Below are 57671 nucleotides of genomic sequence, written 5' to 3'. Positions count from 1 at the left end.
GCCTTGAGCGCTCCGATCGCCATCAGATCGTTTCCGGCAAAAATTCCGTCCACATCGGGATGGCGCTCCAGCAGCCGGCGCACGGCCTCCTTTCCCCCCTCGACCGAAAAACGCCCCGGCACGATCAGGCTCTCGTCAAACCAGGGAAACGCTCCCGCAACTTCGCGATATCCCTTCAGCCGTTCCCGGGCAGTGACCAATTCTTCGGGACCGGCGATGTGCGCCACCTTTCGGCAGCCCGCATCCAGGAGGTGCCGGACGGCCATTTTCGCCCCGTCGGCGTTTTTGGCCCGGAACACGGCGCAGTCCCCGACTCCCGGCCCGCGGTCCAGCACCACCAGCGGAATGTCGTTGTCGTTGATGTAAGCCACATCCGCTTCCCCCAGTGTGTTGGAGGCGATGATGATGCCGTCGATATATTTCTGCCGCAGGACTTCAATGTAGCTCTTCTCCCTCGACCCCAGGTCGTCGGAATTGCAGAAGATCACCGTGAAGCCGCCGGTCCGGGCCGTGTCTTCCACCGCCCGGGCCAATTCCGAAAAGAACGGGTTTTTGATGTCCGGCAGGATGACGGCCAGGGTTCCCGTCTTCCGGTTGGCCAACCCCCTCGCCACCATGTTCGGCCGGTAGTTCAGCTCTTGGATCGCCCTTCGGACCCGCCGGGCCGTCTCCTTGTTCACGTACCCGTTCCCGTTCAGCACCCGGGAGACGGTGGCCACGGAAACACCGGCCCGGGCGGCCACATCCCGAATCGTCGCCATATCCGTTTTCAACCTCCATATGTAACCGGTTACACACCGGCGATAAAAAATATCCGACACATGAGTAACCGGTTACATACAGTATAAACTCCCTGTTGATCGGGTGTCAATTATACAAAAATTTCCTCCTTCGGAGAGACCATCCCATCCTCAGCCGACCGGCCTATGGGCGGCTAATGAAAGGGGACTTGCCCGCATTTCGCCGGTCGAAAACATCCAAAAACCCCCCGTGCCGCCTTTTTTCTCCCGCGGACCTCTCTTTCCCCCCGCAAATTTCCTTCTGGACGATATGGATGATTATACGTATAATCGTATTGTTATTCGCCAGGGGAATCGTCATCCCCCTCATGGCCGCTCCGCAGTCCCTGGACGCGAGGGGACGAAATGCGGAAGCCGCCGAGGAAAAAGGAGTGATTCGCTTGAACACGCCGGAATCCTTCCTGAAGAGAATGCACCGCCATCTAGCTCCGACGATGGCCAAGGATTTCCCCAACCTGCCGGTGATCGGCGAAGAGGGGTGTTACTACCTGGGGCTGGACGGCAGAAAATACCTCGATTTCACCTCCGGCATCGCCGTGACCAACGTGGGACACCGCCACCCGAAAGTGGTGGAGGCGATCAAAAGGGCGGCGGATCGCCTCCTCCACGGCCCCATGGGGGTGATCGTCTACGAATCCGCACTGAAACTGGCGGAAGAGCTGGCCCGCATCCTGCCCGAAGGGCTGGATTCTTTCTTTTTCGGAAACAGCGGGACCGAGGCGGTGGAAGGGGCGATCAAGCTGGCGAAACACGTAACCGGAAAGCCCTGTGTCGTGTCGTTCACGGGATGTTTTCACGGCCGCACGCTGGGAGCCCTGAGCCTCAGCACCTCCAAGAGCAAATACCGGAAACATCTGCATGCAGTCTCCGGGGTGTACCAAATCCCCTACGCCGATCCCCGCGGATGCCCGCCGGACCGGGAGCCCGCCCGTTGGTGCGTGGAGGAGCTGGACAAAAACCTGGAGCATCTCTTTCAACATCAGGTGTCGCCGGAAGAAATCGCCTGCGTGATCCTGGAGCCCATCCTCGGCGAAGGCGGCTACATCGTTCCGCCCCGTCAGTGGCTGGTCCGTCTGCGGGAGATCTGCGACCGGCACGGCATCCTGCTGGTCTTTGACGAAGTGCAGACCGGGTTCGGAAGAACCGGCCAGTGGTTCGCCGCCCAGACCTTCGGCGTGACGCCGGACATCATGGCCATCGCCAAGGGCATCGCCTCGGGCCTGCCCCTCGGCGTCACCGCCGCTTCCCGGGAGCTGATGCAGAAATGGACGCCGGGCGCCCACGCCACCACCTTCGGAGGGAATCCGATCGCCTGTGAGGCGGCGCTGGCCACCATCCGAGTGATCGAAGAGGAAAACCTCCTGGCCAATTGCCGCCAGATGGGGGCTTATGCCCGGGAAAAGCTGGATAAGCTTGCGGAAAAGCACGCGCGCATCGGCGACGTCCGCTCCGTCGGCCTCATGATCGGCATCGAGATCATCGACCCGGAAACCGGTGAACCGGACGGGGAGGCGCTGCTTAAAATCCTCCACCGATGCGCCGAATACGGCGTCTTGTTCTATCTCTGCGGAAACCGGGGAGAAGTGATCCGCATGATCCCCCCGCTGACCGTCAACCGCGACCAGATCGATGAGGGCTTGAAGGTGCTCGACCGGGTCCTGGCCGAGCTGGAGGCAGGCCATCCGGTCCCATGAAGGAGGTTATCGAATGAATTGGTTGGATACGGGAGTGCTGCTGGTCTATTTCCTCGTCCTGATCATCATCGGCATCCTCGGAACAAAAAAAGTCCGCACCTCGGAGGAGTATGTTCTGGCGGGCCGCAATTTGGGGCTCCTCGTCTACTGCAGCTGCCTGGTGGCGGTCATCATCGGCGGGGCCGCCACCATCGGCACCGCCCGGCTGGGATACGAACACGGAATCTCCGGCATGTGGTTCGTCGCGATGCTGGGCCTCGGCATCATGGTGCTCGGCCTCTTTTTCAGCGGCGCCTTCAACCGGCTGAAGGTGACGACCATCAGCGAACTGTTGGGACTTAAGTACGGGGAGCAGACCCGCCTCCTCAGCGCCGTGGTGGCGGTGATCTACACCGTCATGGTGACGGTGACGCAGGTGATCGGCATGGGGGCCATCATCCACGCCATCCTCGGCTGGGAACTGACGACCTCCATGATCGTCGGCGGGGGCATCGTCATCTTTTACACGCTGTTGGGCGGCATGTGGAGCGTCACCATGACCGACGTCATCCAGTTCGTCATCATGACCGCCGGCGTGTTTTTTGTCATGCTGCCCCTATCCCTTGCCCACGTCGGCGGTTTCTCCGCCCTCCTGGACAAGGTGCCGGCCACCCACCTGGATTGGACCCATATCGGCGGGGCCCAGATCTTTCAATATTTCCTCCTGTACTGCCTGGGGATGGTGGTCTCCCAGGACATCTGGCAGCGGGTGTTCACGGCCCGGTCCGCCTCCGTCTCCCGGACGGGCGCCCTGTTCGCCGGCTTCTACAGCATCGCCTGGGCCATCGCCCTCAGCCTGATCGGGATGTGCGCCCTCGTTTCGCTGCCCGCCCTAAAGCAGCCCCAGGACGCCTTCGCCGAGATGGCAAGCGGCATCCTTCCGCCCGGTCTGCTGGGCCTGGTGCTCGCCGCCGTCTGCGCCGCGCTGATGTCCAACGCCTCCGGCTCCCTGCTCGCATCGTCCACACTGCTTGCCAACGACATTCTCCTCCGTTTCCTGTTCAAGGGAGCCGACGACCGGAAATATATCTGGATTTCCAAATTGGCCACCCTGTCCCTGGGGGCCCTCGCCATCATCTTCGCCATCTGGATCCAGGACGTGCTGGTGGCGCTGGACGTGGCCTACGCCATCCTGTCCGGAGCGATCTTCGTTCCGGTGGTCCTGGGCATCTTCTGGAAAAAAGCCACCCCCAAGGCCGGCTTTTCGGCGGTCATCGGCGGCACGGCGGTCGTGATCGGCGGTCTGGCCGTTTTGGGCATCACCTCCACCGATCCCATCATGTACGGCATGGCCGCCAGCCTGATCATCATGGTCGGCGTTTCGCTCTTTGACAGGAGCCGTCCCCTTCGCGAAACAACCCGGCCCGCCGAGCAACTGGAGAAGTCCTGAAAATTCCATCGGGCAAAGCCGCCTTTTACCCCTTCCCCTCTCCGGAGAAGGGGAATTTTGTTTGAATTCTTTCAATTGAATTCAAATAACAAGGAAAAGTCGACCGGCGCGTCGAACGGGTTCAATAATCCCGCCTTAAGGAGGATGGTCCATGTCCCGCTTTCGACGCGTGTGGATGGGAACCGTCGCTTCGATTCTGGGAGTCGCCCTGATCGCATCGGTGCAGGTCGCTCCCGCCTCGGCGCGGAAAACCCCTTCCTGCGAGGAGGCGGCGGAAAGCCTCCTTTCCCGGATGACCCTGGACGAGAAGGCCGGACAGATGGTGATGGAGGTCACCGGCGACGCCCCCGATGGCATGCCCGACGAAAAGACCCGGAAAGTCCTTCAGGACTACCACGTCGGATCGGTGATCATCTACAACAAACCGGCCCCCGCCTTCATGGCCGAATACAACAACCGGCTTCAGAAGTGGGCATCCCAAACCCGTCTGGGAATCCCCCTGCTGATCTCCGCCGATCTCGAGTTCGGCGCCTTCCAGAACATCCGCCGGGGCACCACCGCCTTCCCCCGGCAGATGGGAATCGGGGCCACCCACAGCATCAAGGATGCCGCGGAGGCCGCCCGGCTTACCGCCCGGGAAGCCCGGGCGATGGGCTTTCACTGGAACTTCGCCCCGGTGGCGGATGTGAACACCAACCCGGAAAATCCCGTGATCGGCGTCCGTTCCTTCGGCGAAAACCCGCAACTGGCGGCGAAACTGACCGCAGCGCAAGTGCGGGCGTACCAGAAAGAAAAGGTGATGGCTTCGGCCAAGCATTTTCCGGGGCACGGGGACACGGATGTGGACTCCCATCTCGGACTGCCCAGAGTCGGCTACGACCGAAAAACCCTGGAAACGGTCCACCTCCTGCCCTTTCGCGCCGCCATCGACGCGGGGGTCGACTCCATCATGACGGCCCACGTGGTGGTGGAAGCGATCGATCCGGAACTTCCGGCCACCCTGTCGCACAAGGTGCTGACCGGGCTCTTGAGGAACGAGATGGGCTATGACGGGATCATCATCACCGACGCCATGACGATGGACGCCATCGACGAAAACTGGGGCACCCGGGAAGCCGCAGCGATGGCCGTGCAGGCCGGAGCGGACGTGATCATGTCCACCGGCTCCTTTGAGGACCACGTGGAGACGGTCAGCGCGATCCGCGACGGGGTTCGGACCGGAGCGATCTCCGAAAAACGGGTGAACGACTCCGTCCGCCGGGTGCTGCGGGCCAAATGCGAGTACGGCCTGTTTTCCGACCGCTACGCCGACCCGAAACGGGCGGAAAGGGTGAGCGGCCACACCTCCCACCGGAAAAAAGCGGATCAGATCGCGCGCCGCGCCACCACCCTGGTGAAAAATGAAGGGGTGCTGCCCTTCAGGCGAAATGGCCAAACCACCTTGGTGGCGGGAGTGATCCAGGTGCCGGAGGCGGTGGAAGCGGTCCAGGCGATCGGGGGAGGCCAGGTGATCGGATGGCAAGCCCGGACCCATGATCCGACGGCGGAAGAGATTCAGGAAGCGGTCCGGCTGGCCGAGCAGGCGGACCGGATCCTGGTCGCCACCTATTCCCAGAGCAAACTCCCCCCGGGACAGAGCGAGTTGGTCCGGGCCCTGCTGAAGACGGGAAAACCGGTGGCCGCCCTCTCCCTGGGGCTGCCCTATGATCTCGCCGACTATCCGGAGGTGGACGCATACCTCGCCTCCTACGCCCTCGACCGCTGGCAAACCCCCAATCCCACCGCGCTTCGGGCGGCGGTCGAAGTGATCTTCGGCAAACAGCCGGGAGGCCGGCTCCCGGTGACCATCGGCGACCTTTACCCCTGCGGGCACGGACTGCGCTACGACTGACCCGATGGCCAGAGACCCGGACAAGGGAATGGACCTGGATGTTTGCATCACGCCGCGAACCGTTCGTCGCCGCCATGAATCTGATATAAAAAAGGCGGGCTGACTGCCCGCCTTAAATGGTCGGCGAAGTTTCGGGAGGGAGCATGTTGCCGAATATCCCCTTCATCATGGAACAAGGCAAAAAATCGACTTCCGGCGGGCCGGATCTGCCCGCCTCCATTTTGCGGTCCAGCCTCAGCCCGGCCCATGCTTCTTCAAGATCTGCTGCCATATCCGCTTGGATTTCACAACACGGCTCCGTCCGGAAGCTGCCTTTCAAAATAGATGTGATCCCTTTTCCCCGGCAGCTTTCTCCAACCGCTTCGCCGCCGGCATCGATCCGATTCCCTCCAGGTGGGCACTCAATCAATCAGCTCCATCACTTCATCGACGCTGTCAGCCTATTGGCGCGGAAAGCCGACGGAAAGTGGTGACGACGGTTTGGAGAATTTATTTACAAGGGGAATTGGGCATGTTCGGAGGAAATCAACAGTTCCTCGGCCAAAGCCTTCGGCGGGATTCGGTATCCGAAGCGTTTTCCACCAGGTCAAGGCCTTCCAGCGTTCCTGCGACCAAACCGCCTTCTTCCTGTTCCACTTTCATTCGAAACCGCACCCCCTCAACTGCTCCCCGGCCATGTCCAGCGAAATACCAAAATATGATCCCGGTGGCTTCAATGCCTTGAGATGCCCGCGCACGACTCCGTCAATGAACTCTCCCCGGTGCCGGCGACATCGGTGGCATTCATCACCTGCATCTCCACCCTCCTCACCTCCCGTTGTATCAGGATATGGACATCGCGTACATTCCGTCCGGTTTGCACATTTTGCTCACCCATGGTTCCCTTCTCCGTCCCGACAAATTCGCGCGGCAAAAGGTTTTGTGTCTTCCTCCTGTACCCCGAAGGAGCGCCTGGCCGCATCCCTTGTAAGATACAAAGGCGGGCAGACCGCCCGCCTTCAATCACAGAAAACGTATCCAGAGAAAGCCATTTTCCGCCGGGGAATCGAGGCGGAAAATCCCCTCCCGACACCCGGAATTTGGGTTGTCAGAATCTCCGGAGGGCCGGTGTCATCTCCCGCCATCCCCCGGTTTTCCCCCGCTTCTTTTCCCCTCAGCTCCGCTCACCGATCCCTGCCGGCACCTATTTCCTTTCCCGCCAGACGGCGGATGAACTTCTCCGTTTCCCTTTTGATCAAATCCTTGTCGTTGTCGAGGGTGGCCACATGGTAGGAGTTTTGAAGCTCCACCCATTCTTTGTCATCGCTGGAGAGATGGTCGTAGATGAACCGGGAGTTGGAGGGGGGAACCACATGATCCTCCGCGGAGACGAGAATCAGGGCGGGGCAGGTGATGGAGGAGACTTTCTCCCTTGTCTCCGCCATGAACCTCACCAGTTCCCGAACCGATTTCAGGGGCGTTTTTTCATAGGCCAGCTCCTTCACGCCCGGCGCCTTGATGTCCGAGCCGATGCCCTCCAGAAAGCGGGGCTCTTCCTGCCGGGCCACTTTCTCCAGCTCCTCCATGGACATGGCGGCGTTGATCAGCACGATGCCCCGGGTCTCCGGGTATCGGTGCGCCAAATGAAGGGCCAGTGTTCCCCCCATGGACAGGCCGACCACAAACACCTGGGAACATTTCTCCTTGAGCAGGCGGTAGCCCTCCTCGGCGGAAGCAATCCAGTCCTTGTAGGTGGTCTTTTCCATCTCCTCCGGGTGGGTTCCGTGCCCCTTGAGCCGAGGACCGTGAACGGTAAACCCGCAGTGGGCGAGGTACTCGCCCAGTTCCCGCATGCTCTGGGGCGTACCGGTAAATCCGTGCTGAACCAGCACCCCCACCTCATTTCCCTCAAAGAAGAAGGGCTCCGCCCCTTTCATCACCGGATAAGAATCCGCCATCCAACCGACCTCCTTAATGAAAAATTCTCCTTCCAAGATATAAATAGACTGAACGTTCTGATCTAAAACGCGATCCGCAACGCATCGGCCAAAATGTTTGCGGAAAAGGATTTGCCGCTCCCCGTGTGGAATTCGGTCAACAGCAAGGTGCGTGAAGCGGAAGAAGACAGCGGGGGTTGAACATGAAACGGGGCCATTATATAGTGGAACGTTCGCTCAACAACAACGTGCTGGTAGTCCGGACGCCGGACGGCAAGGAGGAGATTCTCATCGGCCGGGGATTGGGGTTCGGCATGCGCCGCGGAAATCCGATCGATCCGGAAGATCCGCGGATCGAAAAGCGGTTTACCCTGGCGAATCCGGACAACCGCGCCAAGTTTAAGCAGCTGTACACCGTGGTCAGCGACGAAGTGATCGGCGTCGCCGAGGAGATCATCGCCCACGCCGCCCCTCTGCTGGGTCCCCTGCACGAACACATCCACGTCGCATTGCCGGATCACATCGGTTTCGCCCTCAAACGCCTCATGGGCGGACTGGAGATTGACAATCCCTTCCTCGAGGAAATCAAGTGCCTGTATCCTGAGGCCTGGGGCCCCGCCGCCGACGGCGCCAAACTGATGGAAAAGCGATTCGGCGTCAAGATCCCCGACTCGGAAATCGGGTTTTTGACGCTGCACCTTCAGGCCGCCCGGGAGCGGGGGAGATTGTCGGAAACCCTCCGCGTCACGGAAGGCGTGCGCGTGGCGGTCCAGGAGATGGAGCGCCTGCTGAACCGGCCCCTTCCCAGGGAATCCCTGGATTACGCCCGTTTCGTCACCCACGTCCGGTTTGCCCTTCAGCGCGCCCTCACCAAGCAGCCCATCGTCAACCCGCTAAAGCGCGCCATCCGCGAGCGCCTTCCCGAAAGCTTCCGACAAGCGCAAGCGGTGGCCGACCGGCTGGAAGAGAGGCTTCACCTCAAACTCCCCGAAGATGAAGTGGCCTACCTGGCCATGCACGTGGCGCGGTTCACGGGAGAACGGGATGCTTCCGGGACTTTTGAGTAGGAAAGAAAGCCAAGTCATTTTTCGAATAAACACGGAGAAATGAGAAAAAGGGCGCAAGAGCCCTACAGGTTGTCGACAAAGTCGAAGAGGGGGCGATTTTTCTCCGGGGAACCCCTGCCTCATGGAATCGGCGCAAAAAACCGCGTCCGCGACCTTTTTGGAGGCGCTTTAAAAAATTCCCATCAGATGCCGAAGGGGTGTGCCGCTTCGTACAAAGGCACCAGCGGCCCCCCTTCGTCATTTTTCAAAGCTATCAGCACGGAAATGGTCTGCAGTCTCAAGGGCGCGCGTCGCCCTATTTTTCATTCTTCATCCTAGCGGGCTTTGGTCTTCAAAGGCGCCGAGGCCCGACGCACCCGCCCGAAACGCTCGCCGCCCTTCAACCGCTCTGCGCGGTTTCGGAAGCATGGAGGGGAAGCTCAACGGTGAAAACGGCTCCTTCCCCCGGCCGGCTGTGCACCGAAATCCTTCCCTGATGGATCTCAACAATCTTCTTGGCGATCGACAAGCCGAGTCCGCTTCCGCCGGCGGCGCGGTGGCGGGATTTGTCCGCTTTATAAAACCGCTCAAAGATGCGGTGCTGATCCTGCTGGTCGATTCCCGGCCCGGTGTCGGAGACGGTGACGACCGCCCGGTCGCCCCGTTTCTCAAGCCGGATGGTGATCCTTCCTCCCTTCGGCGTGAATTTGATGGCATTATGGATCAGGTTCAGCCACACCTGACTCAGCAAGTCCTCATCGGCGGTGATGACGACCTTTTCGAGGTCGGCGCCCACGTCCAGCTCCTTTTCCGCCCACTGCGGCTCGCAGCGGAGAAGGATGGTCTGAAGCTGTGCGTCCAGGCGATAAGGGGCGGGGAAAAAGGGGGGCTGGTTCGATTCCAACATCGTCAGCCGCAGCAAATTCTCGCTCAACTTGGACAGACGGACGCATTCCGTTTCGATGATGTCCAGATACCGCATCCTTTGCTCCCGGCTCAGGTTCTCGTTTTTCAGCGCCCGGGCAAATCCGCGGATCGAAGTCAAGGGAGAGCCGATCTCATGGGATACGTTGGAGATGAACTCCTGGCGCATCTCCTCCATCACACGCAATTGGGCGACCATGTCATTGATGCCCGTTGCGAGTTTTGAAAAGGGATGATTCCGATTTTCCCGATCCACAGGGAGATGGACGCGAAAATCGCCCTGTGCGATCCGTTGGATGGCATCCATCATGTTCTGCCAAAACACTTTTTCATGCTTTCGTATGAACGGTGCGATGACGCTCATGCTGAATCCAAACAAAAAGAAGCCCAGGATCGATGTCATAAGTTGCCGAGCAAGCGGATGCGGCTGCCAGTTTAGGCGGGCGTAAACCCATTCCGAAAGGAAATACGCAGCCGTCCAATACACGCTGATGATGACGATCACGGCAATCAGCATCAAGACGGCCTTGATCGCGAACCACAACCGTTTCATCGGCACTCCTCCAACCGGTAACCGAGTCCCCGAATCGTCCGGATCAAAAAGGGGGCGTCCGGCCGGGCAAACCGCTCGCGCAACCGCTTGATGTGCACGTCCACCGTTCGTTCATCCCCTTCGTAATCGTAGCCCCAAATCTGTTCAATCAACTCGTCGCGCGTGAATGTCCTTCCCGGATGACTGGCCAACTTAAAAAGCAGTTCGAATTCCTTGGGCGGCAAGAGAACCTCCCGGTCTCCCATCCGGCATTCATATGTCTTGCGGTTTAACGATAAGGAGCCGATTTGCACAATTTGCGATGTGGCGATCCGGTACCGTTTGAGCAGTGCCTTGACCCGGGCGACCAGTTCAAGCGGGTCGAAGGGTTTGACGAGATAATCGTCCGCCCCGAGCTCAAAACCCTTCACTTTTTGTCTCGTTTCCCCCTTGGCCGTCAGCATCAGGATGGGCACATCGCCGACTGCGCGCAGTTCCCGGCAGAGATCCCACCCGTCCATCACCGGCATCATGATGTCCAAGATGACCAGATCCACTTTCACCGTCTCCAGCAGGGCCAGGGCCTCTTTTCCATCGGCCGCCTCGTGAACCTCAAAACCTTCGAGGCTTAAAAAATGTCTCACGAGTTCGCGGATATGAGCGTCATCGTCGACGACCAGGATTCGTGCCATTTTCATCTCCCCTCTTTCCGGCTACACCCGGCGCATATACACGCGAACAGCGATCGGGGCAAAGATGGCGACAATGGCCGCCGCGCCCAGCAGGGAGATCGCGAAATCGGCATTCATCGTCCCCTGATTGACCATCCCGCGGACGGCCGCGATCATGTGGGAAATCGGATTGATTTCGGCAAACCATCGCAGCCAGCCGGGCATCGTCTCCACCGGCACAAAGGCATTGGAGACGAACATGAGCGGAAACAGCACCACCATGGAGATCCCCTGCACACTGGCGGCATCGCGCGCAATGACCCCGAAGAAGGCAAAAATCCAGCTGAGTGCCCACGCGCAACAGATGGAAAATACGATCGCAAGCGCCACGCCGGCAATGCCTCCTTCCGGTCGGTAACCGATGAGAAAGCCCATGCCGAACGTCAGCACGGCGGCGATGGCATACCGGACCATATCGGCCAACAAGATTCCCGCCAACGGGGCGACGCGGGCGATCGGCATCGCCTTGAAGCGGTCGAACACGCCCTTGTCCATATCGTCGCGCAGTTGGACTCCCGAAGCAACGGAAGCCCCGACCAACGTCTGGATCAGTATCGCGGGAACGATCATGGGCAGGTAACCCTGCGCATCTCCCGCGACGGCCCCGCCGAAGATATAGGTAAACATCAGGATAAAAAGGATGGGCTGGAAAGTGACGTCAAATAAATGTTCCGGCGTGCGCCGCACCTTCAGCAGACTGCGACGGGCCATCGTCAGCGTTTGACGGACTGCCATGGAAAAGCCTGCACGATTTTTCGGCGGTCGATTGACGGACGGAAGTGAAATGCTACTCATCCCATTTTTTCCTCCTTCACACCCTTGGATTCCTCCACGGTTTTTTCCGCTCCATGGGAGGTGATGGCCAGAAAGACTTCATCCAGGGTGGGCTTTTGCACATTGATCTCCGACAGGCGGATTCCCTCCCGGCGCAAGGCGACGAGCAAGTCCGTCACCTGGGACGCATCGGCGATCGGCACCGTGATGTTCCCGGTCTTCGCAGACACCGCCGACGGGGTGCGGAGAACGCGTTCCGCGATGCGCCTGGCCACATCGATCTCCCCGGGATTTCGCAGACGGAGCTGCAAAGACGACCTGCCGACGGAGGCTTTCAGCTCATCGGGCGTCCCCTCCGCGACAACCCGGCCGCGATCGATCACGGCGATTCGGTCCGCCAGTTCGTCCGCTTCCTGCAAATATTGGGTCGTCAGCAGCACCGTCGTCCCCGTTTTCACCAGGCGGCGAATGGTCTCCCACATTTGATTGCGCGTCCGAGGATCGAGACCGGTGGTCGGTTCGTCCAGAAAAAGGAGGGGCGGCCGGACGATGAGGCTGGCGGCGAGATCCAGGCGCCGGCGCATGCCGCCCGAAAAATGCTTCAACGGGCGTTTTGCCGCCTCCGTCAAGCCGAACTCCTCCAACAGTTCGTCCGTTTTCTTCCGCGCCTCTTTTCGGCTCAGTCCCAGCAGCCTGGAGAATATCATCAAATTCTCCGCCGCGTTGAGCGACTCATCGACCGATGCGTATTGGCCGGTGACGCTGATCAACTGCCGGACCCTCTGCGGCTGCCGGACCACGTCGTATCCAAAAATCTTGGCAGTGCCGGCGTCCGGGCGCAATAACGTGGCCAACATCCGGATGGTCGTCGTCTTGCCGGCCCCGTTGGGGCCCAGGATGCCGTAGACAGTGCCCGCCCGCACGCGCAAATCGAGGCCGTTCACCGCCCGATGGGCGCCGAAGGATTTCACCAGTCCGCGCGCTTCCACGGCCCAATTCCGGTCCCCCGGCGCGGCTTGCATTTCCAATGCCATATGGGTTCCCTCCTCCTTGGATCGATTCGCACAGAATCGTAGCAGGCAATTATGAACTGAATATGAACAACTTCCTGCTAAAAACAAAAACAGCCCATCATCGGAGACGACAGGCTGTCGCAGCGCGCATCGGAAGAAATTATTCGTCGAGCGGCCACGGCTCGGCGTCGTGAAGATCTGTCCCGGCTCCCGGGATATGGGTTTATCAGCAGTCTCACCGCCGCTGTGCCGCATGGGCGCTCAAGCCCTTGTGGCTTCCGCACCCGTTCGGCCTTCACTGCAATTTACGGCACCCCGATCGGCGGTTTCCTCCCCTTCCTTCTCTCCCGGCGTTTGCAGGGATAAAAATTAGGCGGGTGATGAGCGATGTATCGTTTCGTGAAATGCCCGGGATGCGGGGCGGAGCTTCCCGATCGGCACTTGCCCGTGAGCGACCGTTATCTTGCGAGCGGCGAATGTTGGGAATTGTACGGTGAGTTGACCGCAAACAACATGGAGGAAATGGACCCTTTCTTCCATCATCAATTGTGCGTGGATGCCCACGGGGCACAGCATTCGGGAGGGCCCGTCAAACCCATCACCACCGTTTTTGCGCCGGTGGGTCTGTATCTGGCCGTCGAGCGCGGGTTTTACGGAAGGCAGGTTCAAATCGCGCACATGAAACTGGCGAAAAAGGCGGGAAAGGGAGCCGAATGGCCCCGGCTTGAGCCGCCGGAACGGCCAGGGGATATCGCGGTTTTGGATGTGATGAAGGGGGAGCCGGGAAGCGGCAGAAAGGAAATGATCCAATAATGGGCGAAGGCGGTGTGGAGAAGCTGGGCGCACCAGCACGACCGCATCCGGACCCTGTGCGAAAAATGGATACTGTGAGGCGGCGCATCTTACCCGGCTGCGCCCTTTTGCCAGCACCGGCCACTCCCCTTTTGCGGAGCAAGTGGATCGGCCCAATGGAGGGGCGGAGATATTTCGGCGGGCGGGTCCACAGATGTCCGCCGTTCCGCGGCTTGCCCGGCCTAGTCATTCATTCCCTTTCCGCTCAGAATGTGCGGAATATATTTTTCGATGCGGGCCAACCGGGTTTCGGACTTCTTGGCCGAGGAAAAATGCAGCAGATATGCCCGCTGCCGGCCCGGCGTCAGCTTTTCAAATGCCGCTTTTAAACCCGGCACTTCCTCAAACTTTTTCTTCAATTCCTCCGGAACGGGCTCCGCTTTCTCGGGAGGGTCCCATTTCAGTCCGGCTTTCTCCACTTCGATGGCTTCCTCGATATAGGACTTCAAAACCGGGCGCAATTTTTTGATCTGTTCAACGCCCGTGAACCGGATTTGTCGGGCCAATTGAACATTTTTCGTCTGTCGGACGAGAATGCCGTGGGGATCCTTCAGCAGAGCGCCCTTGTGAAACAGGAGGGCGCAGTAGTTTTTAAACCCGTGAATCAACACGATGTTTTTGCCCTCATACGTGTAGCAGGGATGCATCCACTTGAAATCCTCGACCAGCCCGCAGTCCAGGACGATTTCCCTGAGCAGCCGAAACTCCTCCTTCCACTGCTTCAGCTTGTCAAAATAGGCATCCAGTTTCGGATTCCTCTTCCCTTCCCTCATCCGCATTCACTCCTCGAAAGCGTGGGTTGACCGCCACCGACCACACGGATCCCCCACGTGTTGTCATTGTTCCAACACTTTTTTCAGCTCCCCGCACCATTCCCCAGCCGTACCTGGCCCCTTCCAGGCCTTGCTGCCGGAAAAACCCGGTCTGTTCGAGATGGAGATTGACTCTCCCATTCCCCAAGTCCTGCAGCGTCCAGACGATCTTGTGTTCCTCCCCGCCGCCGGCCCAGGTAAAGGATAGCCGGGGCGTCGGTTCGACAACCAGCACTTCGCCCTCAATGATCCCGTCCCAACCGTTGAACGGCTGGGCCCGGAACCGAAAACGGCGCCCACGACGGGCTTGAAATTGTTCTCCATCGGCCCGCCGCAGCCCCCCTCCACCTGGCAAGTTTGTTTGGTCTAAGCGGACCACAGCTTCTCCATCGTCGCCGCAAACTGAAAATCCATCGTCAGCTTCAGTCTCACTCTTCTTTCTCCTCCCGCAAAAATCGATCCAGACGTGACATATTGGCACTCCAGAACACGCTGTAATCGGACACCCAATCCTGAACCTTCTTCAGCGGAAAGGCATTGAGCCGATAGCGCGTCTCTCTGCCCGCTTTCCGGTCCACAACCAGTCCGGCTTCTTTCAATATTTTTAAATGTTTGGAAACCGCTGTCCGGCCTATCGAAAACTGCGCCGCCAACTGGTGAAGCGGCAATTCTCCCTTCTCGGCCAGCAGTTGGATAATCCGGCGTCTCGTTGGATCGGCAATTGCGTCAAACACATCCCGTGACGGCTTATTTCCGCTCATGACACCCCCCTCCTGATGAATCCCGGCCACGCCCTGCGCAGGCGGCATCCCGCCTCTCGATGCGGGAAACAAGCCCTCCGGCATCCGGAAAAAGGACACCTTTTGGTGTCGAAAATATTATATGACACTTTTTGGTACCCTGTAAAATATTTTCATTTCCTGTTTTCACTGGCCAAGAGCCAATCGATCCGGGGGAGTGGGAATCCTTTACGAAAAGGGAGATCCCCGATCCGGGCCGAAGCGTCGAAGTCATCGGGTTCCTGTGCGCGGCCGGCAGCCCGCGTGGACGAAATCTTCAACAGGGCTTGGGACGCCTATCCGCCTCCCAGGCGATCCGCCGACCACGGCTTCGCGTCCAGACGGAGTTTTCGCCATCCCGACGGCCGTCTCTGGAAGTTTTTCATCATGGATCCCGGCGCGGGGGGCTTGTCGCCCCGAAGGATCGGCGAAGACTGCAAGCGTCCGGTTCACCCCAAAAGCCGTTGCAAGATGCGGGCGCAGATGGTAACATGAAATTGAGCGTGTTACTGCCGACAAGGGCAGGCATGAGCTTGTCAGCTTGTGCCTGCCCTTTTTTCTTTCGGCGGAAAAGCGCTTACAACAACAAGGGGGAGGTTAAAGAACATGTTGGGTCAGTTGCAACGGCTGGGCAAATCGCTCATGTTGCCGGTGGCGGTGTTGCCCGCCGTGGGGCTTCTGCTGCGCTTCGGTCAACCGGACTTGTTGGACATTCCCTTTATCGCAGCGACCGGCAGCGCCGTCCTGGACAATCTTCCGGTTCTCTTCGCCATCGGCGTGGCCATCGGTCTGGCGAAGGAAAACCACGGGGCGGCGGGGCTGGCCGGCTACATCGCCTATGAGATCATCACCAAAGGGGCACAGGCCATCAACGAGGACATCAACATGAGTGTCCTCGGCGGGATCATCGCCGGGATTCTCGCCGCCTGGCTGTACAACCGGTATCACACCGTCAAACTGCCGGATTATCTCGGATTCTTCGGCGGCAGGCGCTTCGTCCCCATCGTCACCGCCGGTGCGGCGATCGTTCTGGCCTTCGTGCTGGGTTACGTATGGCCCTACATTCAAGCGGGCATCGATGTTCTGGGCCACGGACTGACCGGTATCGGCGCCCTCGGTGCCGCCATCTACGGCTTCCTGAACCGTTTGCTGATCCCGCTGGGGCTTCACCACGTCATCAACTCGTACATCTGGTTCGTCTTCGGCGAGTATGAAGGAAAAACCGGGGACCTGCACCGCTTCTTCGCGGGCGATCCGACCGCCGGTGAATACATGGCGGGCTTCTTCCCCATCTTCATGTTCGGTCTGCCGGCGGCCGCCCTGGCCATGACGCTGGCGGCCAAAAAGGAAAGGCGCCCCGCCGTTGCCGGCTTCATGCTGAGCGCGGCGCTCACCGCCTTCCTGACAGGGATCACCGAGCCCCTGGAATACTCCTTCATGTTCCTGGCGCCGGTGCTCTATGTCCTCCACGCCCTGTTGACGGCGATCAGCCTGGCTGTCGTCTATGCCCTTGACATCCGGCACGGTTTCTTCTTCTCCGCGGGATCCATCGACTACTTCCTCAACATGGGGCTGGCGGAGAAGGGGTGGTGGCTGATTCCCATCGGTGCCGTGTTCTTCGTCCTTTACTTCCTGGTGTTCTACTTCAGCATCAAGGCCTTCAACATCAAAACCATGGGGCGGGAATCGGAAGGGGAAGCCGCCCAAAGCGGAGGATTCAGCGTCTTTGACGAGTACCAGCTCGCCTCGAAAGAGGAGGACAAGGAGGAGAAAAAGGCGGACGGCGATATGGCCGAACAAGCCCGCCAGTATCTTGCCGCCATGGGCGGGAAGGAGAACATCCTGGAAGTGGAGGGATGCATCACCCGGCTGCGGTTGAGGGTGAAAGACACAAACCTCCTGGACGAGGAAGCCTTGAAGCGGCTCGGCGCCGCCGGGGTCATGAGACTGGATGACCAGCACGCCCAGGTTGTCGTCGGCACCATCGCCGACATGCTGGCGGAAGCGATTCGGCACGAAATGCGAAAAGACGGATAATAAGGTCCCATTCGAATACAAAACCCGAAGGGGGTGCGCCTTCACCCCGCGATCGGCGCACCCCCTTCGTCCTTAAGAAAAGAGCGAGGGGGAAACCTGCGTGAAACGCATCCTGGACTGTCACGGAAGCGATTTTGCCGCCATGAAGGGGCAGGATCTGAAAGCCTCGATTCGGGCCGCCGAAGGACGCACGCTGCTTTCCGAGCTGATCGTCCGCTTCCCCTCTCCCTTCGAAGATGTTTCGCTTCCGGAAGTGGCGCGTTCCTTCGGCGCCGACCTGTTGTTGCTCAACCTCTTTGACGTGAACCGCCCGCGCATCAGCGGGTTGCCCGTGGAAGAGGGGGAGGAAGTCGTCCGTCTGGCCAAGCGGTTCACCGGAAGGCCCGTCGGCGTCAACCTGGAACCGGTGGATCCCGATCCGTCCATGATGGAGAAGCAGATTCCGATCAGCGCCGGGAGAACGTTGAATCCGGACAGCCTCCGAAAGGTGAAGGAATTGGGCTTCGACTTCGTTTGCCTGACGGGAAACCCCAAAACGGGCGTCACCAACGATGCCATCCTCCGGGGAATCCGCCTGGCGCGGGAATGGCTCGGGGAGGAACTGATGATCATCGCCGGAAAGATGCACGCCGCCGGCACCTCCGAGGGCTGGACGGAAGAGGAGGTGGTCGAATCGGCTGACCGATTCGCGGAAGCGGGAGCGGATGTGGTGCTGATTCCGGCTCCCGGCACCGTCCCGGGTCTGGACGTGCCGCTTTTGCGCAGGGCCGCCGAAGCGGTTCATCGGCGGGGAGGGCTTATCATGGCCGCCGTCGGCACCTCCCAGGAAGGGGCGGATGCGGAAACGGTGCGCACCATTGCGCTGGAAAGCAAAAAAGCCGGGGCCGACATCTTCCACTTGGGGGACGCCGGACTCCTCGGGATGGCCCCGCCCGAAAATCTCTTCGCCGCCTCCGTCGCCCTCCGCGGAAAGCGCCACACATACCGCCGGATGGCCTCCTCCGTCCTTCGCTGAACCGGTGGCAGCAGGTCGAGGACGGAAGGAGGCGTCCGCGCCTCCTCCCCATCCCCCGGGACCCGGCATTTGGTTTGGCGGGTCCGGGCGCCATCCCGCGACAAAAAAGCAGAAGGTGTGGTGATCAAAGTGCCGTTTTGGCGAAGAAAAAAATCCGCTTCATCCGATGAACCCGCCTGGATCCGGATCCACGCTCCCTTCAGCGGAAAAACGGTTCCGCTGACCGAAGTCCCGGATCCCGTTTTCGCCCGGAAAATGGTGGGGGACGGCGTGGCGATCCTCCCGGAATCCGACATGCTGCTGTCCCCCGTCGGCGGCACGCTGACCCATCTCTTCCCGACGGGCCACGCCGCGGGAATCACCACCGACGAGGGATTGGAAATCCTCGTCCACATCGGCATCAACACCGTCGAGCTGAAGGGGGACGGGTTCACCGTCCTGGCCACCCCGGGAAAACGGGTGGAGGCGGGGGAACCGATCATCCGGATCGATCTGGAGAAGCTTCAAAGGACGGCCAAATCGATGGTGTCACCGGTGGTGGTGACCAACATGGAGCGGGTGGCAAAAATCAAACCCGCAGCATCGTCGGCCGTCCGGTCCGGAACCGACGAACTGCTGCGGGTGCTGCCGAAGCCGCCGAAGGATCAATAGCTCAGGCCGAATCCGTATTCAAACATCCCGGGCACCGTAACCGGCAACCTCCCGGAGGGATTGACCTCTCCCGTCAGCGCCTTGGCCAGCGCGCGAACCGACACATCCCGGTTTCCGTAGGTGGCCAGGTATCCGTCCACTTCCGGGAAAGCGGAGATGTCGTAGGGATTGCGCATCGCCGCGACCACCACCGGCTTGCCCGTCTCCTTCAAGGCGCGAACCAGGTTCTGCTGGCCGGTGTTGGAGTCCGCGTTGTAGGTGGTGACGATGACCGCATCGACGCCCTTCGCCTTTTCCACAGCCGCTTCAATTTGCGCCGACGTGGGCGTGGCCCCCGTCGTGTAGGCATCGGCGGAGATGCCCTTTTCTTCCAGCAGCGAGGCGAGCCGCTCCGGCTTGCCGTCGGACGGACCGGTCACCAACACGCTTTTTCTCTTGGACAGGGGGAGCGCCCCCTTTTCATTTTTCAGGAGGGTGATGCTTTTTTCGGCAATCCGGTCCGCCGTTTCCAGATGTTTGTTGTTCCCGATGACCCGTGTCTCCTTTTCGTCCACATAGGGATGGTGGAACAACCCCCGCTTCATCTTGTACCAAAGGATCCGGTAGACGGATTCATCGAGGCGCTTCCGGCTGATCTCGCCGCTTTTGACCGCGTTCAGCACCGCGTTGTAGGCGAGATCCACATCCGGCGGATTCAGCAGGATGTCCGCCCCCGCCTTGAACGCCTCGACGGGAACCCGGTCCGGCGGCAGGACGTTGGCCCCCGACATGCCGAGGCTGTCGGTGATGATCAAACCGTCAAAGCCCATCTCCTTCCGGAGGAGATCGGTCAGAATCGGTTTGGAAAGGGTGGCCGGAAGTCCCGAGTCGTCCAGGGCCGGAACCACGATGTGGGCCGTCATGATCGCGTCGATCCCCGCGTCGATCGCCGCCCGGAACGGCTTCAGGTCCACCTTTTCCAGGGTTTCGCGGTCGTGATGGATGATCGGAAGACCGTAGTGGGAATCCACGTCCGTATCCCCGTGTCCCGGGAAATGCTTGGCGGTGGCCACGATATTTTGCCCCTGGAATCCCTTCACCTGGGCCACGCCCATCTTGGCGACCAGGTCCGGGTCCTCGGAGAAGGAACGCACGTTGATGACCGGATTGGCCGGATTGACGTTCACATCGAGGACCGGCGCCAGATTCATGTTGATGCCGAGACTCTTCAACTCCCGCGCCATGACTTCGGCCGATTTCCCGGCGTATTCAATGGACCGGGTCGCCCCCGCGGCCATGTTTCCCGGAAAAACCGTGGCCGGCTCCGTCACCCGGGCAACCATGCCGCCTTCCTGGTCCGTGGAAATGAAGAGCGGAATTTTCATGCGCTGCTTCATGGCGATCTTCTGCAGCCCGTTCGAAAGGGCGTTCACCTGCTTCGCGTCGAGAGGGGTGCCGATGTTGTCCGTCCAGTTGAAGTAGATCACGCCGCCGATGTGGTACTTTTCGATCACCTCTTTAAAGTTTTTCCCGCCCCGCTTCTGTTCCAAATTGATTTCCTCGTAATCCGGATCCGTCGGCGTCCTGCCGTACACATGCACCATGAACAGTTGTCCGACCTTTTCTTCCAGGGTCATCCTCCGGATTTTGCTCTGAATCCATCCCTTCGCCACCCGGTCCTCCTTCCAGCCCGGCTTCACCGCGTCCCCGGTATCAGCCAGAGCGGCGGCCGGAAGAACGGTGAAGAAAACCAGGACCGAACACAGAACGGCAAGCCATTTGCGCATGTACGCGATTCCCCTCCCGTTTCTTGTTCGGGCAGGCGGATCCCGCCCGCAGGCATCTTCCCGCATTAAAAGCCTTCCCACGGGAAATAAGGAAATGAATCCCTTTCCGCCCTTCTTTTCATTGATTTATTTCCATTCGGAATATTATCACGATTGCATGTCCCGGTCAAGCAAGTCCCTTTCCCCGGGGCGTTATGTTACAATCTTGAAATATTTAAAACCAATGAGTTCACTGTGATATCCTAAGAGGAGAAGGGGAATCCAGGAAATCGCGTCCCGGTCCCGGAGAGCAGTTTTCACTTCCTTTTTCAAATCCGGGATCTTCCGATCCCACACTCCACAGGGAGGGAAATTTTGATGTGGAAACGGTGGCTGGCCGTAGGTTTATTGGCGCTCGTGATGATCTTCACCGGCGTTTGGCATTACGCGGACGGTTCCCGGCACGCCGGAAAGCCGGCCAAAGTGAAAACCGGTCTCGAAATTCTGCTCGAACAACCGGACAGGTTGAAAGGGAAAAAAGTCGGTTTGATCACCAACCCCACCGCCATTACCCGGGATTACCGCCATGCCCTGGACGCCATGTTGGATGCGGGCATCCAGGTGGTCAAGGTGTACGGTCCGGAACACGGCGTCCGGGGCACGGAACAGGCGGGAGAGGAGCCGGGTTCCTTCGAGGATCCCCGGACAGGACTTCCCTTTATCAACCTTTACGGCAAACAGCCTGAAGAGATGATCCCCCTCTTCGACGGAGTGGATGTGCTGGTCTTTGACATCCAGGATGTGGGCACCCGCTTTTACACCTACATCTACACCATGGCCTACGCGATGGAAGCGGCCGCCGAAGCCGGAAAACCCTTCATCGTCCTGGACCGCCCCAACCCCATCGGCGGGGAAAAGGTGGAAGGTCCGGTGCTGGATCCGGCATACCGTTCCTTCGTCGGCCTCTTTCCGATCCCCCAGCGGCACGGGATGACGGTGGGCGAACTGGCCCGGATGTTCAATGAGGAATTTTTCCCGAAGGAAGGAAAGAAAAAGGCGGATTTGACGGTCATCGCCATGAAGGGATGGAAAAGAAATCAGCTTTACGAGGACACCGGCCTTCCCTGGGTGATTCCTTCGCCGAACATGCCCACGACGGACACGGCCCTGGTCTATCCCGGAACCGGAATGATCGAGGGAACAAACCTGTCCGAGGGCCGCGGAACCACCCGTCCCTTCGAACTGTTGGGAGCCCCCTACATCAAGGGTTGGGAACTGGCGGAGGCGCTGAACGAGGAAAAACTGCCCGGCGTTTCCTTCCGGGAAGCCTACTTCAACCCCACCTTTTCCAAATACGCGGGAGAAACGGTGGGCGGAGTGCAGGTCCATGTGGAGGATCCCGAACGCTTCTCCCCCATCCTGACGGGGCTCGTGATCATCGAGAAGGTGAAGCAGCTGTATCCCGAGGATTTCGCCTGGAGGAAAGACGGAAACGAATACTGGATCGACAAGCTGACCGGTTCCGACCGGGTCCGCAAAAAGTTGGATGCGGGGATTCCCGCCCGCAAGATTGCGGAAGAATGGAAAGAGGAACTGAAGGATTTCCAAAAGCTTCGCGCCCGGTATCTGCTCTATCCTCCGGCCGGAAAAAAACACTGATGCCAGCCCTAGGCGCGGACGCCAAAACTTCAGGAGGGAGAACATGACCCGAGACAAAGGCAGATGGCGGGGACATCGGCGACTGCTCAGCATCAGCCTGGGGATGTCGATGCTCCTTCCGACCACTTTCTGGAATCCTCCGTTCCTTTCGGCATCGGCAGATTCCGCCCTGAAAAAAAATCCGGAGGTTGAGATCGGCGGCGTCCAGGTGATCCCTTCCCAAAACAACCATCCCTTTCCCTGGGACGAACCGGGGATTTCCTCCCCGGTGCTGCGCTGGGGGGCGCCCAAGGCCGCCGGGATGAAAGTGGGGCCCTTAAACGCCATCGATTCGCACATTCAACAGGCGATCCGGGAACGGACCACGCCCGGGGCCGTGGTGCTCATCGCCCGCCGGGGAATCGTGGTGAAGCACAAGGCTTACGGCCACTCCCTCCTCTATCGGGACGACCGGTACACACCGGTGGAAAAGCCGATCGCCATGAGGGAGGACACCATCTTTGACATCGCCTCCATCAGCAAATTGTTCACGGTCACGGCGGCGATGAAATTGTACGAGCAGGGAAAATTCAAGCTGGATGACCCCGTCGCCCGCTACATCCCGGAATTTGCGGCGGAAGGAAAGGAAAAGGTGACCATCCGGCAGCTGATGACCCACACCTCGGGCCTCGCCCCGTGGATACCCCTCTACCAGATGGGAGACAGCCGGGAAGAACGGCTGCAAATCGTGTTCCGTCAACCCCTCGAGGCGGAGCCGGGAACCCGGTACGCCTACAGCGACTTGAACCTGATCACCCTGGGGGCGCTGGTGGAACGGCTGTCGGGGATGTCCCTGGATCACTTCGTGAAAAAGCACATTACCGATCCCTTGGGCATGACCGACACGATGTACAACCCGCCCGCATCCCTGAAACCCCGGATCGCCGCGACGGAATACCAGGCGGCGACCGGACGGGGGCTGGTCTGGGGCGAGGTGCATGACGAGAACGCCTGGTCTCTCGGCGGGGTGGCGGGCCACGCAGGGGTATTCTCCACCGCCCGGGATCTGGCCGTGTTCGGCCACATGTTCCTCCAGAAGGGAAAATACGGCGGCAAGCGGATTCTGAAGGAATCGACGGTGGAGCTGATGGCGAAAAACCACCTGCCGGACTTCCCCGGCGATGACCAGGGACTGGGCTGGGAATTGAACCAGGGCTGGTACATGGACGCCTTGGCCGACGAGAAAACTATGGGTCACACCGGCTTCACCGGCACCTCCCTCGTGCTGAACCGGAAAAACCAAACCGTCGCCATCCTGCTGACCAACCGGGTGCATCCCAACCGGAACCCCACCGTCAATCCGCTGCGTCGCCAGGTGGCCCGTCTGGCCGCCGACGCCATCCCCGTGGGCGGCCTCGGGAAAAAGGGAGCCTGGTTCTCCGGTTACGGCGATAATCTGGACCGATCCCTGCGCAGCGGAGAATTGCCGGAGTCGTCCAAGCCCTCCACCCTCTCCTTCGACACCTGGTACCGGGTGGAGGCCGAACCGGGAACCGGGGAAGATTCCGGAACCGTGGAAGCCTCCGCCGACGGAACCCGCTGGAAGCCCCTGGCGGAACCCTTCGTCGGCAACAGCGACGGGTGGAAGCGGGTGAAGGTGACCGTTCCCCCGAAAACGAAATACCTCCGTTTCCGCTACAAAACCGACGATTACGCCAACGGCAGGGGTTGGTACGTCAAAAATCCGGAACTGAAAACGGCCGGCGGCAAAAAAGTGGACGTCCAATGGTCCGGCGACGGCTGGGAGATCCGGAACTGGTGATCCCAAAGGAAAGGGGCACCTCTTTGGAGGGATGCCCCTTTTCCGTTTCCGCTTTTTCCTTATCGATGACCGCCCTTTGTCCGCCCCAAAACGCTGCTGGCCGAACCGGCTGTCCATTGGCCCCTTTACCGAAGTTTCTCCCGCCCCGGTTCCCGGATACCGCCGCAAGCTCTTTCCGCTTCGCCGCCGGCAGCCGTTTTCCCAAACCCCCTTGATCCCGAACGGCCCGGCCGATCAGCGCCATGCAGGTGGGCGGCCCACTTGATCGCGGCCACCTCCTTCCGGCCCCTTGTATCCATCATGTGCGCCGCCTTCGGGGTGAAGCAGCGGGCCTGTTCCATCCCGGCCCAGGAATCACTCCCTGCGCGGCGGGGCCCGACGCAGGGACGCGCCCACGCCAATTTACCATGGCTGTTGGACTTTGACTCGGCCGAGCAAGCGCAATCCCTTCCCTCCACCGAAGGTTGGACCGCAATCCCCGCGAAAGCCGGTTCATCTTCCCTTAAAGGAAGGCTTCCGCTTTTCCAGAAAGGCGGCGGTTCCCTCGCGCATGTCCTCGGTGGTGTACAGGAGCGCTTGGGCCAACTTTTCCAGGATCATCCCCGTCCGCTGATCCGTTTCAAAGCCGGCGTGCACCACCATCTTCGCCAACCGGACCGCCAGCGGCCCCTTCGACAGGATCGTTTCGGCCACGCTTCGCACCTCTTCCATCAAGCGGCCGCGGGGAACCACCCGGGAAACCAAGCCGATCCGCTCCGCCTCCCGGGCGTCGATCAGGGTCCCCGTCAGAATCATGTCGATCGCCCGTCCCTTTCCCACCAGGCGGGCCAGCCGCTGGGTTCCCCCCGCCCCGGGAAGGATGGACAAATGGAGTTCGGGGAGCCCGAACTTGGCATTTTCCTGGGCGATCCGCAGATCGCAGGCCATGGCCAGCTCGCATCCTCCCCCCAAGGCGTAGCCGTTGACGGCGGCGATGGTCGGCTTTTCATACCTTTCGATTTCGTCGTAAAACCCCTGCAGGACGGCGGCCAGCCCGTCCCGCAGGGTGCGGCGGTTAAGCTCAGCGATGTCCGCCCCGGAGACAAAGGCCTTCTCCCCCGCTCCGGTAAACACCACCAGCTTCACCCGGTCGTCCTCCCGCCAGGATTCGAGCACCTCCCTCATCTCCCGGATCACCTCGGAATTCAAGGCGTTCCGCACTTCCGGGCGATTGACGGTGATGATTCCCAACCCGTCCGCCACTTCCGCAAGGATCGTCTTCCGTTCCGGCATTGCTGACCCCTTCTCGACGGTTGACCCCGACCGGACAAGATAGGGAGGGCTCCCCTTTTCGCCCTCCCTACCGGACGTATTCCTTTTTCAACTGCGCCGCGATAATGTTGCGCTGAATCTCCGACGTCCCCTCATAGATCCGGGTGATGCGGGCATCCCGGTAAAACCGCTCCACCGGCAGCTCCCGCATGTATCCCATGCCGCCGAAAATCTGCACCGCCCGGTCCGCGATGCGGTTATACACCTCCGAGGCGTACAATTTGACCGCCGCCGCCTCCTTGATCACTTTCTTTCCCTCGTCCACCATGAAAGTGACGCGGTACAGCATGCTTCGCAAGGTTTCAATCTCCACATACATGTCCGCCAACATGTGCTGAATCGCCTGGTTCTCGAAGATCGGACGGCCGAATTGTTTCCGCTGCATGGCATAATCCAGGGAAAGCTCCAGCAGCTTCTCGCAGGACCCCAGGCAGCGGGCGGCGAGGGAAGCCCGGCCGTTGGCCAAAATCTTCAGCGCGTTCACATATCCTTCCCCTTCTTCGCCCAACCGGTTGGCCACGGGCACCTCGCAGTCCTCGAAATAGAGTTGGCAGGTGTGGGAACCCCGGAGCCCCATCTTCACGTCCGCGGGCCCCCGGCTGAAACCCGGAAAATCGCCCTCCACCAAGAAGGAGGTGATCCCCTTGGCGCCCTTGGAGGGATCGGTGCTGGCCATGACGGTGATCACGTGGGCCTCCGGCCCGTTGGTGATGAAGTGCTTCATGCCGTTCAGCACGTATCGGTCTCCCCTGCGCTCGGCCCGGGTGCGCAAATTGGCCGCGTGGGATCCCGCCTCGGGTTCGGACAGGGCGAAGGCGCCGATCCACTCCCCCGTCGCCATCTTCGGCAGAAAGCGCTCCCGCTGCTCTTTTGTGCCCATTTCCACGATGCCGACGGTTCCGATGCCCGTGTGGGCGCCGATCAGGCTGGTGAAACCGTTGTGTGTCTTGCCGAGCTCTTCCAAAAGGAGGCACTTTTCGGTCATGTTCAGGCCCAAGCCGCCGTATTTCTCGGGGATGGACAGGCCGAAGAGGCCCAGTTCCTTCGCCTGCTCCACCACCTCCTCCGGAATCCGGTCCTCCTCTTCGATCACGTGGGCCACCGGTTCCACCACATCCCTGACAAAATCCCGGACAACCGCCTGCAACTGCCGAATTTCCGGTCTCAAATCCCGTTTCAAAGGTCCTCACCTTCATTTGGCAGGATGATCTTCATCCTCCGGAATCCGCCGCCCCTGTTCATCGTAGCGGTAAACGCCCCAGCCGGTTTTCCTCCCCAGACGGCCGGCCTTCACATATTGAACGAGCAGCGGGCAGGGGCGAAACTTCTCCCCCAGCGTCTCGTGCAAATACTGGAGCACCTTCAGCCGGGTGTCCCAACCCACCAGATCCCCCAACTCGAAGGGGCCCATGGGAAAGTTCAAGCCGAGCTTGATGGCCCGGTCGATCTCTTCGGGGGTGCCGACGCCTTCCATCAGCATGTAAAAGGCCTCATTCCCCACGAGGGCGCTGATGCGGCTGGTGGCGAATCCCGGCCGCTCCTGAATGCGGACCACTTCCTTCCCCAGCAGCCGGCCCACCCTTTCCGTCTGCTCCACCGCCCAATCGGCGGTCTGCAGGGCGCGGACCACCTCCACCAGCTTCATCCGGTGAACGGGATTGAAAAAATGCATTCCGCAGACCCGGGTGGGATCGGAAGCGGCGGAAGCGATCTCCGTGATGCTCTTCGCCGATGTGTTGGTCGCAAGCACCACGTCGTCATCGCAGACATCATCCAACTTTCGGAACACGTCCTGTTTGACGTCCAGATCCTCCACCACCGCCTCGATGACAAAATCGCAATCCCCGAAGGATTCCAACGAATCCGCCGTCTGAATCCGGGGCAGCGCCTCCGACCCCCGTTCCGGATCGAGATAACCCTTTTCCACCTGCCGATTGATGAGGGAAGCGATCTGTTTCACCGCCTGTTCGGCCACTTCCGGCAAGGCGTCGTGCAACACCACCTGAAATCCGGAAACCGCCGCCTGGTAAGCGATTCCCCGACCCATCACTCCCGCGCCGACCACGCCGATCCGTTGAACATCGCGCATGTTTCAGCATCCTCCTTCCACTGCTGGCGTCAATCCTCAACCCGCTCGACCACGGTGGCGATTCCCTGTCCCACGCCGATGCACATCGTCACCAGCCCGTAGCGGGCCTTGCGACGCTTCATCTCGTAAAGAAGGGACGTCAACAGACGGGCTCCGGTGCTCCCCAGGGGATGACCGATCGCGATGGACCCGCCGTTGACGTTGCACTTTTCCCCGGGAATGCCCAATTCGCGCATGCAGGCCAGGGCCTGGGCGGCAAAGGCCTCGTTCAACTCCACCAGATCCACCTGGTCGATCGTCAGCCCCGCCCGTTTCAAGGCCTTTCGGACCGCCGGCACCGGACCGATTCCCATCACCGAGGGGTCCACCCCGGCCACCGCGGTGGAGAGGATCCGTCCCAGGGGCTTGAGGCCGTAAGTCCTCGCTTTCTCCGGAGTCGCCAGCAAAAGGGCCGCCGCCCCGTCGTTGATCCCGGAAGCGTTGCCCGCGGTCACCGTTCCCCCCTCGCGAAAGGCCGGTCGCAGGGAACTGAGCTTTTCCAGCGTGGTGTCCGGCCGGGGGTGTTCGTCCTCCTCCACCCACCGGGTTCCGCTTCGGTCGGTGACCGGAACCGGCACGATTTCTTCCTTGAACTTCCCTTCCCGGATCGCCGCCGCCGCCCGCTGCTGGCTCCGGAGGGCGAACCGGTCCTGATCCTCCCGGGAGATGCCGTAGCGCTCCGCCACATTTTCCGCCGTCTCCCCCATCGACTCGGGGGGATACCGCTTCGCCAGCTTGTCATTGACGAACCGCCAGCCGATGGTGGTGTCATAAACCGTCACATTTCCCCGCGGAAAAGCCCGTTCGGGTTTGGCCATCACCAGGGGGGCCCGGGACATGCTCTCCACGCCTCCGGCGATCATCACATCCCCTTCCCCCAGCCGGATCGCCCGGTTGGCCTGATTGACGGCCTCCAGCCCCGAACCGCAGAGGCGATTCACCGTCACGCCGCCGACGGTGACGGGCAAATCCGCCAGCAACAGGGCCATCCGCGCCACATTGCGGTTGTCTTCCCCCGCCTGATTGGCCGCTCCAAAGATGACATCCTCCACCTCTTCGCCGGGAACCCCCGTCCGCTCGAGCAATCCCCGGATCACCACCGCGGCCAGATCGTCCGGCCGAACGGAGGACAATGCGCCGCCGTAGCGGCCCACCGGCGTGCGCACCGCCCCAACGATCCAACAATCCTGCACCTTCTCCACCTCCCGCCCCGTTGTTTAAGCAAATCTCATGCCACGGGAAAAAGGCCTTTCCCCTCCCCCGCCTCCGCGGTCCGAACCTTCAAAGAAATAAGTCGGTTCCGGTTTATAAACCGAAACCGACTTACGGGCGCCCCTTTTCCCGGATCCCGTACTTGTAAGCCTTCCGCATCGCCGCGGACTGGCTGATCCCCAGATGCTTCGCCACCTGATAGGAGCTGTGGTGCCGCCTGTAGGCTTCGGCCAAAACGGTTCGCTCCAGGTGGGAAAGCATTTCGCTCAGGGAACCGAAGGAGCGGTTCAATCCGGACAAATCGTAGGCCTCCCCGTTGATCTCCGGGGCCGTACGGCTTCCGTCCGCGGGAGACGGGCCGCTTCCATCTTCCCGGATTTCCGGAATGTGCTCCGGCCGGATCGCATCCTCCGGACAGGTGATCACCAGCCGCTCCACCATATTGGCCAGCTCCCGGACGTTCCCGGGCCAGTCGTACCTCTCCAGTTTCTCGAAGGTCTCCGGGACGAAGTGGCAGGACCGGCGGTATTTCCGGTTGAACTTGTCCAGGTAGTGGACGAGCAGGGGCTTGATATCCTTCCTCCTCCTCCGCAGGGGAGGAATTTCGATGGGCACCACGCTGATGCGGTAATAGAGATCCTCCCGGAACCGGCCCCTTCGGACCATTTCCTTCAAATCCCGGTTTGTCGCCGCGATGATCCTCACGTTGACCGGAATCGACCGGACTCCTCCCACCCTTCGGATCTTCTTTTCCTGAAGGACCCGCAGAAGCTTGACCTGCATCGACAGGGGCAGTTCCCCGATCTCATCCAGAAGCAGGGTGCCGTTTTCCGCCATCTCAAACATGCCCGGTTTTCCTTCTTTTCGGGCCCCGGTGAAGGCTCCGCCCTCGTAGCCGAATAATTCCGACTCGATCAGTTCTTCCGGGATCGCCCCGCAGTTGACGGTGATGAAGGACCCGCTTTCGTAACGGCTGCTGTTTTTGTGAATCAGCCGGGCGAACACTTCCTTGCCCACCCCGGATTCCCCCAGCAAAAGCACCGTCGCGTCCGTCCCGGCCACCCGCATCGCCAGGTGGTACGCCTGCTGCATCACCACGTCGTTCATGACGACGGAGGGCTCCTCTTTCAGGTACAACTTCCTCAAGGCGGACAGCTCTTTGCGATACTTCTCCGACCGTTTCCTCGTCTCGTCCAACTCGTCCCGGAGGCGGTTCAGTTCCGTCACGTCCCGGATGTTGATGACCACGCGCACAATCCGGCCCTCTTCGTCGAAGATGGGGCTGCCCGTGATGATGAGCACCTTTCCGTGTTTGTTCTCCTGCACGGTGCTGACCGTCTTTCCGGTCCTCAGCACTTCCAGCGTGACGGACTTCTTCAAAATCCCCCGCTTTTCCAGATAGCGGACATCCTTGCCGATGTAATATTCCTTGGGAATGCCCGTCAGCCTCTCAATGGCCGAATTGGTATGGAGGGTGATCCCGTTTTGATCCGTGATGTAGATGCAGTCATAGGAATGTTCGATCAGCGTGTCCAGATCCAGTCCGCTGGAGGAAGGAGGGGAAGCTTTTTCCTTGACGGCCACCGGTTCCAAAAGGTAAAGGATCCAGCCCTCCGGCTCTGCCAGAATGCTGTAACGGACGCGGTAATCCTTGCCGCCGATCCGCTGAACCCCCGGATGTTCCCGGGAAGAAGTCGTCTGAATGAACGACACCCAGGATGGGTCCTCCGAAAGCCGCTCTCCGCACAACCGGAGCAATTCCCCGTTTCCGTACCGGATCCTGCCCGCATCGTCCACCACCGCCATGGGGCAGGGCGTCTGGTTCCACAGGTGCTGCCAGTCGAGTTGCTGCCCAGCCATCGCGTACCCCCTCGCAAACGGAATTTTCATCGGCGCCAGCCGGAAACGGGCATCAGGTAACATACTTCCCTATTCTTTTATCGGTCTCCTTTTTTTCGCAAAAAATGCCCCTTCAAACATATTGGATTCTCTCCCGCCGGGACCGGTTGCGGAAGGTCCCGTTCGCCTTTCCGCCGGGCTTGTCTTTTCCAAGACTTTCAAGTATGATATAAATGTATTTTGTTATCAGCCGCTCCATGTGAGTGCTAACAACCCCAAAATTCCTCTCTCGACAGTGTTCCGTCTACGCTACCTTCTCTCTGTCAGATCGTCTCTATCATCATGTCCGTCGCCTCTTTATTGGCATAGAAATTTCATTCTATCCAATGGGGGGATGCTCAATGCAAGCGTTGCTGTTGGCAGGGGGATTGGGAACCAGGTTGAGACCTTTGACGGAACACCTCCCCAAACCCATGGCACCGGTGGTCAACCGTCCATGGCTCGAACACCTCATCAAGCACCTCCAATCGCAAGGCCTCTCCGACTTTGTCATCGCCGTCAAGCACAACGCGGACATCATTCGCAACCACTTCGGTGACGGTCGCCGCTTCGGGGTAAACATCGCATATAGCCAAGAGCCCGAGCTCCTCGGTACTGCGGGAGCGATCAAGCACGCGGAACCGCTGCTTACGGCAAATCGTTTCATCGTGATCAACGCGGACATCATCCACCACGTGGACCTTTTGCCCCTTCTGGAATTCCATCAGTCCTCCGGCGCGCTGGTCACCATCGGCTTGACGGAAGTCGAAGATCCTTCCCAATACGGAGTGGTTCAACAAACTTCTTCGGGACGCATCCTTCGATTCGTGGAAAAACCCCCTCGGCACAAGGCCCCTTCCAACCGGATCAACGCAGGCATTTACGTGATGGAAAAAGAGGCCCTCGCTTGGATTCCCGCCGGACGAGAAGTCTCCATCGAACGGGAAACCTTCCCGCTCCTGATCCGCAAGGGATTGCCGGTCTACGGCTGCACGGTGCGCGGATACTGGCTGGACATGGGAACCCACGACCGTTATCTCGCCTTGCACCGGGATGCCCTGGACGGTAAAATTGATCTCCAACTCCCCTATCCGAGAAAGATGGAGGGCGTTTGGATCGGCGAAAACACCAACATCTCCAGCCATGCCATCCTGATCCCACCCGTCGTCATCGGCCCGGGAACAAAAGTGGAACGCGGCGCGGTCATCGGACCCTACGCAGTGCTGGGAGAGAACGTGACGGTTCATGCGGACAGCCGCTTGGCCCATGCCGTCATCCTCCCGGGAACCCGGCTCGCGCAAAACCGCGTGTTCCGACACGCCATCGTCGGCCCGGACTTTCTGATCACCACCCGCCCCGCCGAGATCCCCCGCCAAGGAGTGATGCAGCAATGATACACCCGGCCTACGTCAGCACCTACGTTCCAAAACGGTGCGGCCTCGCCACTTACACCCACCATCTCCGGACGTCCGTCCGCCAGGCGCAGATGAAAAAGGGAGCAAAACCGGCCGACACGGTGATTGCCGTCGTCGACCCCGACGAAGCCCTGGATTACGACCCCTCCCTGCTTCGGATCCGACGAAACGCCCGCGAAGATTACCGCGACATGGCCAGGCGCCTGAACGACAGTCCGGTCACCGTCGTTTCGCTCCAACACGAGTTCGGCATCTTCGGCGGCGACGCCGGCGAATACGTGCTCGACTTCGTGCGGGAGCTCAGAAAACCCCTTATCACCACCTTCCATACCGTCCTCCGCTCTCCAGAGGAACCTTACCGCCGCATTCAGGAGGAAATCGCCCGGAGAAGCGACCGCATCCTGGTCATGAACCGGCACGCCGCCGATCAGTTGGCGGAACAATACCGGGTGCCGAAAGACAAATGCGCGTACATCCCCCACGGCACCCCGTCCCCCGTTCCGGAACAGCGGGAAGCCATGCGGGCAAAGCTCGGCTGGTCGAACCGGCGGGTCGTGATGACCTTCGGGCTGCTCAGCCCCAACAAGGGGATTGAACTGATTCTCGAAGCCCTGCCGGAAGTGGTTCGCCATATCCCCGACGTCCTGTACGCCATCGTGGGCCAAACCCATCCCCAGGTGAAAAAGGCGGAAGGCGAAGCGTACCGCGAACGCCTCCGGGACATGATCCGGACGCAGGGCCTGGATCGCCATGTGACGATGATCGATCGCTATCTCTCCGAATCCGAATTGGTGCACACCCTCATGGCATGCGATCTGTACGTCACGCCTTACCCCGGGATGGAACAGGTCACCAGCGGCACGCTGGCCTATGCGGTGGGATTGGGCCGGCCCGTCCTGAGCACGCCCTATGCTTACGCACGGGACTTGCTGAGACCCTATCCCGAGCTGCTCATTCCGTACGGGGATGCGGATGCCTGGGCCCGGGCGGTTACCGCTCACTTGTCCGACCCCGGCCGGTTGCAGGAGTGGGAGCGAAAAATCCGGCAGATCGGAAAGGAGATGAATTGGCCCCGCGTCGGCGAACGGCACCTTAATCTTTTCGGTGAGCTGTCTCAGCTCCGTCGTTCCTATGCGGACCGCAGTGAAAACATCGCGTCCGCTTCCCGTTAAACTGATCCATCTGAGACGGCTCACCGACGACACGGGTATCATCGAACACGGCATCGGAAAAATTCCCCGGCGAAAGGAAGGCTACTCCACCGACGACAATGCCCGGGCCCTCTGGACCTGCGTGGAATGGGGAAAAATCGCCCGTCGGACCGGGGACGCCGAAGCGGCGGAACAGCTCGCCCGCCTGTCCGACACGTACCTGGCATTCCTGGTCTGGGTCCAAAAGGAGGACGGCCACTTCCACAACAACGTCGCGTACAACCGCCGGTGGGAAGAGGAAGAGCCGTCGGACGACTGCCTGGGGCGCACGCTGTGGTCCACGGCGACCGCCGCGGTTTGGGATCCCGACGGCGATCGTTCCCGCATCGCCCAAGACTTGTGCCGGACCGGTTTTCGCGCCGTCGATCGACTCCGATATCCCCGGGGCTTCGCCTTCAGCCTTTCGGCGGCCTGCCTGCTCCTGCGCGAAGCGGAAGCGAATCCCCGGCTCGAACCATTGTTCCGGAATTGGATTTTGCGGGATCTGCCGGCGACCGCCGAGCGTCTGGGAAAAGAGCTGATCCAGCGCTTCCGCAAGCACTCCGGTCCGGGATGGCGATGGTTTGAGGACGTCATGACCTACAGCAACGGCGTCTTCCCCTGGGCCTTGTTCCAGTGGCACAGGACCTTCCCGTCACGGGAGGCGGAACAAACCGCCCGGGAGAGCCTCGATTTCCTGATCGAGAAAATGACATCGCCCGAAGGATTCATTCGACCCGTGGGCAACCGGGGATGGTGCACCCGGCAAGGCGGCAGCCAATGGGACCAACAGCCGGTGGAAGTGATGAAACTGGCCATGGCCTGCGAGCAGGGCTATGCGGTGACCGGGGATGCGGGCTACCGGGACGTGTTGGAGAAATGCCGGGCGTGGTTCCACGGAGACAATGACCTCCGGGTGCCGATGGCCGACCCGGCGGACGGTTCCTGTTGCGACGGCTTGACGGAAAACGGGCCCAACCGCAACCGGGGAGCCGAATCCACGTTGGCCTATTTGTTGACGGAAGCCATATACCACAAAATGCGGGAGGGGATGCGCGATGACGAAACCAGCTGACCGAATCGCTTCTCACGTGTTTCGGGAATATGACATCCGGGGCGTCGTCGGAAAGGAGATCCACGAATCCTTCGCCTATTGGCTGGGCCGCTCCTTCGCCCGCCGGGTGCGCGCCGAAGGGCAGCGTTCGGTGGTGATCGGCCGCGACAACCGAAAAAGTTCTCCCTCCCTCGCCCGGGCGATCACCGCGGGTCTCGTCCGGGAAGGATGCGAAGTGCTGGACATCGGGGAAGTCACCTCCCCCATCTTCTACTTCAGCCTGGAACACCTGGATGTTCCCGCCGGCATCATGATCACGGCCAGCCACAACCCGCCCGATGAAAACGGGTTCAAAGTGGCGCAAAACGGGACAACCCTGTATGGCGACGCGGTCAAAAGCCTGTACAAGGAAATGGCGGAAGCGGCCGCCGAAACCGGTCCCGAACCGGAAATCCCCCAAACGCCCCCTTCCAAATCGGTGGACATCCGCACGCCCTACCTCGACATGCTTAAGGAAAAGATCCGGCTCGAAGGCCGACCGTTGAAAGTGGTCGTGGATTGCGGCAACGGGACCGCTTCCTCCTTCGCTCCGGAAGCTTTAAAGCGCTGGGGTTGTGAAGTGATTCCCCTTTACTGCACGTCGGATCCCTCTTTCCCCAACCACCATCCGGACCCCGTCGATCCGAAAAATCTCACGGATCTCATCCGGACGGTGAAGGAGACGGGAGCTGACCTGGGCATCGCCTTTGACGGCGACGGCGACCGCCTCGGCGTGGTGGACGAGACGGGCAACATCCGCTGGGGGGACCAGCTGATGATTCTCTACTGGCGGGAAATTCTGCCGAAATATCCGGGATGCGATGCCTGGGTCGAGGTGAAGTGCTCCCAGGCGCTGGTGGAAGAAATCAAGCGGCTCGGCGGCAATCCCCGCTTCCACCGCACGGGACATTCCCACATCAAGGCGACGTTGCGGCGAACCGGGGCGCCCTTTGCGGGGGAGATGTCCGGCCACCTGTTCTTCAACGACGAGTACTACGGGTTTGACGACGCGCTGTACGCCGCGGGGCGCCTGTTGCGGATCCTGTCCCGGGAGACGCGTCCCCTTTCCGCCCTGTTTGCGGACGTGCCGCAGTACCACGCCACGCCGGAAACGCGGGTGCCCTGCGAAGAAACGAAGAAAGCTTCGGTGATCGAGCAGGTGAAAGCGCACTTCGCGAGGAAATACCCGATTGTCGATGTGGACGGCGCCCGGATACAATTCCCCTCCGGGTGGGCTTTGGTGCGCAGTTCCAACACCCAGCCGATTCTCGTGCTCAGGGCCGAAGCGGACAGCGCCGCCCGGCTGTCCGAAATCAAACGGGAAGTGGAAGACGTCGTCCGCCGTTGCGGCATCACCGCCCCCATCCCGTGGTGACATGGGCGCGCAAAATGGAACCTTACAGTGAAAGGTGGTTTTCATGAAAAAAACGGAACCGGTCAAATTCACCCCCCTCGCCGTGCCGCGGATCTGGGGCGGGCACCGGCTGAAATCCTGGTTCGGCACCGAAACAGAAGAACCGATCGGCGAATACTGGCTCATCTCCAGCCATCCGAACGGAACCAGCATCGTCGGGGAAGGCCCCTTCCGGGGAAAAAACCTGAACGATCTCGTGCGGGAATATCCGGAAGCCTATCTCGGAACCAGTCCGCAACCCCGGTTTCCCCTCCTGATCAAATTGATCGAAGCGGCGCAGGATCTGTCCGTCCAGGTGCACCCGGACGACGAATACGCCCGCCAAGCGGAGTCGGATTTCGGAAAGACCGAGGCCTGGTACGTGCTGGACTGCCCGGAGGACGGGCGCGTCATCTACGGCCACCGCTTTTCGTCGCGGCAGGAATACCTCCGGGCTGTCGAAGAGAAGCGCGTTCGGGAATATCTCCAGTACGCGCCCATTGCGCCGGGCCGGCTGGTGTTCGTCCCCTCGCGGACACTGCACGCCCTGCTGGCCGGCACGACGGTGCTCGAAATCCAGCAGACCTCCGACGTCACCTACCGGGTATACGACTGGGACCGCGTCGACAAACACGGACGAAGCCGCGAACTGCACATCGACAAGGCGGCCGACGTCCTGCGGTACGGATCGCAGCCGGACCCCTTCCCGGAGGAAACGGCGCTCACTCTGGAAGGCGGCCTGCGCGGATCCCGCCTTGTCTCCTGCCCCTATTTCACCATCGACCGATGGAACCTGGCGCCGGGACACCATTCCTTCCGTTTGGGACGCCAAAACAACCCGGACATCCTGATCGTGACGAAAGGGCAGGGCGCCCTGCACTGGCCCGGCGGTGAAATGGCGCTTTCCCGGGGCGAAGCCGCGATCGTCCCCGCCACCTTGTCCGGCTACGAGGTCTCCTGTTCGGAGGAGCTGGAGCTGATCCGCACGTTTTATTGAGAAACCCAGGCGGTCGATGCCCCTTGAAAATCGGACGGAAAATATATAAAATCAATTTTACCTGAGCAAAGGGAGGTGAAGGGAACGATGTGTGCCGGTCGGATGGCTTGGTGGAATGAAATTTCCAATATTACCTATCGATTGGCCGCAAACGGGATTCGTGTGCCCTTTTTCAGCCATCCGAAAACGACCGGTGCATGAGGAAGGTTCCCTTCACACGGATTGCGGCTTTTCGTTCACAACAACCACACCGCAGGTGGGGCAACCTTGCCTGCGGTGTTTTGTTTTTCAAGGAGGGCATGCCGATGATCATTGCGGCCGATCGCGTGGGCAAACATCTGGAGGACCGCTGGGTATTGAGCGACGTGAGTTTCGTGGTCAAGCGGGGTGAACGGGTCGGGCTGGTCGGTCCCAACGGATCGGGAAAAACGACGCTCCTCCGCCTCCTGGCGGGAGAAATCGCGCCCGACCGGGGAACGGTGTTTCTGGCCAAAGGGGCTCGGATCGGCTACCTCGAACAAGTTCCCCAGGCGGACCCGGGAGCGACGGTGATGGACGTGCTGCGCTCCCCCTTTGCGGAGCTGATCGATCTGGAACGGAAAATGGAAGAGCTGGCAAACCGGATGGCCGATGCCACGCTCGATGAAAAGCAAATGGAACAAATCTTGAATCGATATCAGGCCTGCCAGGAGGAATTCGAAAAACGTGGCGGGTACGAGATGGAGGCCCGCATCCGCCGGGTGGTGCGCGGCCTCCGTCTTCCGGAAGATGTTCCGGATCGTCCCTTTGCCGACCTCAGCGGCGGGGAAAAGACCAAGGTCGGTCTGGCCCAGGTGTTGCTATCCGAACCCGACCTGCTCCTGCTGGACGAACCCACCAACCATCTGGATCTTTCGGCCTTGGAATGGTTGGAGGAGCTTTTATCCCAATGGCGCGGGGCGGTGGTGGTCGTATCCCACGACCGCTATTTCCTGGATCGGGTCGTCAACCGGATCATCGATTTGGAAGACGGCAGGAGCACCCTGTACCAGGGAAATTACTCCCACTTCGTCAGGGAAAAAGAACAGCGCCTGCTGGCGGAATTCCAGGCTTACCGGGAACAGCAGAAGAAAATCAAAAAGATGGAGGAAGCCATCAAGCGGTTGCGGGAGTGGGCCAACCGTTCCAACCCTCCCAGCGCCGGCCTTCACCGGAGGGCCTCCAGCATGGAAAAGGCCCTCAAGCGGATGGAGATGCTAAAGCGGCCGGTCCTGGAGCGGAAAAAAATGGCCCTGAACTTCGGCGGCCAAGAGCGGAGCGGGGAGATCGTGTTCCGGCTCGAAGACATTTACAAGCATTACGGCCGGGAGCCGGTCCTGAGGGGGGCAAACCTGGTGGTAAGATCCGGCGAAAGGGTGGCGGTGGTGGGAAAAAACGGTGCGGGAAAATCCACCCTTCTCCGCCTCCTGACCGGTGAGATTGCGCCGGATCGGGGCGAAGTGTACGTGGGACCGTCGGTCAAGGCGGGATATCTTTCCCAGCAGGGTTGGGAGGGGGACCCGGACATGACCGTGTTGGAAGCGTTCCGGGAAGAAGTCCCCTTAGATGCGGGCACGGCCCGGCAGATTCTTGCCCGGTTCCTCTTCTACGGCCACTCCGTCTTCCGCAAGATCCGGGATCTGAGCGGCGGCGAGCGGATGCGCCTGCGGCTTGCCCAGCTGATGCACCGCGAAGTGAACGCGCTGATTCTGGATGAGCCGACCAACCATCTGGACATCGACTCCCGGGAGGTGCTGGAAGAGGCGCTGCGGGATTTCCGCGGCACCATCCTCGCCGTCTCCCATGACCGCTACTTTTTGAACCAGCTGTTCGCTCCCGTCTACTGGCTGGAAAACGGCATCCTGACCCGCTTTGAGGGGAATTACGACGAAGCCCGGCGGAAACGGGGGGAGTGGTGAAGCTTTCTTTTATAAAGCGAAAGCGGATGCCCAGGAGCATCCGCTTTCTTGTTACCATACCGAAGTTTTCACTTCATCGGCACATTATATTCTCACGCGATCATTTTTGACGCTCCTTTGAACAGTGAGAAACGCCTCCAAATATTTTTTTGCCGCATTCAATCGGTGTAACGGTGCCGGATAAATCGTATGATGATCATAGGTCAGATTTGCCTTTCGCAACATGTGAAGCTGTCGAACGGCCTCTTCCACTTCACCGGGGTCCCAATGTCCCACTGGCAAAATTTCCACCAGATTGGGTTGAAGCAATAGCTCCGAAGGATCGGTAGCTTTTGTAAGCAAAACAGCTCCTCGATAGGTTTTCGGTTTTTGCCCAAGGCTATAGTAAACACCATCCTCAGAGAGGAACAGTCCGGAACGGTATGAATAAGCTTTTCCGTATTCATCGTTGTAGTAATCAGGCACCTGATCTCCCGTCGTTATTCGCAAAATGCGGAGGCGGTTGCGTTGGTAATCAAGTTCAGGCCTCGTCAGGATCCAGTCTCCATTAATCAGGTGTTTATCCTGAACGGGATAATACAACTTGGTCAAAGGAATTCGATCAAAAACAACAGTCAGAGGCCTTTCCGTTTCCTGCAGAATTTGAAGGATGGTTCGTTCGATTTCAGGTTGCTTCTCTCTTGTCAGGCCATCTCTTTCAAGCCCCTGTTTTAAACCTCCCGCATCGGTAATAAACTCGGGCAAGGCCCTCCAAGATCCGTCGTCTCCTTCCATACGGATCAAATAGCGATCACCGTCATAACGGGCGTATAATACGCGGCCCTCATTCAATTCGTGGGGCCTGAAGGCGGTAACAAACAACCAAACCCGTTCCCGATCCACCCCTTCAATCAGGTGATGCGTATAGACCCCGAAATCGCTCAGCAGATCGAAAAAGGCGTTTTTCACCCTGTGTTCAAAATTTTCCTCATTATCGTCATGCAAAAATTGGGTGATCTGTCCGCATTCCGCAAAGGCAACCCGCAATGCATGTTTGGGATCAGCCTTCGGATTTTCCGACCAGGTTTTTTTCGGTTCGATCATCACCAACGCACCATGCGCTTTACCCCATTTTGTTATCATCGTTTTCATTCTGCGCAGAGTCCGGTGAGGATGGTTGATATCTACATCCTGGACGACACCGCTGTCCGGACAATGCCTCAACTCCACCACCATTTCAGGCCCACTGGCACGCAGTTTGTACACACAATTATCCTGCCTTGAGAAATAGTCGGTCAATCCTTCAATTTGTTCAACCAAATTCTGAAATACAGGATCGGTCGTGTGACAATTGATCCGTAAACGACTTTCTTCAGAATCGGTTACAGTCATAGGGAATTTCTTTTTTACAATTCGTTTGGTTTTCACTTCCTTTAGCGGCTGCAACGGTTCCAATTCCGGAAAAACCTCTTGAAAAAGATCAAACAGTTGCTTTCTCTCCGAAAGCCCCATCCCGCCTTTGGCCACTTTTTCATTGTAATAGGAAGAATAAAAAACAGGATTGTACAATAGTAATGCGCAAATTTCTCCCTCCACATTTTGATATCTGGACGGCTCACTCAAAAGGGATTCCAATTCCAAAGGTTCGGGAAGAAAATAATTCAAGTATTCCGGTATCCAATCTTCTTTCCACTCCGCTGCAACTCCCTGTTTGGAGCTCTTGGTAATCGTTACCGGAACAAAGGGTGTTTTTCCTTGTCTGTGAGGCAAACGGATCAACACCGTGCCATTTCTTTTAGGCGACAACCCCCTTTTGACAGACACGGAAACGAAGCGATGAATTCGTGGATGAATGTACAAAAATTTTCTTCCAGGTTGGTTTGCGCGCGTTTCCACTGAAAAATAAACGGCATAGGAATATCCTTTGTAGGGTTCAGTCATGCAGCCATATTTTCCGTTCAGAAAAACCGGATAAAACCGCAATTCTCCTTCAAACACCTGCTGTTTCGTCTTTCGCTTATACTCCATGACTCTGAAGGGTTTGGCGGATTCGGCAAAACGACGGGACACATACGCTGGCAGCCAGCTGAATATCGCGTCTTGTTGATGATCCACCTTAGCCCAATCGATGCGGGACCATTCGACATCGGACGCATCGAAGGAGGCGGATTTTCCGATCCGCTTGAAATGGCGGGTAAAGTGCCAAGCAAGCACATCCGCTGGAATCGGTTGTTCAGCAACAAGTGCAGGCGTCTTTCCGGCAAGAGCCGATTCGTCGAAGCGGGTGTATAACAAGCCGGGATATAGCTGCATCAACTCCTCTCTCAAACTGGCCAAACCCGGCGTTTTCACATGACACCCTTCAGAACGGCCGGGCCAAATCATCTCACGCCAAGAAGGGGAGAACCTTAAACCATAAACCGGTTGATCCGGCACAGGGGGATGAGTCACGTCAAAGGCAAACAAATGTAATCGGTGTTGATTCGTCATAAATCATCACTCCTCATTTCCGACTTTCTTCGAATACGAGAGACTCCAACGAGGACAAGAAGGGGCCATATAATTCTTGGTAAAGCCAGTGATCCTTATAGGGCTCAAACAATTGATGCCAAGACTGAAAAAGAGTGGACGCTTCAGTACCGGAAGCAAAGCTTGAATCGATATACAACAGTCGAGCAGGCATTCCTCCCCGGACAAGGCGGCCAGCCATCTGCCAAATCGGAACAAACAAATACCAAGCCAAGTCCAACCGCTCTTCATCGCTCAATTGCATCCAGAAGTTTGGCTCGTCATGCATTTTCTCAAAAATGGCATGACAGATCTTGCGAAAACAGGAAAGCGCCTCTTTTCCGGACAACCCTTCCCTTTGAACCTGTAGGATTAAAGAAGGGATACGGCTGTGAATAAAAGAGAGAATGTAGGCAATTTCCTGGGGAGGAGGATAAGGACGGCTGACAAATAATGCTGTTCCGAAAAGAGCTTTCCGATTCTCGTCGACCAGGTTCACCCCGCGGTTCATGGCGGAAAGCGGGGTGATCAGGGCATCCACTTCTTTGGCAACTTCCATGAGGCGCGGACGTGTGACATGTATGGAATCTTTGATTTTTCGCGTCAAAGATTTGATCCGCCCCTGGAGCGGTGAACGGGAAAAAACTTCTTCCATCGCCTCACTGTCACGATAAGAATTGGTCACAATGAGCACCCTTCTCTGATTCTTCCAATGATTTTTTTCTACCTCGATCAACGAAGGCAGCTGACGCGCCAATTCTTTGAGGGCTGTCCGCCTTTCCGACGGCTTCATTCCGGACACGCGTATATGGCGACCTGTCGAATCTGTTATGGGAACAAACTTTTGAGTGATTTCCGAAGCCTTGTTGTCGGAAGTAATCAACCATTCCGGAGTCACGGACAAGGAAAAATGAGCATTGCGGGGAGCAAGGGTTGTTCCGGATAAGAGAATAACAGCAGGCCCCGCCCCGTCCCCTGCCGGCCGGAAAAGATCGGGGAACCGGTAAAGAAGAAAACGACCGACAGTATTGTATTCAATCAATTTCATGACCAGGTTTTGGGAGTCCTCTTCCTTAACTAGGCGATAGCCATAACGGTATCCCAGCGTTGGCGTGGGCAGGTGGGGTAATAACGGGTTTTTTGCGGCACTGAAGGGAAGATCAACTTCTAGCTCCTCCACAAAAGAAAGTAACTGGGGATAACGCTCCGTGATATAATCCAAGCTTGATTCCAGCCGACAAAGCCAAAGGTAAAATCGGCATTCCGCCTCGATATTCCTTATTTCAGACTTACTCAAAGATTTATCGGGAGCTAAGGCCAGCAATTGCTGAAGATCGATATTTCCGTCAAGAAAATCCTCGATTTTCTGATACCAAACCGTACCGTTACGATGACGCTCTTCCCATAATTCACTTCGGAAGGGGGACTGGTTCCAAGTCTTTAACACTTTAAAAAACGGATTCAGATCGGCAGTGGGATTCCATCTTTTGAGTGAGCATCGCACTTTATGCTCCCACTGGAATTTGAAAGAAACACGGTTCCGCAAATATTCCTGAATTTTGGGATGCTCTTTGATCAATTGGAACAGACAGCGTGTTGCATCGAGGGCATTATCACACCGCCGCAAATAACGCGTTAAAAAATGTCCCCCCGGTTCATACAAACCGTGTAAGGCATTGCGAATATCGCGAATGGCGTTTTCAATGAGGTGACCGCGATCTCCGAACAATTTTTCATCACGAATAAACAATTCGTCAAAAACTTCCTGAAGGGCATCCGCTTCATCGACGAACACCACATCCAACGCCTCATAAAACGCTTCGTATAAAGTGGGGTTATCCGGACAAATTTGGGGAGGTATGCGGGTAAACACCAAACTGGCTGGCGTGGCGATCCACACGTCCGCTTGATCCAAAGTGGCCAGTTGCCGATACAGTCCGCATTCTGATGCCATGGGACAAGCATAACGCTTTTTCCTATCATTGCTTTTATACAAACGTTGGCAAGGATATCTGTTATTTATAGTTTCGTCTTCCGCAAGGGATTCAAGCAAACAAAGCGAAGACAAGTCGATCAGGCTGGAATCCGATGCGATCTCTTCCAGTGTCAATCCCGGCCGATCCAAATATTCCCTTTCATGATCGATCCGCTGGCCCGTACCAATAATGGTGGCCACAGAGAGATTGAGCGCGCGAAGCTCTTCGGCCCGTTTCAATATATTGGCTACGCTACTTTCGATAAATCCAACCTTGGCCCCTTGTCGTTTCACCAGTTCATAAGCCACAGCCACCATCCATGTGGACTTCCCTGCGCCCAAGCCTCCCAGAATATGTGTCAATCCGGTAATATTCATGGATTTCTTACCTTGTCCATTCAAGGGGACCAAGGACAACTTTTCCATCCGGCCGGCATAATCAACCGGTTTTAAACCGTTTTCTTCCCGGATGCGATCCATTTCCCTGCCCAACTTCGCCCAGTCAAAATCGACTGGAGGGGTAAATGGACGTTTCTTTCCGCGAGTGATCTCCATAGGCGAAGAAACGACAAAACCAGAAGGTATTTTTACAAAGTATTGGTCGTTTGTTTCCTCGCGATCGTATTGAAAACATTCACCGGGCCGAGCCAAGGGGATTTTTCGCTTTCTGCGGGGAATGGCGGCAGAGAGAATCTTCTCGTATATTTTCTCTCTGTCGGAACAAACCACCGGAGAAACAGAACGCGGGTGAAAACGTCCCGATTCATCCACTGTAAACAGGCGATAGCGTTCCTCAACTTTGAGATATAATGAAAGGGCTTCTTCCCAAATGGCTTTGTTTTGAAACGAATAAACAAGCAAACGTAGGCGTCGAATCCGATCCACATCAGCGCTATTCGGGAGTACCAACTCCTCCCATCCTTTCAAAGCCGCCCACAAGTCTTTTGCCGGCCAATCACTGAGTCCACTGTGATATCCTCCGTACAGAGTGAATTCCACTTCAACAAACCGTTTCTTCCGGTGGATCTCACCTCTCTCGACACCAAAACCGAGAGCATCAAAATACCCCTTTTTCCCGATCTCTTCACACAATTGAAACAATGTCAGACGGTTCATGACACCACTCCTTCTTTCAGCAGTTGATACAGCTGATCTTCTTCACAAACATTCACCTGAAGTTCGATTCGATTGCGGACTCGATTTATGTAACCTTTACTGGCGTATTCCCTCGGAATCACAAACCAGGCATGGGTTCGGAACTCTTCCAATCTCTCGGGCCCCAATCGTTCAATATAGGTTGCCAAATGATCGGGGCTTCGAAAGCATTTCACATCTAAATAAATATTTCTGTTGTCCAGATAAACAGCAAGATCAAATCGATCCTGTTCCGGGTAACGTTCGACGCGATGGATCTTGCTCAAATTTTCGGCTATCCTTTTTTCAGGAATTCCAGGGATCAGGGTATAGCGGTGGATCCCAGGCCGAAGCCGATAGACGCGCGTATCTTTCCCAAAAGGAAAGGGCTCAGCCGTTTGTAGAGACCATTTGTTTGATCCTTCCAAATCAAAACACACATTAGCGTGACCGCAGTGCCACAATCCTGATTTTTTTAATAAACTCCAGCCGCAATAAGGACACTTTCTGGCCTGTTCCCACTCAGCAAAAGGCTCATAACAAGCTCTTATCTGCTGTTTCAAAAACTCATCCGAAAACGACGCGGCCATCTGATTCAACTCTTCTTCCGACACAACTGCCCATTCCGGATCTGACAGAAAGCTCCGAAAAAGAACATAACCCTCTTGATCGTTATTCTTACGACAATATTCAAGAACCTTTAACACTGTTAGTTCCTGATAGTCTTCTGGTCTCCCGTATGCTTGCAAAAAATATTCGGAATCCCGGCTCCATCCGTTGTTCTCCCAAAGTGGAGCTTCTAAATTGATGAAATCTTCCGCCTCGGGCAACCATGTCTTAACTGGTTGCAGCATCGCTGTCACCCATTCATTCAAGCCTAACAAAGGTTTTCTTCCATTGTTAAGAAAATAATGGGCCAATTGCCGCCGTGCATGAACAACAGAATCCGGCATGGTAAATTCATCTTTTTTCAGTGCTTCATTTAAGTTCTTTATCGCAATCAATTGGGTATATAAAATTTCCTGGATAACGTCTTTCCGGAATTCCTCCATTAAACCACCTCATCTTCAAATGTATTCCAACTATCATTTACTATTTTAATAATTTTTAGTTAAAAACACAACTCATTATTTTGAATTTTTGTTTCCATTTATCCCAGAAATAAATACCGCAATATTTATTTGCATAAATATTAAATCTACCTCATTTCCTTGAACAAAAAGGGTTGTGCCGAAGGAACGGCACAACCTTTTTCCCCTATCTCAGTAATTATTCAAACTCATAACCGATGACTTCCAGACCAGGAATGGAGTTCACCTCCCCCTCTTCCCCCTGGCCAGTTGGACCCGTTCCACATATTCGGCGGCTAATTCCTTCACCCTCCGGAAATCCCCCTGCTCCCCCGGAGCGGTGAGGTGGCTGCCGACGCTCACGAAGTCGGCTCCGTTTCGGATCCATTCCTCCACATTCTCCAGATCCACGCCGCCCGACGGCATGATGGACACCTGGGGCAGCGGACCCTTGATCGCCCGGATGACGGAAGGATCAAACAGCGCGCCCGGAAACAGCTTGATCACCTCCGCCCCGCATTCCATTGCCCGGATCATTTCGGAAACGGTCATGCAACCCGGGATATACGGCACCTGATACCGATTGCAGAGGCGGGCCGTCCCCTCGTCAAAACCGGGGCTGACCACGAACTGGGCGCCCGCCAGAATCGCGATGCGGGCCGTTTCGCTGTCGAGGACGGTGCCCGCTCCCACGATCAATTCGCCGAAGGCATCCTCTTCCCGCAGGCGGCGGATCACCCGGTCCGCCCCCGGAATGGTGAAGGTGATCTCCACCGCGGACAGCCCGCCTTCCCGACAGGCCCAGGCGATGTTTTCGGCCGTTTCAGCCTTTTTTGTGCGGATGACGGCAACGACACCGAGATCCGACAGCTTCTGCAGGACCTTCCACTTTTTCATGGCAATCCTTCCTTTCAAAATGTTCGGTCAAACCGGATGGTCCGGAGAAAGATTCCGGTTTTCTGCAGCCAAGCAACGAGGAGCGTTCCAGAAGGGAAAATCCAACGGGTTCAAACTCGCGGAAATCCCCTGCATGCGGTCAGGGCCCGCACCACCCGATCCGAGAACCGGAACGTTCTCGGACCGCTTCCTTCCTTTTCCGACGTTTGCATCGATTTTTTGGATGGACACACCTTTCCTGCGACATCTGCTGACGGCGGACACCGAACCCCGTGAATTTCGGCGCGCTGCAGCCCTTGGTTGATCCGCTTCACCACATGCGGGACCTGAGGGGACACAGGCTCGGATCCGGATACATCTGACCGGCCAAGCCGGCGTCCGCCGCCAAACGTCTTCGATACCCCTTTTCCCTATTTCTACGGATTTTTGATCACCCCTCCCGAGGGTTTCCCGGTAGGAACTTAAGCAAACCCCTTCCATACTGAAATGTTTCAACACCGCGGCGGCCAGTGGAAACGACTTTTCCAGCCACTCAAAAACAGGCCATTTCGAACTGGGCAGATACATGAAAACTTGTTATTGTAATGATGGATTTTGTCTCTGTTCCCAACGGGGCCACGCGGGTCTCTGCAAAAAAGGAATCCAGCCGCCCGTTAAAAAAATAAAAACGTGTCTCTTGATCCCTGACGGGACAAACGCTCTTTCCCGGCATTGCCAAACCCCTTCATATCTTAGCAGGCGACACCCCCGGATCCGGTGCCCGGCATGACCAGGTGGATCCGTTTCGCGAATGATCCTCAACCAGCGGCGGCCGGGGCAATCGTCATCAGTACCACTGCCGGAAACGACCCGGGATTAAATCAAAGGACGCAATTAAAGGATGACCCGAAAGCACTTCCAAGGAGGCGTTGCACGATGAAATTGCCCGTATGGCTGGTGATCCTTCTGGGGATTTTTGCCGTTGCTTCGGGGTTATTGCTCCTGGCCGCCATTTTTTTGGTTCAATCCTGGGATTTGCAGGGGCAAGCCACCGCCTACCACGTTGTGGATGGAAACACCCTGGTGTTGGAAGCCGACGGCAGGCAAATCCGCATGGATCTGGCCTTTGTGGACACCCCTCCCCCCGATTCCTACCACGGCCAAAAAGCCGTCGAGTTTTTGAAAAAGAAGGTGCAGCAGTTCAATCAAAAGGGCAATGACGATCACTTTTACTATTTAAAGAAAACAGAAAACGGTTACGTGGGCCAGATTCTCTACGGCAGGCCGGCCGAGTCCCTAAACGATGAAATGATCAGGGAAGGCTTGGCCCGGGTGGTGATACCGGACGGAGAGTGGACGGACATCACCATCAACTCATACCTCTCCGCTCAAAAGGAAGCCCGGCGTCTCAAGCGGGGGATCTGGGCCCACAAGGGATATGTGACCAAGGATGGATTCGACCCCGAAATCGGGAGAAAGATCCTCCAAGACCACGAAGCCGCCGAGCGCCGCGCCCGACAGAAAGCCGAAGCCCGAAAACGCAAGCAAATCGAGGAGGAAAAAGCATATCATCGCCAGATCAAACAGGCCTTGGACAAGGTGAAACAGAAGGACGAACGGATCGCCTTCATTCGATATGAGGAAGACCCCTCGAAACGGGGAAAAAGCTCCTATACCATTTTCGTCAAAGTGTACGTCAAGGAACAGGCATGGGCCGACATGACCAACAGCCAGAAACTGTCCCTCGTCGCCACCTCCTACAAAAGCATCCAGGAATCGCTCGAGGGATTAAAATACACAAGAGATGGATTGGCTGCCTACGTGGAATATTACAGCGACACCGCCGGGGATTTGGTTGCGAGAGAAAAACTGATCCATTTAAGAGGATCCAAATGGCTGATTCTGCGGTGACCTTCTCCGCCACTTGGAATCACTCCCATCGACAAATACTGGAGGCGCTGCCATCCGCCATCGGCAGCGCCTCTCACATGCAGGCGTCCCTTTTCGCTTCCCCGCCCCTCAGCACCCGGTGCAGCCGGCCTGAGGGGTGGTTGGCAATGTTCCCCCGACGCCCGAGCCGATCAGGCTTCATTATTTGGTGTCTCCAAAAATGAAAAAAGCGGCTTTGCATGGAGTGGGGAGACAACCTCCTATAATGTATCGCTGCGCGTCCATGCCCACAGAAAGCTCCATGCAAAGCCGCAGCCTTTTGGGGATACTCGACTCGACAAATGGAATCCATGTTTATTCATCGGAGGCGCTATAGCCATTAAAGTATCCTACATTGTCGGAAGCAGTGCCTTGCTCGGTTGTCCGATTGGTGTTGAACCAGAGTTTATCTCCGTTGGCGATGCCAACGCCCTCGATCTCGAAAAGCTTTTTGTATGCACTGGATGTAATCCGGAATGACAGATCATCATCCGCATAGATCGTGCCCGAAGCGGCAGATATATTGCGATAAACAAGTACAACGCTGATGTTGTTGAAACCATCCGGATCATTTGTTTCAGTCACCGGAAAATACAATGTATCTTTATATAAACCGATTCCCTGGGTTGTCCACGAGGGCAAGAAGTCCTTGACGGGCTTGCCATTGACCAGCGCATCTTCAACGTTTAAGTCAAAGGCATGCGTCACATGAATCGTACCGCTTGTTGCGTTGATTGGAAGCGATCCCCTGTAGAATTTCGTCGAAGATTTAAAGAGAAAATAGATGTTTTTGCTGTCCTTTCCGGTAATAGCAACTCCCGACATTGACACATCCTCACCGTTATATCTGATTGTGTAGTTGCCCACTTTGTAATAGGTATTTCCTACATACTGCAGTTTAACAAGACTCATCGCGCCTTTTTTCATAGTAACGACAAACATATAGTACTTTCCGTCGTTGCTATGGAGTGCAATATCATTGCCGTGACCCAGGTAGGTGGCGTAAGTTGTCCCGTCATCACCGTTTTTCATGAGTGTGGTGGTCCCGTCGCTCATTCTGGTTCGGTAAATGACCGCCCTGGTTTCATCCTTTTTGATTTTTATGGAATATACGTAAGTGGATCCCACGGCAAACCCCTGTACGGCAGTGCACCCATGCGCATCAGGGAGTGTATCCACGGTGGTATAGGTGTTATAGTATGCTGCACTGGCTGCGTCAGGGATTATCATCGTCGCGCAGAGAACAAGGCTTAAAAAAACGAAGGCAAAACGCTTTCTCCGAAACCATCTTCTTGTGAACATACTTTTCATAAAGATACCTCCATAAACAGAATTTCTTCGGTTTTCCTTCTTCATTCTCTCATACCAACACACATCCAAGCAGCAGTGAAATCTGGGCGAAAAATATGGGATGATCCATTTCTGCCTGGAAGTCGGATTTCCAACCACTGGTGGATCGAAGCATAAAATTCTTGGTCACAAACTCTTTCACACTCCGATAACAGAAGCGGCACTGAGGATTCGAATCATCCAACATGGCCGGACACTGTTTGAATTCCACCTGAGCCGGTTCCTGCAGGGAAATTTCCCGCGAAAATTTCCATTCTCCCCTTTTTATCGATCTTCTCGGGCGGCAAAGTAGGAACCAAAGTTTTTGCGCGTCTCCTCCAATTGTTCCGGTGTGAGGAGCTCCCAGCGGCCGATCATTTTGGCGCCGAAGGCCAATTGGGCGACGGTTTCGATGATCTCCGCCCGGACATAAGCCTTGGACAGGCTTTCCCCCACCGCGATCACCCCGTGATTTTTCAGGAGCGCTCCGTTGGCGCCGGCCCTTCTGAGCGCCTCGACGGCGTTTCTGGCCAACTCCTCCGAACCGTATACGGCATAGTCCGCCACCGGCACCCGGTCCCCGATTTCGGCGATCAGATAATGGACCGCGGGAATCTCTTCCCCCGCACACGCGAACATGGTGGCGTAGGTGGAATGGGTATGGACGACCGCCCGCACATCGGACCGGAGCCGATAGATCGCCCTGTGCATCGGCGTCTCCGAGGAAGGTTTGCGGCTCCCGCGGACCGGTGTGCCGCTTTCCAGATCCACCTGCACCAAATCCTCCACGGTGATTTCGTCATAGGGGATCGCCGAGGGAGTGATCCACATCCGGCCGGGGCTCTCCGGATCCCGGACGCTCACATTCCCGCTCGTTCCCCGCACCAGCCCCGTGCGATACAATTCCTTGGCGGTGTGAATGAGTTCCTTCAGTTCTTCCACAACGCATTCCCCCATCCTCGTTTTCTCTCCAAATCGCCCGCACCTGCGCCTGTGCCGCTGCCTGTCCGGTGACCGGAATGTGGAACCGGCCCCCCGCGCGACGCCCCGGCGATCGCCCGGATCTCGTTATCTCCGCAGGCGATGCCGATGCCACGCTTTCGCCGGAAATCTTCCCTGGAGGGGACAATGCCCCCGTTCGCACAGGCCATCGAAGGAACATTTCCCGCTTTCATCGGAATAAACGGAGAATCACATCCCCCACACTGCAGGCGGACCGCATCTTGCCGGCCAGATCCGCGTTCCGTTCCGGCGCGATGATCAAACGTCTTCACCGGTAAGGCCGATCCCCACGATTACCGTCGCCTCCTCCAGTCCGCCCAACCGCGCGGATGTTGGGATCTGCTCTCGGCGCCCGCAACGGCAGGGGCGGGAAGATAATCAGGCTCGGCTCTCAGCGCCTGTGTCTTCATCCGGACGAAGGCAGGCCGGAGCATGCCCCCTTGAGGCCCGAACCCCTGCAACTCCTCCGTCAATGACAAATCCGGTCTTTGCCATACAGCGTCCGGCAGGGAATTCCGGCTCGTTTACGCTTCAGCCAGCGGAGGATCGCCGCCTTCGAACCGGAAAACCATCATCTCCGGAAAATAACCGGCCAAAGTCCCCTTTCAACCGGTCACTCCGCACGAAACGCTCCCCGGCAATTTCAAGTCACCCCCCAGTAAAGATGGAGATTTGTTCTATCCATTATCATTGGACTTGCTACAATTTGCAAATAAAAAATGATGCCCTCCCACGCGGACCTTCCCTTGAGATCCCGGCATGGGCCGCCTACCGGAAATCCCCGTGAATCCGCCTCCTTCCTACCATCATGTTCCATTCAAAATTTATCCGGATCTCTGTCAATCTTCTTCTCGTTTTTCTCCAAAAACCGACGGCCATTGACAGAGGGAATCAAAAAATATTACATTTATAACGAATGGTAAAAATTCATCAATCCCCATTGAGAAAAGGCGGTTGACCATGATCGAAGTCCTGTGCGCAAAGGAATTGGGAGATGCGGCAAAGAAGCGGATCAGCGAGATCTTTGTCGATGCCTTTGGCCACCATTTGTCTTTCTTTTCGAAAGACAAAAACAAATTGGCCGAGGCGCTGGAGCACATGTTCGTCCTGGATGTTTTCCACGTCGCCCGGATCGAAGGCAATATCGCGGGAATGGCCGCCTGCACCGCCAGCGATGTTCACCCGGTGAACCACGACCGAAACGAATTGCGCAAGCATTTTGGCATATACAAGGGCACGATCGCCAACGTGGTGTTCAAACGGGAATTTCAAAAGCCGATCAAGGTGGGGAAACGAACGGCGTTCATCCAATTTTTCGCCACCGACCCCAAGTACCGAAGGCGCGGGGTTGCCAAGGCGATCATGAATCACCTGCTTTCTCTGCCCCAATACGATGAATACATCCTGGAGCTGACGAACACGGACCCCCGGGTCATCCGATTGTATGAAAAACTGGGCTTCAAGGAGTTTGAGCGGATCAAACAGAAATACAGCCGCCTGAGCGGCCTGGATTACATGGTTTATATGCGTTACGCCAAGTGAAACCGGAGACAAAAAGGCCTGTGCAACCGGCGATTGCCTGTGGAGCGCCCCTTCACCATGGAGGATGTGCAAGCGTTCTGCTCCATTTCCGGCGACACCGGCGCACCATGTGACGCCGGATGAACGCGGGTTGTCGGTGTACACCGCCTGGCCGGCAAAACGGCGGGGATTTGAAGGACTCGCTCAGGCCGGTGATTGGGGAGACCATTTGCTGTGAAGCGACCGTCCATGATGAACGGATGGAAAGCAAAGCGGGATTCCTTGCGCCTTGGAGCTCTTCCAGGGCGGAAAGGAGATTTTGGAATATCCTTTGAAGGAATGATCGGGCTTTAGACGGCGGTCCCCGATTTTTTTATGCTTTCGGGATGCGGCTCCTTCTTCCCATGATTTTGGCCCCATTCCCGTCAGGTGAGCAAAGCCGCCGCGATGTCCGATCTCCTTTCCTAGACAACGAGATGGATATTTGTGCTATATTGGATGGGTGAAATCCATTTTTTGCATGGAAAGAAAAAAATGATTTTGCCCATCCTGATGGTCGTCGGTATGCTTCTGCCCGCCGCACTTCTCCTTTCCCTTTGGAGGGGATCGGTTCAGAGTCGGACGGAGTGGTATGTCAAACTGCTGGCGCTGGCAATGTTTTTCGTCTGGATATTCTTTTCCGGCCGCTGGGATTGGGGCGGCTACCCCCTGCGCTGGGTTTGGCCTGTTCTGTTCTTGGCGGCGGTCTTCGCCTCCTGGAAAAAGGCGCGCCGCCTTCCAGCCAAGACACCGCTCAGCAAAAAACAGAAATGGTCCATCGCCGTCTACGCATTTCTCGTCTTGATTTTCGGCACCTACAATCTGGGGGTGCTGACCAGCCACTGGCCGGCGGATGAGGCCCTGGAAATCTCCTTCCCCCTCCGAAGCGGGACGTATTACGTGGCCCACGGCGGCAGCCAGGTGCAGATGAATTATCACAGCGCGCATCCCCCCCAGCGGTATGCCCTGGACATTGTCCGGTTGAACCGGTTGGGCACCCGCGCCAAAGGGCTGTATCCGAAGGAGCTGACCCGGTACGAGATCTTCGGAGACCCCGTGTACAGTCCCTGCACGGGAAAAGTGATCGAGGCCCGCGACGATCTGCCCGATTTGACCCCGCCGGAAATGGACCCTGAAAACCCGGAAGGCAATCATGTCATCCTCACCTGTGACGGGGATGATGCCCGCCTCCTTCTGGCCCACCTCAAGCGGGGCAGCGTTTCCGTGAAAAACGGAGAAAAAGTAAAGGAAGGGCAGCGGATCGGCCGGGTGGGCAATTCCGGAAACACGAGCGAACCCCATCTCCACATCCACGCAGAACGCGACGGCGCGGGCGTTCCCCTTCGCTTCGGCGGCCGGTTTCCCGTCAGAAATGATCTGGTGAGATGATCCCCCTTCCCCTTTCCGGTTCACTCCAACTCACGACAAAAGCCGGGCGCATGTGCACGCCCGGCTGAAAACGCCTTCCGGCGATGCTCCGGAGTCTCTTCACCCCGCCGGCGCTTCCTCGTCCCGATTCGAGAAGAAGTGCTTCAGGGCATCGTACACCTGTCCCTTCTCCCGGATGACGTAGTAGCGAAACTTGGGATCCCGGATGTGGCGGTAGGCGCTCATCAGGGTGGAATGGCGGCCGTACTGGTTCACTTCGGTGTAGCCGAAGAGGTTGGAGCGCTTGATCAATTCCTGGACGAGTCGGACGCAGCGTTCATTGTCCGAGACAAGGTTGTCGCCGTCGGAGAAATGGAAGGGATAGATGTTGTAACGGTGGGGCGGATAGCGGCGGTCGATCATCGCCAGGGCGAGACGGTAGGCGGAGGAGCACATGGTTCCCCCGCTTTCCCCCCTTTTGAAAAACTGTTCCTCGGTCACTTCCTTCGCTTCGGTATGGTGGGCGATAAACCGGATGTCCACCTGGCTGTACTTGGTGCGGAGGAAGCGAACCATCCAGAAAAAGAAGCTCCGGGCGACATATTTTTCAAAGACTCCCATCGAACCCGACGTATCCATCATGGCGATGACGACGGCGTTGGAATGGGGGCGGACCACCTCTTCCCAGGTTTTGAAGCGCAGGTCTTCGTCGGAAATCCGGCCGAGACCGGGCCGCCCTCTGAGGGCGTTTCGCTTGATGGCTTCCAGGATGGTCCGCTTTTTGTCGATGTTGCCCATCAGCCCCCTTTTGCGGACATCATTGAACCGGATGTCCGGGGTCTGCATCTCGTCCTGCTGCTTGGGGGCCATCCGGGGCAGGGACAGCTCGGCAAACAGGATCTCCTCCAACTCCTCCAGGGTGATTTCCGCCTCGTAGTAATCCATTCCCGGCAGATCCCCCGCCCCGGAACCCTTCCCCGGACCCTTTCCGGGAGCGGACTCCCGGGCGATCACGTCTCCCACCTTGCTGTTCCCCGTCCCCTGGCCCACCTGTTTGCTTTTGTTGTAATTGTAGCGGAAGCGGTATTCCTCCATCGAACGGATGGGGATTTTCACCACTTGCCTTCCGTCCGACATGATGATGCTTTCCTCGCTGATCAGATCCGGAAGATTCTTCCGGATCGCCTCCTTCACCTTCTCGTTGTGGCGCATCTGGTCCTGGTAACCCTTTCGGTGCAGGGACCAATCCTCCTGGGACACGATGAAGAGCGGGCCTTCCACTTCCGATCACCCCCCGTACCAATCCGCCTGCCGGCGGATCGCTCTTGCGGCCCATTCCGCCGGAAGGCGGTGAAAAACGCGCATTGCCCGGGCGCGCCCCTTCACCGGTTGAGCAGACTGCCCACATACCGGAGAAGCTCATTGGCGCAGATCGGGCAGTATCCGTTTTCATCGATGAGGCGCGCCGTCACCTCGTTGATTTTCTTCAACTGGTTCTCATCCGGCGTTTTGGTGGACGTGGTGATCTTCACCACATCCTTCAGATCGGCGAACAATTTTTTCTGGATGGCTTCCCTCAGCCGTTCGTGGCTGTTGTAGTCGAATTTTTTCCCCTTGCGGGCATAGGCGGAAATGCGGATGAGGATTTCTTCGCGAAACGCCTTTTTGGCGTTCTCGGAAATGCCGATCTGCTCCTCGATGGAGCGCATCAGCTTCTCGTCGGGATCCAATTCCTCCCCCGTGATCGGATCGCGGATCTTGGTCATGTTGCAATAGGCTTCCACATTGTCCAGGTAATTGTCGAGCAGGGTCTTGGCCGACTCTTCATAGGAGTAGACGAAGGCCTTCTGCACTTCCTTTTTCGCCAGTTCATCGTACTCCTTGCGAGCGATGGAGATGAAATTGAGATATTTCTCCCGCTGCTCCCGGGTGATGGACGGATGCTGGTTGAGGCCGTCCTTCAGGGAACGCAGAATATCCAGGGCGTTGATGCAGTTGGTATCGCTGCGGATCAGCGCGCTGGAGATGCGGTTGATCACATATCGGGGATCGATCCCCGTCATCCCCTCATCCAGGAATTCGTTTTGCAACTCCTCCACATCGGCTTCCTTGTACCCCTCCACCGCTTCGCCGTCATACAGGCGCATCTTTTTGACCAGATCCATTCCCTGCTTTTTCGATTCCTTCAGCCGCGTCAAGATGGTGAACACCGCCGCCGCGTACAGAGCGTGGGGGGCGATGTGCACATGCTTCAGATCGCTTTGGCGGATCAGCTTTTCATAGATCTTGACTTCCTCGGACACCCGGAGATTGTAGGGAATCGGCATCACGATGATCCGGGACTGGAGCGCCTCATTCTTTTTGTTGCTGATAAACGCCTTGTATTCCGCCTCGTTCGTATGGGCAATGATCAGTTCGTCGGCGGAGATGAGCGCAAACCGCCCCGCCTTGAAATTTCCCTCCTGGGTCAGGGAAAGCAGGTTCCACAAAAATTTCTCGTCGCATTTGAGCATCTCCTGAAATTCCATCAGTCCGCGGTTGGCCTTGTTGAGCTCCCCGTCGAAACGGTAGGCCCGGGGATCCGACTCCGATCCGTATTCGGTGATGGTGGAAAAATCGATGCTGCCCGTAAGTTCAGAGATATCCTGGGACTTGGGATCGGAAGGGCTGAAGGTGCCGATCCCGACCCGGTCGTCCTCCGACAGCAGCACCCGCTCCACCATCACATCTTCCACTCTTCCGCCGTATTCTTCCTTGAGGCGCAGGCGACAGGAGGGACAAAGGTTCCCCTCGATCTTGACCCCCAGTTCCCGCTCCGCTTCCTCCCGGAGCTCCGGCGGGATCAAATGGAGGGGTTCCTCGTGCATCGGGCAGCCCTTGATGGCGTACACCGCCCCCTCGTCCGTCCGGGAATATTGTTCCAGCCCCTTCTTGAGAAGGGTGACAATGGTCGATTTCCCTCCGCTGACCGGCCCCATCAACAACAAGATCCGCTTGCGTACGTCCAGACGACGAGCAGCGGAATGAAAATACTCCTCCACCAGGCGTTCAATCGCCCGGTCCAGCCCGAAAAGTTCCCTGCTAAAAAAGGGGTACCGCTTGTTCCCCTGTTCATCCACTTCCACTCCGTGACTGATGATCATGTTGTAGACCCGCGAATGGGCCGTCTGAGCCACCTGCGGCCGCTTGCGCACAATTTCCAAATATTCCGAAAAGGTTCCTTCCCACGCCAATTGCTTCTCTTTCTCCCGCTGCTCGGCGATCTTTTTGAGGATGTCCATCGAAGCTCCCCCTCCGCTTAAGCTTCGCTCCCTTTGGCACCGGCGGTTCTTACCTACATATGACATTCCGTCCCAACCTATGCACGTCCAATGAAAAAAAGCCGCTCCCTCGCGAGGGCTAAGAGAAAGTTTGGAAGATAGTATATATTTATGCGCGCGGGTGGACGATGTTTCTTGATGGCCGCCTTCTCCCGCCCTCTTCATGCGAAAAGCGGCGGATGTCCCCCCGGAAACCGGCTTCCGAATAAATATGCGCAGAAAGGGCGACAATAAAGTTTACGGAGACGATCTGAAAATCATTTCTCCCGCCCCAGCGGCGGAAGTCCCTGAACACGGACGCGTGTCGCCCGACGGAAAGAAGGGAAAATTACAGAAGATCAAGAAGATCTTAACATCCGCTTTACACACTTCGGGTGCCAAAGGGTTACAATAAAGACAAAAGGAAGAAAGGTGCTGGTCATCCTTGACCCTCCTGGAACTCTGTTTCCCGGGTTTGGTCATCCTCGTCGGTCTGTACAGTTTGTACCGGTACCTCAAGGAACAGGCGGAACTTCCCAAATACAGACCTTCCACGAAAATTTCCGGAACCGAGAACAAGCTGTCGGAAAATCGAGCGTTCGTTCCTTTAAAAAATAGACAATAAAAAACGAGCCCCGTCGGGCTCGTGAGGCTGTTGACAAAGAAGGGTCAACAGCCTTTTTTGTTGAATTCGGAATAAAACAATTCCGAAGGAAGGTTTTTATATGTTCAGGACGAACCCATCTAGGGAATTTCAACCCGAAACAGTCAACATAGAAGACCTTGTTCCCCAAGATCACTTGCTTAGAAAAATCAATGAAACCATCGACTTTTCGTTTATCGCGGAAAAATGCCGCCCCTTGTATTGTCAAGATAATGGGCGTCCTTGCATCGATCCGGTCATGCTGTTCAAAATGCTTTTGATCGGTTATTTGTACGGAATTCGTTCGGAAAGACGCCTCATTGAGGAAATCCGGGTCAACATCG

At 57.6% G+C, this 57671-nt stretch carries 44 protein-coding genes (1 of these 44 running past the window's edge); 21 read left to right on the top strand and 23 right to left on the bottom strand.

Annotation, left to right across the window (positions count from 1 at the left end; translation table 11 throughout):
* Positions 1 to 761: the 5' portion of a LacI family DNA-binding transcriptional regulator gene (locus BM063_RS10220; protein ID WP_092038601.1), read on the bottom strand. 241 nt of this gene lie to the left of the window's left edge; the window shows 761 of its 1002 coding nt (coding positions 1-761); it begins with the start codon at positions 759 to 761; its stop codon lies off the left edge, out of view.
* A gap of 293 nt (positions 762 to 1054) precedes the next feature.
* Between BM063_RS10220 and BM063_RS10215 the strand changes: the two genes are divergently transcribed.
* The 4 genes from BM063_RS10215 to BM063_RS17270 all read left to right on the top strand — a co-directional run bounded on the left by BM063_RS10215 (position 1055) and on the right by BM063_RS17270 (position 6287).
* Positions 1055 to 2494 (top strand): aspartate aminotransferase family protein, encoded by a 1440-nt coding sequence (locus tag BM063_RS10215; RefSeq protein WP_281246693.1) that lies wholly within the window; start codon positions 1055 to 1057, stop codon positions 2492 to 2494.
* A 13-nt stretch (positions 2495 to 2507) separates the two neighbouring features.
* A complete protein-coding gene (locus BM063_RS10210) occupies positions 2508 to 3923 on the top strand; it encodes a sodium:solute symporter family protein (RefSeq protein WP_092038598.1) in 1416 nt (471 codons plus the stop codon).
* Positions 3924 to 4074: 151 nt separating this feature from the next.
* Positions 4075 to 5814: a glycoside hydrolase family 3 protein gene (locus BM063_RS10205; protein ID WP_092038596.1), complete on the top strand. Its 1740-nt coding sequence runs from the start codon at positions 4075 to 4077 to the stop codon at positions 5812 to 5814.
* A gap of 146 nt (positions 5815 to 5960) precedes the next feature.
* Positions 5961 to 6287: a hypothetical protein gene (locus tag BM063_RS17270; protein ID WP_143085311.1), complete on the top strand. Its 327-nt coding sequence runs from the start codon at positions 5961 to 5963 to the stop codon at positions 6285 to 6287.
* 690 nt (positions 6288 to 6977) lie between these two features.
* Here the strand turns inward: BM063_RS17270 and BM063_RS10190 are convergent.
* Positions 6978 to 7751, bottom strand: coding sequence for an alpha/beta hydrolase (locus BM063_RS10190; protein ID WP_092038588.1), 774 nt, complete (start codon positions 7749 to 7751; stop codon positions 6978 to 6980).
* Between the two features lie 182 nt (positions 7752 to 7933).
* Here BM063_RS10190 and BM063_RS10185 point away from each other — a divergent pair, with 182 nt between their 5' ends.
* Complete coding sequence (locus BM063_RS10185) at positions 7934 to 8797, top strand: BglG family transcription antiterminator (protein ID WP_143085310.1); 864 nt, start codon at positions 7934 to 7936, stop codon at positions 8795 to 8797.
* A gap of 379 nt (positions 8798 to 9176) precedes the next feature.
* Here the strand turns inward: BM063_RS10185 and BM063_RS10180 are convergent, their stop codons facing one another.
* From BM063_RS10180 to BM063_RS10165, 4 genes are read right to left on the bottom strand one after another with little or no spacing between them, the layout of a single operon-like run.
* Positions 9177 to 10253, bottom strand: a complete 1077-nt coding sequence (locus tag BM063_RS10180) for a sensor histidine kinase (RefSeq protein WP_092038584.1) — start codon at positions 10251 to 10253, stop codon at positions 9177 to 9179.
* Positions 10250 to 10924 carry a response regulator transcription factor gene (locus BM063_RS10175; protein ID WP_092038638.1) on the bottom strand — a complete coding sequence of 225 codons (675 nt, stop codon included), beginning with the start codon at positions 10922 to 10924 and terminating at the stop codon, positions 10250 to 10252. Before BM063_RS10175 ends, BM063_RS10180 begins: the two co-directional genes overlap by 4 nt.
* A gap of 21 nt (positions 10925 to 10945) precedes the next feature.
* Complete coding sequence (locus BM063_RS10170; protein WP_092038582.1) at positions 10946 to 11758, bottom strand: ABC transporter permease; 813 nt, start codon at positions 11756 to 11758, stop codon at positions 10946 to 10948.
* A complete protein-coding gene (locus BM063_RS10165) occupies positions 11755 to 12771 on the bottom strand; it encodes an ATP-binding cassette domain-containing protein (RefSeq protein ID WP_092038580.1) in 1017 nt (338 codons plus the stop codon). Before BM063_RS10165 ends, BM063_RS10170 begins: the two co-directional genes overlap by 4 nt.
* A 366-nt stretch (positions 12772 to 13137) precedes the next feature.
* On the opposite strand from BM063_RS10165, the gene BM063_RS10160 reads away from it, so the two are divergent.
* Positions 13138 to 13563: a DUF5946 family protein gene (locus BM063_RS10160; RefSeq protein ID WP_245752217.1), complete on the top strand. Its 426-nt coding sequence runs from the start codon at positions 13138 to 13140 to the stop codon at positions 13561 to 13563.
* Between the two features lie 221 nt (positions 13564 to 13784).
* Here BM063_RS10160 and BM063_RS10155 read toward each other — a convergent pair whose 3' ends face one another.
* The 3 genes from BM063_RS10155 to BM063_RS10145 are packed head-to-tail and all read right to left on the bottom strand — an operon-like array spanning position 13785 to position 15175.
* Complete coding sequence (locus BM063_RS10155; RefSeq protein WP_092038578.1) at positions 13785 to 14375, bottom strand: YdeI/OmpD-associated family protein; 591 nt, start codon at positions 14373 to 14375, stop codon at positions 13785 to 13787.
* Positions 14332 to 14793 carry an SRPBCC family protein gene (locus BM063_RS10150; protein ID WP_425439150.1) on the bottom strand — a complete coding sequence of 154 codons (462 nt, stop codon included), beginning with the start codon at positions 14791 to 14793 and terminating at the stop codon, positions 14332 to 14334. Before BM063_RS10150 ends, BM063_RS10155 begins: the two co-directional genes overlap by 44 nt.
* A gap of 49 nt (positions 14794 to 14842) precedes the next feature.
* On the bottom strand, positions 14843 to 15175 hold the full coding sequence (locus BM063_RS10145; RefSeq protein WP_092038636.1) for an ArsR/SmtB family transcription factor: 333 nt from the start codon (positions 15173 to 15175) through the stop codon (positions 14843 to 14845).
* A 624-nt stretch (positions 15176 to 15799) separates the two neighbouring features.
* Here BM063_RS10145 and nagE point away from each other — a divergent pair.
* The 3 genes from nagE to BM063_RS10130 all read left to right on the top strand — a co-directional run bounded on the left by nagE (position 15800) and on the right by BM063_RS10130 (position 18896).
* The gene (nagE, locus tag BM063_RS10140) at positions 15800 to 17230 is read left to right on the top strand and encodes an N-acetylglucosamine-specific PTS transporter subunit IIBC (RefSeq protein WP_092038576.1); all 1431 of its coding nucleotides are present in this window, start codon (positions 15800 to 15802) and stop codon (positions 17228 to 17230) included.
* Between the two features lie 100 nt (positions 17231 to 17330).
* Positions 17331 to 18245, top strand: coding sequence for a DUF7916 family protein (locus BM063_RS10135; protein ID WP_092038574.1), 915 nt, complete (start codon positions 17331 to 17333; stop codon positions 18243 to 18245).
* Between the two features lie 120 nt (positions 18246 to 18365).
* Complete coding sequence (locus BM063_RS10130; RefSeq protein ID WP_092038634.1) at positions 18366 to 18896, top strand: PTS sugar transporter subunit IIA; 531 nt, start codon at positions 18366 to 18368, stop codon at positions 18894 to 18896.
* Here BM063_RS10130 and BM063_RS10125 read toward each other — a convergent pair.
* Positions 18890 to 20662 (bottom strand): glycoside hydrolase family 3 protein, encoded by a 1773-nt coding sequence (locus tag BM063_RS10125; protein WP_092038632.1) that lies wholly within the window; start codon positions 20660 to 20662, stop codon positions 18890 to 18892. The two genes, BM063_RS10130 and BM063_RS10125, sit on opposite strands and share 7 nt — an antisense overlap.
* 357 nt (positions 20663 to 21019) lie before the next feature.
* Between BM063_RS10125 and BM063_RS10120 the strand changes: the two genes are divergently transcribed.
* Together BM063_RS10120 and BM063_RS10115 are read left to right on the top strand one after the other, a co-directional pair.
* Entirely contained in the window at positions 21020 to 22300 is a 1281-nt protein-coding gene (locus BM063_RS10120) for an exo-beta-N-acetylmuramidase NamZ family protein (protein ID WP_092038572.1), read from the top strand.
* Between the two features lie 43 nt (positions 22301 to 22343).
* Positions 22344 to 24101, top strand: a complete 1758-nt coding sequence (locus BM063_RS10115; protein ID WP_245752216.1) for a serine hydrolase domain-containing protein — start codon at positions 22344 to 22346, stop codon at positions 24099 to 24101.
* A gap of 492 nt (positions 24102 to 24593) precedes the next feature.
* On the opposite strand, the gene BM063_RS10110 is transcribed toward BM063_RS10115, so the two are convergent.
* The 5 genes from BM063_RS10110 to BM063_RS10090 all read right to left on the bottom strand — a co-directional run bounded on the left by BM063_RS10110 (position 24594) and on the right by BM063_RS10090 (position 30612).
* Positions 24594 to 25373 (bottom strand): enoyl-CoA hydratase/isomerase family protein, encoded by a 780-nt coding sequence (locus tag BM063_RS10110; RefSeq protein WP_092038570.1) that lies wholly within the window; start codon positions 25371 to 25373, stop codon positions 24594 to 24596.
* A gap of 67 nt (positions 25374 to 25440) precedes the next feature.
* The gene (locus tag BM063_RS10105; protein WP_092038567.1) at positions 25441 to 26592 is read right to left on the bottom strand and encodes an acyl-CoA dehydrogenase family protein; all 1152 of its coding nucleotides are present in this window, start codon (positions 26590 to 26592) and stop codon (positions 25441 to 25443) included.
* A gap of 12 nt (positions 26593 to 26604) precedes the next feature.
* Positions 26605 to 27501 carry a 3-hydroxyacyl-CoA dehydrogenase NAD-binding domain-containing protein gene (locus tag BM063_RS10100; RefSeq protein ID WP_092038565.1) on the bottom strand — a complete coding sequence of 299 codons (897 nt, stop codon included), beginning with the start codon at positions 27499 to 27501 and terminating at the stop codon, positions 26605 to 26607.
* Between the two features lie 29 nt (positions 27502 to 27530).
* Positions 27531 to 28733, bottom strand: coding sequence for a thiolase family protein (locus tag BM063_RS10095; protein WP_092038563.1), 1203 nt, complete (start codon positions 28731 to 28733; stop codon positions 27531 to 27533).
* Positions 28734 to 28863: 130 nt separating this feature from the next.
* Positions 28864 to 30612, bottom strand: coding sequence for a sigma 54-interacting transcriptional regulator (locus tag BM063_RS10090; RefSeq protein WP_245752215.1), 1749 nt, complete (start codon positions 30610 to 30612; stop codon positions 28864 to 28866).
* A gap of 380 nt (positions 30613 to 30992) precedes the next feature.
* Here BM063_RS10090 and BM063_RS10085 point away from each other — a divergent pair, with 380 nt between their 5' ends.
* The 6 genes from BM063_RS10085 to abc-f all read left to right on the top strand — a co-directional run bounded on the left by BM063_RS10085 (position 30993) and on the right by abc-f (position 38655).
* Positions 30993 to 32024, top strand: a complete 1032-nt coding sequence (locus BM063_RS10085; protein WP_092038558.1) for a nucleotidyltransferase family protein — start codon at positions 30993 to 30995, stop codon at positions 32022 to 32024.
* Entirely contained in the window at positions 32021 to 33217 is a 1197-nt protein-coding gene (locus BM063_RS10080; RefSeq protein ID WP_092038556.1) for a glycosyltransferase family 4 protein, read from the top strand. The genes BM063_RS10085 and BM063_RS10080 overlap by 4 nt, the downstream gene beginning before the upstream one ends.
* Complete coding sequence (locus BM063_RS10075; RefSeq protein WP_245752213.1) at positions 33189 to 34310, top strand: glycosyl transferase; 1122 nt, start codon at positions 33189 to 33191, stop codon at positions 34308 to 34310. Before BM063_RS10080 ends, BM063_RS10075 begins: the two co-directional genes overlap by 29 nt.
* On the top strand, positions 34294 to 35703 hold the full coding sequence (locus BM063_RS10070) for a phosphomannomutase/phosphoglucomutase (RefSeq protein ID WP_092038552.1): 1410 nt from the start codon (positions 34294 to 34296) through the stop codon (positions 35701 to 35703). Before BM063_RS10075 ends, BM063_RS10070 begins: the two co-directional genes overlap by 17 nt.
* Positions 35704 to 35746: 43 nt before the next feature.
* Entirely contained in the window at positions 35747 to 36718 is a 972-nt protein-coding gene (locus BM063_RS10065) for a type I phosphomannose isomerase catalytic subunit (protein WP_092038550.1), read from the top strand.
* A 305-nt stretch (positions 36719 to 37023) separates the two neighbouring features.
* On the top strand, positions 37024 to 38655 hold the full coding sequence (gene abc-f, locus BM063_RS10060) for a ribosomal protection-like ABC-F family protein (protein ID WP_092038547.1): 1632 nt from the start codon (positions 37024 to 37026) through the stop codon (positions 38653 to 38655).
* Positions 38656 to 38739: 84 nt separating this feature from the next.
* Here the strand turns inward: abc-f and BM063_RS10055 are convergent, their stop codons facing one another.
* The 4 genes from BM063_RS10055 to BM063_RS10040 all read right to left on the bottom strand — a co-directional run bounded on the left by BM063_RS10055 (position 38740) and on the right by BM063_RS10040 (position 46218).
* Positions 38740 to 41124, bottom strand: a complete 2385-nt coding sequence (locus BM063_RS10055) for a pPIWI_RE module domain-containing protein (protein WP_092038545.1) — start codon at positions 41122 to 41124, stop codon at positions 38740 to 38742.
* Positions 41125 to 41137: 13 nt separating this feature from the next.
* Positions 41138 to 44233, bottom strand: coding sequence for a pPIWI_RE_Z domain-containing protein (locus tag BM063_RS10050; RefSeq protein ID WP_092038543.1), 3096 nt, complete (start codon positions 44231 to 44233; stop codon positions 41138 to 41140).
* Positions 44230 to 45303, bottom strand: coding sequence for a restriction endonuclease-related protein (locus BM063_RS10045; protein WP_092038541.1), 1074 nt, complete (start codon positions 45301 to 45303; stop codon positions 44230 to 44232). The genes BM063_RS10050 and BM063_RS10045 overlap by 4 nt, the downstream gene beginning before the upstream one ends.
* A 261-nt stretch (positions 45304 to 45564) precedes the next feature.
* Positions 45565 to 46218 (bottom strand): bifunctional 2-keto-4-hydroxyglutarate aldolase/2-keto-3-deoxy-6-phosphogluconate aldolase, encoded by a 654-nt coding sequence (locus tag BM063_RS10040; protein WP_092038539.1) that lies wholly within the window; start codon positions 46216 to 46218, stop codon positions 45565 to 45567.
* A 915-nt stretch (positions 46219 to 47133) separates the two neighbouring features.
* On the opposite strand from BM063_RS10040, the gene BM063_RS10030 reads away from it, so the two are divergent.
* On the top strand, positions 47134 to 48108 hold the full coding sequence (locus BM063_RS10030; RefSeq protein ID WP_177199090.1) for a thermonuclease family protein: 975 nt from the start codon (positions 47134 to 47136) through the stop codon (positions 48106 to 48108).
* A 333-nt stretch (positions 48109 to 48441) separates the two neighbouring features.
* Here the strand turns inward: BM063_RS10030 and BM063_RS10025 are convergent, their stop codons facing one another.
* Together BM063_RS10025 and BM063_RS10020 are read right to left on the bottom strand one after the other, a co-directional pair.
* Positions 48442 to 49437 (bottom strand): hypothetical protein, encoded by a 996-nt coding sequence (locus BM063_RS10025; protein WP_218154432.1) that lies wholly within the window; start codon positions 49435 to 49437, stop codon positions 48442 to 48444.
* A gap of 303 nt (positions 49438 to 49740) precedes the next feature.
* On the bottom strand, positions 49741 to 50412 hold the full coding sequence (locus tag BM063_RS10020; protein ID WP_092038531.1) for a class II aldolase/adducin family protein: 672 nt from the start codon (positions 50410 to 50412) through the stop codon (positions 49741 to 49743).
* A gap of 1005 nt (positions 50413 to 51417) precedes the next feature.
* Here BM063_RS10020 and BM063_RS10015 point away from each other — a divergent pair.
* The gene (locus BM063_RS10015; RefSeq protein WP_092038529.1) at positions 51418 to 51999 is read left to right on the top strand and encodes a GNAT family N-acetyltransferase; all 582 of its coding nucleotides are present in this window, start codon (positions 51418 to 51420) and stop codon (positions 51997 to 51999) included.
* Positions 52000 to 52512: 513 nt separating this feature from the next.
* Positions 52513 to 53406, top strand: coding sequence for a M23 family metallopeptidase (locus BM063_RS10010; RefSeq protein ID WP_092038626.1), 894 nt, complete (start codon positions 52513 to 52515; stop codon positions 53404 to 53406).
* A gap of 99 nt (positions 53407 to 53505) precedes the next feature.
* Here BM063_RS10010 and yhbH read toward each other — a convergent pair whose 3' ends face one another.
* Together yhbH and BM063_RS10000 are read right to left on the bottom strand one after the other, a co-directional pair.
* Entirely contained in the window at positions 53506 to 54666 is a 1161-nt protein-coding gene (yhbH, locus tag BM063_RS10005) for a sporulation protein YhbH (protein WP_092038526.1), read from the bottom strand.
* 101 nt (positions 54667 to 54767) lie between these two features.
* A complete protein-coding gene (locus BM063_RS10000) occupies positions 54768 to 56666 on the bottom strand; it encodes a PrkA family serine protein kinase (protein WP_092038523.1) in 1899 nt (632 codons plus the stop codon).
* 743 nt (positions 56667 to 57409) lie between these two features.
* Between BM063_RS10000 and BM063_RS09990 the strand changes: the two genes are divergently transcribed.
* The coding region (locus BM063_RS09990) for a transposase (protein WP_143085308.1) at positions 57410 to 57671 on the top strand (262 nt) is incomplete at its 3' end.

The sequence above is a fragment of the Planifilum fulgidum genome (assembly GCF_900113175.1).
Taxonomy (GTDB): domain Bacteria; phylum Bacillota; class Bacilli; order Thermoactinomycetales; family DSM-44946; genus Planifilum; species Planifilum fulgidum.
This window is presented reverse-complemented; position numbering and strand designations above follow the sequence as displayed.

What these genes read in the sequence shown, in the direction of transcription:
- BM063_RS10045 (WP_092038541.1), bottom strand. Translation starts at nt 45,303, where the DNA reads ATGGAGGAATTCCGGAAAGACGTTATCCAGGAAATTTTATATACCCAA.
- BM063_RS10010 (WP_092038626.1), top strand. Translation starts at nt 52,513, where the DNA reads ATGATTTTGCCCATCCTGATGGTCGTCGGTATGCTTCTGCCCGCCGCA.
- BM063_RS10000 (WP_092038523.1), bottom strand. Translation starts at nt 56,666, where the DNA reads ATGGACATCCTCAAAAAGATCGCCGAGCAGCGGGAGAAAGAGAAGCAA.
- BM063_RS10185 (WP_143085310.1), top strand. Translation starts at nt 7,934, where the DNA reads ATGAAACGGGGCCATTATATAGTGGAACGTTCGCTCAACAACAACGTG.
- BM063_RS10030 (WP_177199090.1), top strand. Translation starts at nt 47,134, where the DNA reads ATGAAATTGCCCGTATGGCTGGTGATCCTTCTGGGGATTTTTGCCGTT.
- BM063_RS10175 (WP_092038638.1), bottom strand. Translation starts at nt 10,924, where the DNA reads ATGGCACGAATCCTGGTCGTCGACGATGACGCTCATATCCGCGAACTC.
- BM063_RS10165 (WP_092038580.1), bottom strand. Translation starts at nt 12,771, where the DNA reads ATGGCATTGGAAATGCAAGCCGCGCCGGGGGACCGGAATTGGGCCGTG.
- BM063_RS10215 (WP_281246693.1), top strand. Translation starts at nt 1,055, where the DNA reads ATGATTATACGTATAATCGTATTGTTATTCGCCAGGGGAATCGTCATC.
- BM063_RS10040 (WP_092038539.1), bottom strand. Translation starts at nt 46,218, where the DNA reads ATGAAAAAGTGGAAGGTCCTGCAGAAGCTGTCGGATCTCGGTGTCGTT.
- BM063_RS10015 (WP_092038529.1), top strand. Translation starts at nt 51,418, where the DNA reads ATGATCGAAGTCCTGTGCGCAAAGGAATTGGGAGATGCGGCAAAGAAG.
- BM063_RS10065 (WP_092038550.1), top strand. Translation starts at nt 35,747, where the DNA reads ATGAAAAAAACGGAACCGGTCAAATTCACCCCCCTCGCCGTGCCGCGG.
- BM063_RS10190 (WP_092038588.1), bottom strand. Translation starts at nt 7,751, where the DNA reads ATGGCGGATTCTTATCCGGTGATGAAAGGGGCGGAGCCCTTCTTCTTT.
- BM063_RS10160 (WP_245752217.1), top strand. Translation starts at nt 13,138, where the DNA reads ATGTATCGTTTCGTGAAATGCCCGGGATGCGGGGCGGAGCTTCCCGAT.
- BM063_RS10070 (WP_092038552.1), top strand. Translation starts at nt 34,294, where the DNA reads ATGACGAAACCAGCTGACCGAATCGCTTCTCACGTGTTTCGGGAATAT.
- BM063_RS10125 (WP_092038632.1), bottom strand. Translation starts at nt 20,662, where the DNA reads ATGCGCAAATGGCTTGCCGTTCTGTGTTCGGTCCTGGTTTTCTTCACC.
- BM063_RS10110 (WP_092038570.1), bottom strand. Translation starts at nt 25,373, where the DNA reads ATGCCGGAACGGAAGACGATCCTTGCGGAAGTGGCGGACGGGTTGGGA.
- BM063_RS10120 (WP_092038572.1), top strand. Translation starts at nt 21,020, where the DNA reads ATGTGGAAACGGTGGCTGGCCGTAGGTTTATTGGCGCTCGTGATGATC.
- BM063_RS10155 (WP_092038578.1), bottom strand. Translation starts at nt 14,375, where the DNA reads ATGAGGGAAGGGAAGAGGAATCCGAAACTGGATGCCTATTTTGACAAG.
- BM063_RS10210 (WP_092038598.1), top strand. Translation starts at nt 2,508, where the DNA reads ATGAATTGGTTGGATACGGGAGTGCTGCTGGTCTATTTCCTCGTCCTG.
- BM063_RS10145 (WP_092038636.1), bottom strand. Translation starts at nt 15,175, where the DNA reads ATGAGCGGAAATAAGCCGTCACGGGATGTGTTTGACGCAATTGCCGAT.
- BM063_RS10090 (WP_245752215.1), bottom strand. Translation starts at nt 30,612, where the DNA reads ATGGCTGGGCAGCAACTCGACTGGCAGCACCTGTGGAACCAGACGCCC.
- BM063_RS10020 (WP_092038531.1), bottom strand. Translation starts at nt 50,412, where the DNA reads ATGGGGGAATGCGTTGTGGAAGAACTGAAGGAACTCATTCACACCGCC.
- BM063_RS10050 (WP_092038543.1), bottom strand. Translation starts at nt 44,233, where the DNA reads ATGAACCGTCTGACATTGTTTCAATTGTGTGAAGAGATCGGGAAAAAG.
- BM063_RS10055 (WP_092038545.1), bottom strand. Translation starts at nt 41,124, where the DNA reads ATGACGAATCAACACCGATTACATTTGTTTGCCTTTGACGTGACTCAT.
- BM063_RS10025 (WP_218154432.1), bottom strand. Translation starts at nt 49,437, where the DNA reads ATGAAAAGTATGTTCACAAGAAGATGGTTTCGGAGAAAGCGTTTTGCC.
- BM063_RS10180 (WP_092038584.1), bottom strand. Translation starts at nt 10,253, where the DNA reads ATGAAACGGTTGTGGTTCGCGATCAAGGCCGTCTTGATGCTGATTGCC.
- BM063_RS10085 (WP_092038558.1), top strand. Translation starts at nt 30,993, where the DNA reads ATGCAAGCGTTGCTGTTGGCAGGGGGATTGGGAACCAGGTTGAGACCT.
- BM063_RS10100 (WP_092038565.1), bottom strand. Translation starts at nt 27,501, where the DNA reads ATGCGCGATGTTCAACGGATCGGCGTGGTCGGCGCGGGAGTGATGGGT.
- abc-f (WP_092038547.1), top strand. Translation starts at nt 37,024, where the DNA reads ATGATCATTGCGGCCGATCGCGTGGGCAAACATCTGGAGGACCGCTGG.
- BM063_RS10170 (WP_092038582.1), bottom strand. Translation starts at nt 11,758, where the DNA reads ATGAGTAGCATTTCACTTCCGTCCGTCAATCGACCGCCGAAAAATCGT.
- BM063_RS10080 (WP_092038556.1), top strand. Translation starts at nt 32,021, where the DNA reads ATGATACACCCGGCCTACGTCAGCACCTACGTTCCAAAACGGTGCGGC.
- BM063_RS10115 (WP_245752216.1), top strand. Translation starts at nt 22,344, where the DNA reads ATGACCCGAGACAAAGGCAGATGGCGGGGACATCGGCGACTGCTCAGC.
- nagE (WP_092038576.1), top strand. Translation starts at nt 15,800, where the DNA reads ATGTTGGGTCAGTTGCAACGGCTGGGCAAATCGCTCATGTTGCCGGTG.
- BM063_RS10205 (WP_092038596.1), top strand. Translation starts at nt 4,075, where the DNA reads ATGTCCCGCTTTCGACGCGTGTGGATGGGAACCGTCGCTTCGATTCTG.